We start from the raw sequence: 56485 nt of genomic DNA, 5'->3' as shown, positions 1-56485 counted from the left end.
GCCACCGAAGCCTGCCCATGGTAGAGCGCCTGGGCCGCGACCTCGCCGGCATGATTGACGCGCATCAGGCCGGCGGCGTGTGCGCGGTCCAGGTCCGTCAGCTGCGTTGGCTGGGCGGCGGTGGGTGAGGGGCGCTGCGATGGTGGCGCGGAATCCAGCGCAACCTCCAGCCCGCGCTGTGCGGCAGCCAGCCATCGATCGGTGATCGTCATTCTTCGGGCGGTCATAGGTATTATTTAAGCATGAACTTGACTCCAGATCGGCTTGAGCAAGCCCTGTCGCAGGGGCTGGCTCCGATGTATGTCATCGCGGGCGAAGAGCCGCTGCTGGTCACTGAATCGGCCGATGCGGTGCGCGCGGCTGCCAAGGCGCAGGGCTATACCGATCGGCGCGTGCTGCATGCCGAAGGCGGCTTCGACTGGTCGGAGCTGCGTGCGGCCGGGCGGGCGATGTCACTGTTCGCGGAAAAGACGCTGATCGAACTGCACTTACCGACCGGGTCGCCGGGGCGCGATGGCGGCGCGGCGATCAAGGATGCCGCGCAGGCGCTGCCACCGGACACGTTGATTCTGATCATCTGCGCGGAGCTGGACAGTCGCAGCCGCAACAGCGCCTGGTTCAAGGCGGTCGACAAGGTCGGCGTGACGGTTTTCGGCTGGACGCCCAAGGGTCGCGACCTGCATCGCTGGCTCGGTGCGCGGCTTCGCCAGGAAGGCATCGAGGCGGAGCCGGATGCCGTCGCATTGCTGGCCGAGCGCGTCGAAGGCAACTTGCTGGCCGGCGCCCAGGACATCGCCAAGCTGGCGTTGCTGCACCCGGGGCGGCGCATTGATGTCGAGCTAATGGCCGACGCCGTGGCCGACCATGCGCGTTTTGCCGTATTCGATCTGATCGACAAGGCCCTGGCCGGCCCGCCGGAAGCGGCGCTGCGCACGCTGGATCGGCTGCGCGAAGAAGGGCTGGAGCCATTTCCGATCGTCGCGATTCTGGCGGCCGAATTGCGCAAGCTGGCGCGGGTGGTCAATGCCCATGATGCCGAAGCGGTCTGCGCGCAAATCGGCGTGTTCCGGCGGCGGATTCCGCTGATGGTGCAGGCCGCGCGACGGCATTCCCCGGCTTCCGTGCGCTGGATGCTGTCGCTGGCGGGCCGCGCCGATCGCGGCGCCAAGGGCGTCGATAAACATGATCCCTGGGGCGACTTGCTAACATTGGTCTGGGTACTGGCCGCCGGCCGCGACGCCCGCGGCTGGATGGCCGCTGCGGCGGCCAGGCTGGAACCCCTGAATGCATGAGCGCCATGACGTGCAGGACGCCATGGCCGGACCGAACCCGAGCGAACAATGACGGCAACCATTAGCGACACGCAGACCCAGGACATCGCCGCCTACATGCGCGGTGTGGGCGAGCGTGCGCGTGCGGCAGCGCGCAAGGTCGCGGTGGCCGAGCCCGGTGCGAAGAATGCCGCCTTGCTCGAACTGGCCGAACGCCTGCTGGATGGCCGTGCACGCATCAAGTCGGCGAATGCCGAGGACATGACCGCAGGGCGCGAGGCCGGTCTGGACGCCGCGCTGCTGGACCGGCTGGAACTGACCGACGCACGCATCGAGGCCATGGCCGATGGCGTGCGCCAGATCGCCGGCCTGTCCGATCCCATCGGTGCCATCACCGACCTCAAGGCCCGTCCCTCGGGCATTCAGGTCGGCAAGATGCGCGTACCGCTGGGCGTGATCGGCATCATCTACGAATCCCGCCCCAATGTGACGGCGGATGCTGCCGCGCTTTGTCTCAAGTCCGGCAATGCGGTGATCCTGCGTGGCGGCTCCGAAGCCATTCATTCCAACCGCGCCATCGCCACGGTGATCGCCGAAGCGCTGGAAGCGGCAGGCCTGCCCAGCGATGCGGTTCAGGTTGTGCAGACCACCGACCGTGCGGCGGTACGCGAGCTGCTGACCATGCCGGCCTATGTGGACGTGATCGTGCCCCGTGGTGGCAAGGGCCTGGTCGCCTTTGTTGCCGAACATGCGCGGGTGCCGGTGATCAAGCATCTGGATGGCATCTGTCATGTGTACATCGACGACGCGGCCGATGCGGCCAAGGCGGTGGCTATCGCTGTCAACGCCAAGACACAGCGGCTGGGCACCTGCAACACCATGGAGACCTTGCTGATCGCCGAGTCTCGCGCGGCCGAATTGCTGCCGCCGCTGGTGGCAGCCTACCGCGATGCCGGCATTGAGCTGCGTGGCTGCGAGCAGACGCAGGCACTCGTGCAGGACATGTTGCCGGCGACCGACGACGACTGGGCAACCGAATATCTCGACGCGATCCTGTCGATTCGTGTGGTCGCAGATGTGGACGCGGCGATGGATCACATCGCCCGGTACAGCTCCGGTCACACCGAAAGCATCATCACCGAGAACCTGACCACGGCGCGGCGTTTCCTGCGCGAGGTGGATTCGAGTTCGGTCATGGTCAACGCCTCGACCCGCTTCGCCGATGGTTTCGAGTACGGGTTGGGCGCCGAGATCGGCATCTCCACCGACAAGATCCATGCGCGCGGCCCGGTCGGGTTGGAGGGGCTGACGTCCGAAAAATATGTGGTCTACGGCGATGGTCATTGCCGGCACTGATCTCGGCATGCTGACCCTGGGGCCTGCACACTGAGCGCCCCGATCGGCATGCTGGGTGGAACCTTCGATCCGGTTCACCTGGGACATTTGCGAATTTGTGTGGAATTGCGCGAACGGCTGGGTCTGGACCATGTCCGCCTGGTGCCGAATCGTGTGCCTCCGCATCGCGATGCGCCGCGCGCGAGCAATGCGGTGCGTGCGCAGTGGATCGCCGACGCGATCGCTGACGAACCCGGTCTGGTCCTCGACAGTATCGAACTGGACCGCGACGGCCCGTCATACACGGCCGATACGTTGGCGGTGCTGCGGGAACGGTTTCCTGACAGCCCGCTGGTCTGCATTCTCGGCCAGGACGCCTTTGACGGCCTGGTGACCTGGTTTCGCTGGGAGGATATCGGCGAGCTGGCGCATGTCGTTGTCGTGCCTCGGCCCGGCACCCCGTCGTCCCCGGTGGAATCATTGCCGGGATTGATGCGCACCGACCGCATCGAAGATTTGCAGCAATCGCTGCATGGTCGTCTGCTGGCTGCGAATGTGACGCCGCTGGCGGTGTCCTCCACCCAAGTTCGCCGCCTGCTGGTGCAGGGGCGCAGTGTTCGCTATCTCGTGCCTGACGCCGTCTGGCACGCTCTGGCCCAAACCTCGGAGCAGTCTCCGCCCGTCTATGACGCTTGATGAACTGACCAATCTGGCTACTGAAGCCATCGACGATCTCAAGGGGCGCGACATGCGTCAGCTTGAGGTGGCCGATCTTACCTCCGTGACCGACCGCATGGTTCTGGTCACCGGCACATCGAACCGGCACGTCAAGTCCATCGCCAACGCGGTGATCATGGCAGCCAAGCATGCGGGCCGAATGCCCTTGGGTATTGAAGGGATGGACCAGGCCGAATGGGTGCTGGTCGATCTGGGTGATGTCGTCGTCCACGTGATGACGGCGCAAAGCCGTGCGTTCTACCAGCTGGAAAAGCTCTGGAGCGCTCCGCCCGATGCGTCGTCGGCGTCGTCGGGCGAGGACGCCTCCGCCGCGCCCTGATCGCGGCCGGCGCCTGGCTACTGGATGCGCATCCGCCTGATCGCTGTGGGCAAGCGAATGCCCAAGTGGGTGAACGCGGGCTACGAGGAATTCGCCAAGCGCATGCCGCGTGAATGCCGGCTGGAGTTGCTGGAGATCAACCCCGGTGACCGCAGTGGCGGCGATGTCGAGCGGGCCCGGCTGGCCGAGGCCGAACGCATTCTCGCCAAGCTGTCTGAGCGTGATCAAGTCATCGCGCTGGACGAACTCGGGCGGCAGGCGACCAGCCAGGGCTGGGCCGAATCCTTCGAGAGCTGGTTGCACAGCGGGCGGGATGTGGCCTTCATCATCGGCGGCCCGGACGGCCTGGACCCTCGCGTGCTATCGCGCGCCGATGCCACCTGGGCACTGGGCGCAATGACGTTGCCGCATGCTCTGGTCCGGGTGGTGCTCGCCGAACAGATTTATCGTGCCTGGACGATTGTCAGTGGCCATCCGTATCACCGCTAGCCCGTCAGGCTTGGGCCCGCTGCGTCCAGCCGTCGCGTCATGAACTGGCTGTGCGGGTCGGCAACGTAGTCGGCAAACGGGCCGCAAGCTACAAAACCATGCCGGGCATAAAGCCTGCGAGCCGGCGCGTAGGCCGGCGCTGACCCGGTCTCCAGACTGAGCCGGGAAAACGCCAGCACCTCGGCCTGGCCGAGCAGATGCCGCATCATCGCGTCGCCCACCCCACGCCTGAGCCAGTCGCTGGCGGTGCGCATCGACTTGATCTCCGCATGCGCGGTGTTCAGCGTCTTGAGCGCGCACATGCCAACCAGCGTTGCGTCATCGGCCCACAGGCTCCAGAACCAGGTGCCGGGGGCCGACAGGCCACTGGTATCCAGAGCATGCACGCTCTCTGGTGGTGACAGGCTAGCCGCGGATTGCAGGTGCTCGCGGAGCAGCGCCTGCACCCGCGGGTCATCCAGGCGGCCGGGGTGGAACTGTAGCTCGGGCACGGCAGCGGCCATGGCGGATCAGGTCGGGTTGTTGCTGGGTGGCAGCGGTGTCGCAGCTTCGATGGGCAGTTCGATGTCGCCGCTAATGCTCATCGTCCCCGGCACATTGATCACCCGCGGATACTGGATATCGGCCGACGAAAAGATCGGCCCCACCCGATCGCCGGGCAGCAGGCGGATCGAGATGCCACTGAGTCGGCCGCGCTCGCACAGCAGCTCGGCATCCGGTGAACAGCCGTAGAAATAGGGCGTGGTGCCGCTGTCATGCGTGTTGACCACGCCAGCGGTGTCGGCCCATGGAAAGGTCGTTGTATTGCGAATCGCGGTGATCTGGTCGTGGAGGGTGACCACTTCGCCGTCGCGCTCCACGCCCATGCCGATAAAGATGATCGGATCGATCACCAGTGAATCGAGCTGCAAGCGCGCGGTCGGTATGCCGGCCATGACACGTGCTTCGCCCTCCGGCACCGTGTAGACCGGCACGAATACTTCGGCGTTTGCGTCGGCCGCGCCGCCCAGAAGCAGGTTCACCGTGCCCAGGTCGCAGCGTGCCGACTCGCCGCCATCACATTGATAGGCGGCCGGACGGCCCGATGGCGAGGTCGCGCCAATTCGGATGTCGTCCATGCTCGGCAGGCTCACGCCTTCCTTGAGGTAGCGGAAGGAGGCTGCATTCTCGCTCGCCGGGTGGAAACGCGGGTCGGTGAGGGTGTCGGCCGAATCGGTGTTCGGCTGGGTCAGACACACGGCCGGAATGTGGTCGGCTGCGCCCGTGTCGCCACGCAGTTTGTCCTCGAACCAGGCAAACATCAGTTCGGCGACCGCCAGACGCTCCTGGCCGATGTCGCCATCGCCGTCGGCGTCCACGGGGAGATCGCAATGCACGATTTCGTCGATGTCCATGGCCGTGCGCTGACCGGTATAGGGCGGCTGCTGCGTGACGGTGAGCGGATGCCCGCCCGACACCAGCAGGAACCGGACATCGCGGCCGCTGCGGGCGAAGCAGCTCGCATCGTCATAGGCTTCATTGAAGTCGAACAGGGTGTCACGCACGCCCTGGATGTGGAATACATCGGCCGTGGTGGGCACGCCCGTGGTCTCGTCGCAGTAGTCCGAGACCCCGTTGCGGCCCAGCGTGTTCTGCAGGTCGGCACTGGCGCGGTTGAGCACCATGGCCTCGACAAAGGCCTGATTGATCAGCGGGGGCGTGGGCTGACCATTGGTCAGCGTGCCCCCCTCGACCGCGAAGCTGAACAGCAATGTGATCCAGTAGCCCTTGGGTACATCGTTGGCATGCAGGGAATAGCGTAAATCGTTCCAGGTGCCTTCAGGGATCAGTGCGTCGAAACGTTCCAGGGGCGCGCGTCCGCTGGTTTCCAGCGTATCGGAGGCCGAGGCGGTGTACTGCCAGCCGCCGCCGTAGCTATAGCCCAGCATGCCGACGGCTGGGTCGGCCGTGTCGTCGCCGGCCGTCGGAGCCAACCGACCATGCCCGTCGCTCATCAGCAGTGACGGACGGTTGTCTGCCACCGGGGCGCTGCTGAGGTGTTCGGGATTCGTTTCGTCGAACACGAACTGGTAAACCGAATCACCGGCGCCAGCCGTCGACTCCCCGCGCAGATGCTTGATGGCCCAGTCCAGTAATTCGTTGTGATCCAGGCCTTCGAGTTCGCGTGTCATCAGCCCGATTTGCCCGCCAGACTGGCCGAAGCCGCGCTGCGAGAACGAGATGACGAAATACCCGCTGTTCCAGGCGGCGAGCGCGGCCTGGTTGTCGACGAAATGAGCGGGCTCGACCGAAAAATCCGGATTCTTCGCGCCGCCGAAGCCATGGCTGTGGATGACCAGCGGCGCGTATCCCAACTCGCCAGCCTCTGCGTCGAACTGACCGCACTCGACCGCCGTAGCCGCGCCGGGGCAGGCGATGCTGCCCAGCGTCTCTGGGTGGGGGACATACACCGTCATGTCGATGCGCGTGCCGTCATGCAGGGTTTCGAAGAACGCGTCGAAGCAATAGCCAAGCCCCGCGGCGAGGCGGGCGTCGCGGTCGTTGCAGGCGACGTCCACCGGCGGTGGCTGCACCGCCTGCACCACGATCTCGGCCGTCGCCGAGGCGGTCATACCGCGGGCATCTCCTGCGCTGTACTCGAACCGGTCGGCGCCTGTGTAATCGGCGGGAGGTGTGTAGGCGAGGCTGTCGTCGGCGCGCAGGGTCAGCGTGCCGCCGGCCTCGGTGGTGTCGGGCGCCGCGGCGAGAGTCAAGGCATCGCCGCTGTCATTTGCCAGCACGTCCAAGCGGTTGTCAGCGGAGTTCTGGATCACCGTGAACAGGTCGTCGACGGTGCGCGGCCCGGTGGAGGCCGCGTCGACGGGTTTGGACTGCCCGCAGCCGACGAGCAGGATGCCTGCTGCCAGCGCGCCCAGTGTCGCGCGGATCAAATCGCCGAGTGGATGTTGCATTGAATCTCTCCCCAGTGGCGCTTGTTGTTGTGGTGGCCAGCGCCGTCATGTTGTTCGTGGCCGTTGAGTCTCAGTATGACGCAGGCCGGCGTTTTGCCGATGCCGTGCGATAATTTGGACATGAATCAATCATCCTCCGACGGGAGCGCTCGGGGTCGCGCCGAATTTCATCTGGCATCCGCCTCCCCAAGGCGGCGTGAGCTTCTGACCCAGGCCGGCTACCGCTTTGATGTGCGTGCCTCGAATATTGACGAGACCGCCGACATGGCCGAGCCGGACGTGCTGGTTGTCGCCCTGGCCGAACGCAAGGCCGCGGCGGTAGCCTGCGTGGTCGAGGGGCCGGTGCTGGCGGCCGACACGCTGGTCGAGATTGACGGCACGCTACTCGGAAAACCCACTGATGAATCGGATGCCCAGTCGATGTTGCAACGGCTGTCTGGGCGATCACATCGCGTATTGACCGGCGTAGCGCTGGTCACGACAGAGGGCGTACGCAGCCTGCTGACGAGCACGACGGTGGAGATGGATGTCTGGACCGATCAGGACATCGCGGCCTATTGGCGTTCGGGCGAACCGCAGGGCAAAGCCGGCGCCTACGCCATCCAGGGGATCGCCGGTGCCTGGGTCCAGTCCATACAGGGTAGCTACACCGGTGTGGTGGGGCTGCCCATGGCGCAGACTCGTCATTTGCTGGCGGAGGCCGGAATCACGGCGGTGCGTGCATGAGCACGGAAATTCTGGTCAATGTGACCACGCAGGAAACCCGTGTCGCGCTCGTTGAGAGCGGCCTGGTGCAGGAGGTCTTCGTCCAGCGCGAGTCGCGGTACAGCGTGGTCGGCAACCTTTACAAGGGGACCGTGTGTCGGGTCTTGCCGGGCATGCAGGCGGCGTTTGTCGATGTAGGCCTGGAGCGCACGGCGTTTCTGCACGCGCACGACATCCTGCCCACCGGCGATGTGCCTATCGGCGAAGAGCCGGCCATTCAGGAGCTTGTTCACGAGGGCCAGGAAGTGCTGGTGCAGGTGGTCAAGGACCCGCTGGGCACCAAAGGCGCCCGCCTGACCACGCAGCTGAGTATTCCGTCCCGCTATCTGGTGTTGCTGCCGTATTCCCGACATGTCGGAATTTCCGCTCGTATCGAGGACGATGCCGAGCGCACGCGGTTGAAGCAGACGCTGGAGTCGGTGATTGCGGTCGAAGGCGCGACCACCGGGTTCATCGTCCGCACGGCAGGCGAGGGTGCCAGTGAGGAAGCGCTGCGCGCGGACGTGCAGTTCTTGATGAAGCTCTGGGATTCCATCCGCCGCAGCGCCAAGGACGCTCCGAAGGCCTCGATGGTCTACGGCGACCTGCCCATGGTGATGCGCATTCTTCGTGATCTGATGGGCACGGACGTCGACCGTGTCCGGATCGACTCGGCGGAGAGCTACGAGCGGGTCGTGCGTTTTGCGCGGCGATTCATACCCGAGGCATCCGACCGCATCGAACTCTATGACGGAGAAGGCCCGATCTTCGATCTGTACAGCGTGGAGGATGAGATCAACCGCGCGCTGGACCGGAAGGTGATGCTCAAGTCCGGCGGCTATCTGATCATTGACCAGACCGAGGCGATGACCACGGTGGACGTCAACACCGGTTCCTTCGTCGGGCACCGGAATCTCGAAGAAACGATTTTCAAGACCAACCTCGAAGCCGCGCAGTCCCTGGCCCGGCAGCTACGCCTGCGCAATCTGGGCGGCATCATCATCGTCGACTTTATCGACATGCAGGATGACGAGCATCGCAAGCAGGTGCTACGCGTGCTCGAGCGCTCCATGGCGCGTGATCCGGCGCGCAACGCGATCTCTGGGGTGTCGCCGCTGGGTCTGGTGGAGATGACCCGAAAACGCACGCGCGAATCACTGGAACATATCTTGTGTGATGTGTGTCCGACCTGTGGTGGGCGCGGTTCGGTGAAGACCGTGGAAACGGTCTGTCACGAAATCTTCCGCGAGATCATGCGCAGCGCCCGTCAGTTCGAGGCCAAGGAAATGCTGGTGATGGCGTCATCCGACGTGATCAGCCGACTGCTCGAAGATCAGTCCACCGCGCTGGCCGAACTGGAAGATGCCGTGAACCTGCCTGTGCGCTTGCAGGCGGAAGCGGTTTATACCCAGGAACAGTTTGACGTGGTGCTTGTGTAAGGACATGCGAGCAGCGCATACGCGCGCTTGGCCGCGAGATACGACGGAGCACGACCTGAATGCAGCGTAGCCGACGCCGGCTTTGGACCTGGACCGTGACCGCGGTCGCCAGCAGCCTTGTGCTTGCTGCATTGGTCGTGGGCGTGTTCAGGCTCGCCGTGCTCGCTGCACCGAGCTACAAGCAGAACATCGAGGACTGGGTCGCAGCGGTGATGAACCGCCCGGTGGATATTGGCGACATGGATCTCACCTGGCGCGGCCTGCGTCCGACGCTTCAGTTCTTCGACGTGGCCTTGCAGGGCGTCAGTCCAGTCACACCGGCACTGGAAGTGGCCGAGCTGGAGCTCGGATTTTCACTGCGGGACCTGGTGCAGGGTCGCATCATGCCCGTCGCCATTAATGTCGTGGGCGCCGTTGTCGAAGTCGTGCGCGACGCGGACGGCGCCGTGCGTGTGCGCGGCATCAGTGTTGGGCAGGGCGGCGAATCAGTGGCTGTCAGTCAACAGTTGGCCGGTCTGGGCCATGTTCAGATGTCGGACGCCAGCCTGCTCTGGCATGACCAGCATCGCGACCGTCCGCCCATGTGGTTCCGTCAGGTCGATCTGGATATAGACCGCATCGGCACAGACTTGGACATCGAGCTATCCGGCGTTTCGCAGCTGGGTGGCGGTCGGTTGAAGGCGTCCATGCGCTTGTCGCAAACGGCGGACGGCAAGCTGCTGGGCGTAGGCGGTCGGGCGCGGATCGATGGGCTGGAGCCGGGGCGCTGGATGGATGCCTGGCTGCCGCTGCCCTTGGGTCTGACCGGCGACACCCTGGAGCTGGAATCGCAATTCTCATGGACCTCGCAGGGCGAAGCCACGCTGGATGGCCGGGTTCGCAGCGGCCGATTGCGCCAGCTTGATGGGCCGGGCGCCCTGGATGGCGTGGAGGCGGATTTCGCCGCGACGCTGGACGGCAAACAGCAGCGAGTCGTCGTGCGGGATCTGGGTGTTCGCAACAGCGATGGATCCGACTGGGCGGCAGACCGCGTGGTGCTCGAGCAGCGGGCCTCTGAATCGCGGCGCTGGCTGGCGGTGCAAGCCTCGCGTGTGCAGTTGCGAAGCCTGTTGCCCTGGTTGTCCGGTGTCGATGCGTCGGGCGCGCTACCGCGCGTCACCGGCGAGGTCGAGGATTTACTGTCCGAAATCGAATGGACGGCGGATCAGCCCGATACGCCACCGGCCGTTTCGCTGACGGCCAGGCTTCACCGCGTTGGCTTGCTCGCACAGGATCAGCAACCGGCAGTCAGCGGCTTGTCCGGGGTGTTGAGCCTGACTCAGGACGGCGGCACCTTGGAGCTGGACAGCGACAATGTCGCGATCGAGTTGCCGGCAACGCTGGAACAGCCGGTCCAGCTTGATCAGCTCACGTCGTCGGTACACTGGCGCCGAGAAGGATCAGCCTGGCGCATTCGTTTGACCGATCTGGCCGCGGCCGGACACGCGGCGCGGGCGAACGGCTCGGTCGAAGTGGTTCTCGGCGAGCAGGCGCCGCAGCTGGATGTGGAGCTGGCGCTGGCCAGCGAAGATGCCACCGCGCTCAAGCCCCTGGTGCCGAGGCAATGGCACCCGAATCTGCGGGCCTGGCTGGACCAGGCCGTGGTCGATGGGCGTGTTGGCAGCGGGCGTCTGCGCATCGCCGGGGCGGTGGATCAGTTTCCATTCCGCAACGGCGATGGCAGCTTTCGGCTGGAGCTGAATATTAATCCGGGCACGCTCAGTATCGGTAAAGGCTGGCCGACCATCGACGACGCCGTCGCCCAACTGATCATCGACGGCGAGTCGCTTAGCGTGGAGGCCGTCTCCGGTCGCATGCTCGGGGTGGCGCTGACGCCGGCGACGGTGATCATTGAGGATTTCCGCGAGCCGGTGCTGGATGTCGATGGCGGGGCGAATGGCTCCGTGGATCGCATGCTCTCGTTCCTGTCGGCCTCGCCGCTGTCGTCGCGGGTGGGGTATCTGGACAAGCTGCTCGATCCCCGCGGTTTTGGTCATCTCGATTTGTCGCTGGACATTCCGCTCAAGAACATCAACGCGACCCGGTTCGCCGGCACGGTCACCCTGACGGGCATCGAACTGCAGTCGCAGCAGATGCCGGAGCCGTTCCGCGATGTGCAGGGTTCGATTAGCTTCAGTAATGACGGGCTTGGATCGACCGGTCTCAAGGGCGTATTCCGTGAGGCGCCCGTACGTGTGACGCTGTCGACGGAGCGGCTTGATGTTCGACAGGTGACGCGGCTGGCGCTGGAATCGCCGGTGCGCTTCGACACCGATAACGATCCCTGGGCGAGGATGCTGCCCGATGCCATGCGGGCGCGGCTTGATGGTCACGCGACCCTGTCCGCTGAACTGGCGCTGGATCGGCAGATGCCGCGATCGCTGATCGTTCGGTCGGATCTGGTCAATGTCGTCTCGACGCTGCCCGCGCCGCTGAACAAAGAGGACGCCTCGGCTGCGCTACCGCTGCGCGTCGAGTTTCCCATCCACAACGAGTGGCCGCGGCTGACCCGTGTCGAGGTCGGTGATCGGATGGTGGCCGATGTGCGTAGCGAACAGGACAATCTGTTCGCTGCCGCCGGGCTTGGGTTTGGCGGCGGTGGACGGCCCGGTGTGCCGGACGCCGGCGTGGTGGTCACCGGAACCGCCCCGGTGGTCGACGTGCTGGACTGGTCGACATGGTTGGGTGAGCTAGCCACTCAGGGTGGGGGCGGAGAGTCGTCGTCCGTTCGTATCGATCTGACGGCCGGACGTTTGAGCGCCGGCCCGTTGCGTCTGGGTCAGCAATCGATTCGCGGGCAGTTCGGCCCGCAAGGCGGTGACTTCAAACTCGTGGGGGCGGCCGAAGGCCAGCTGGCGTTTGACGGCGCAGGCCGTGGTCGCTGGTATGCACGCCTGGACCACCTCTACACCGAGCGGTTGGCAAAGATGCAGGCTACTGCGACCGATCGGGAGCCCATGCAGCTGCCGCAGAGCTGGCCAGAAATCGACATTGAGATCGCCCATTTGCAGGTGGCCGATCTCAATGCCGGGCGTTTGGTCATGAAGGCCGTACCCAGGCCGTCGGGCATCTCGCTGGATACGCTGCGCTTGCAGGGCGGCGAGGTGGATCTGGAACTGGGTGGCTACGCAGCGCGGCCCGATGATGTGACGCGTGCCGGGCTGACAGGCGTGCTCGAGACCGCGCGCATCGACAAGGTGATGTTCGCAGCCGGATTCGTGCCAAACGTTCGGGCGGAGTCGGCGCGGATCGCGCTGAACATCGGTTGGCCGGATTCGCCGGAAGGCCTGCATCTGGAAACCGCCACAGGAGCGCTGGATATCAGCTTCAGGGATGGCGCGCTGGCTGCCGTTGATCCAGGGGCCGGACGGGTGCTGGGCCTGTTCTCGTTCTATGCATTGCCCAGGCGCCTACTCCTCGATTTCCGTGACATGACCGAAACCGGGCTGACCTTCGATGGCATTGATGGCCATTTCCGGGTGAGCGGCGGCCAGGCGCAAACCGAAGACTTCACGGTATCGGCACCCTCGCTGAGCATTGATGTCGAAGGCGCGGTCGGTTTGAGTGATCGCAGCTATGATCAGGTCATTACCGTCTCTCCCGATGTGTCGTCTGGCGTGACGCTGGCCGGTGCCTTGTTCGGCGGGCCGGCGATGGGGGCGATTCTGATGATCGCCCAGGAATTGCTTGATCGGCCGCTCAATCAGGCGACTCAATTGTCTTACCACCTGGGCGGCACCTGGGATGATCCGGTGATTACCCGCCGAGGTGTAGAACCCACACCGGCCCCTGCTGCTGACAAAGGACCTCGATCGTGATGCGTGTTGCTGCCATTCAGATGAATTCCGGGCCGGATGTTGTTGCCAACCTGCAGCGGGTCCGTGAACTGACCACGCAGGCCGCGGACGCCGGCGCACGCTTGGTCGTGTTGCCGGAGAACGTTGCGCTAATGCCGAGCTCACAGGCCAGCCGCGTCCAGGCGGCCGAAGCCGAGGGTAGCGGCCCGATTCAGCAGACGCTTGCGGACATCGCTCGCAATGCGGGTGTCTGGCTGGTCGGCGGCACGATTCCGCTTCGGGTGAACGGTGACCCGAACCGGGTTGCACCGGCCTTGCTGGTGTTTGATCCGGCTGGCCAGGTGATCGCACGCTACGACAAGATTCATCTGTTCGATGTCGAGGTGCCCGGTGAGTCGAAGCGGCAGTACCGCGAATCCGACGATTTCGTCGCGGGCGGCCCGGTTCGCTGCGTGCAGGTGGACGATGTCTGCGTGGGTCTGTCCATTTGTTACGATCTTCGCTTTCCGGAGCTCTACCGTCAGTTGGTTGAGCAGGGTGCCCAGCTGCTGGTTGCGCCGTCGGCCTTCACCGCCCAAACCGGTCGCGCCCATTGGGATTTGTTGCTTCGGGCGAGGGCGGTCGAGAACCTGGCCTTCGTGATCGGCGCCAACCAAACCGGCGTGCATCCGCGGGGGCATCAGACCTGGGGGCATTCCAAGATCATCGACCCCTGGGGGCGAACCCTGGCTGCTGCCGAGACCATGCCGGGCTTCGTGCTAGCTGATCTGGACCTGGAACAGCAGCGCCAGACCCGAACGCGATTCCCGGTGCTGAGCCACCGGCGGCTTATCCACAACGAGAACCCATGAGCGATTCCCTGATTCAACAGGCGAGCAGCGCCCTTCTGGACCCCACCGGGCTGCGAGAACACGATCTGGATTCCCTGCTGGGCGCGATGATGCGACCCGGCGTGGACTATGCCGATCTCTACTTTCAGCGTTGCCGTTCCGAATCCTGGATGATCGAGGACGGAATCGTACGCAGCGGCAGCTTCGATCTGGAGCAGGGCATGGGGGCGCGGGCACTGTCCGGTGAGAAAACCGGCTTCGCCTATTCGGATGAACTCCATCTTCCAGCTCTGGAAGCCGCGTCGTCGGCGGCCGGCGCCATCGCGCGATCCGGTGGCGTCATGACCGCGCAGCGTGCCGATCAACCGCCGGTGCCGGCGCGGTATCGTCAGATCGATCCGCTCACTTCGCTGCCCACGGCCGACAAGCTCGACATGCTCGAACGCGCCGACAAGGCGGCCCGCGCCGCCGACACGCGCGTGACCCAGGTTATCGCCAACGTGGTCGGCGTGTACGAGGAGATACTGGTCGCGGCGTCTGATGGCACGCTGGCGGCGGACATCCGCCCCCTAGTCCGATTCAGCGTGCAGGTCACGGTCGAGCAGGATGGGCGCCGCGAGCGCGCACACGCCGGAGGCGGCGGGCGGTTTGGCTACGACACCCTTGTCGCCGGCGAGCGGGTGGAAGCACTTGCACGCGAAGCGGTCCGCATCGCGCTGGTCAAGCTGGAGGCCCAGGCCGCGCCCGCTGGCGCGATGCCGGTGGTACTGGGGCCTGGCTGGCCCGGCGTGCTATTGCACGAGGCCGTGGGTCATGGCCTCGAAGGCGACTTCAATCGCAAGGGCAGCTCGACCTACAGCGGCCGGGTTGGCGAACAGGTCGCGTCCAAGGGCGTGACCGTGGTCGACGACGGCACCATGGCCGATCGCCGCGGCTCGCTCAGCATTGATGATGAAGGCACGCCGTCCGGCCGCAATGTACTGATCGATGATGGGGTGCTGCGTGGCTACATGCAGGACAAGCAGAATGCCCGGCTGATGAACGTTGCACCCACCGGCAACGGCCGGCGTGAGAGCTACGCCCATCTGCCGATGCCGCGGATGACCAACACCTTCATGCTGGCCGGTCACGCCGATCCGGAGGAGATCATCGCGTCGGTCGATCGCGGCATCTATGCAGTGAATTTCGACGGCGGTCAGGTCGACATCACGTCCGGCAATTTCACCTTCACCACCTCCGAGGCCTACCTGATCGAGAAGGGCAAGGTGACGACGCCGATCAAGGGCGCCACGCTGATCGGCAATGGCCCGGACACGCTGACGCGGCTGTCCATGATCGGCAATGATCTGGCGCTGGACGGCGGCATCGGCGTTTGTGGAAAAGACGGCCAGTCGCTGCCGGTGGGTGTCGGCCAGCCCACCATCAAGGTTGACGAGCTCACCGTTGGCGGCACGCAGGCGGCCTAGCCACAAGCCGGCTCGCCTCCATCAGGTCCGCATCATCGGAGGCGACTGGCGACGGCGGCAGATTCCGGTGCCCGATGGCCAGGGCTTGCGCCCGACCGGCGATCGCATTCGCGAAACCCTGTTAAACTGGCTGGCGCCTCGGCTGCCGGGTGCCCGCTGTCTGGACCTTTACGCCGGCACCGGCGTTCTGGGACTGGAGGCCCTGTCACGCGGCGCAGCCCATTGCCGGTTCGTGGAATCCGATCCGGCAGTTGCCGAAGCGTTGCGAACGCAACTGGGCAGGCTGGACGCCACCGATCGTGCCGACATCATCACCGGCCTCGCACCGCAGGTGCTCACACGCTGCGGCGGTGATTACGACATCGTCTTTCTCGACCCCCCCTTCGGCTCAAGCCTGTTGCAACCGTCGCTTGCAGCGATTGCGCCACGGCTGCGGCCTGGTCATCGCGTGTATACAGAGTGCGGCAAAACGGATGTTGCGGATTTCCCTGCCGGCTGGGTGGTCCTCAAGGACGGGTTGGCGGGACAGGTTCGTTATCATCTGCTCGAATACCAGCCAACTACCGACAGTTCCAAGGAGACGCCATGACAGGCGACAGCGTGATCGCGGCGTATAGCGGGACCTTCGATCCGATGACCTATGGTCACACCGACATCATCCATCGGGCGGCCGCCATGTTCCCGAAGGTGATTGTCGCCGTCGGCGAGAATCTTCCCAAGGGGCCGGTGTTCTCGCTGGACCAGCGAGTGGATCTGGCCCGCGCGGCGCTGGACGATCTGCCCAATGTGGATGTGGTGCCGTTCACCGGATTGGTCGTTGATTTCGCGACCGAGTTTGGAGTCACCGTGCTGGTACGTGGCGTGCGCAGCGTGTCGGATTTCGACTACGAAAAGCAGATGGCGGTCATGAACCGTTATCTCTCCGAATCGGTGGACACGGTGATGTTGGCGCCCTCGAAGGAATTCGCCCACCTGTCGTCGAGCCTGGTGCGCGAGTTGGCCCGGCTGGGCGGGAAAGTCGACGGTGTCGTGCCCGAGCCCATCGCCGCCGCATTGAAGGCGCACTACGGTCGTAGCTGATGGTTACCGCGCCGGTCGGACGTCTGTTATGGGTTGGCCTGATCTGGCTGGCCGGTACTCTTTGCTGGGCGGCGGACAAGCCGCCGGGCTTCGCGTTGTCGAGCGCACACCCTGATGCAACCGCCGCCGGCGTGGAAATTCTCGAAGCGGGCGGAAACGCCTTCGATGCGGCGATTGCGGTCTCCGCCGCATTGGCCGTGGTCGAGCCTACTGGCTCTGGCATGGGTGGAGGCGGCTTCTGGCTACTGCACGTGGCCGAGACCGGCCGGCAGGTCATGGTCGACGGCCGCGAAGAGGCGCCATCGGCGGCGACCGCGACCCTGTTCCAGAACGATGCCGGTGATGTGGTGCCTTCCTTGTCCCGCGACGGCCCGCTGGCTGCGGCCATTCCCGGACAGCCCGCCGCGCTGGTCCATCTGGCCAAGGAGTATGGGCGCCTGCCGCTGGCACAAACCCTGGCGCCAGCGATACGACTGGCCCGCGAAGGTTTTGCCGTCGACGGTCCCCTGTTAGCGCGGCTGGCGTACCGATTTCAGGCGCTGTCGCGGTCCCCGGCTGCCGCTCGCGTGTTCCTGCCGGGCGGCGGGCTCCCAGAGCCGGGCAGCCTGATCCGGCAGCCCGACCTCGCCAATATGCTCGAGATGTTGGCAGAGGACGGGGTCGATGGCTTCTACAGTGGCGAGATGGCCAAGCGGCTGGTGCGCGGTGTGCGTGACGCCGGCGGCATCTGGCAGCTGGAGGATCTGGCGAACTACCGCATCAAGGAACGCGCGCCGGTAACATTCGATGTGGACGGCGTACGAGTCGTCAGCGCCTCACCGCCCTCGTCCGGCGGCGTGGTGCTCAAGCAGGTGATGCAGGTGTTGTCGCTGACCCATGCGCTGGAGCAACCTGCGGTGGACCGCAAGCACTTGGTCATCGAGGCGCTGCGAACCGCGTATCGCGACCGCGCGGCCTGGCTTGGTGATCCCGACCATGTGGAGATGCCGATCGATCGCTTGACCAGCGAAGCGTACGCGCGCGAGATCGCCGAGGCGATCGATCTCGAACGGGCGCGCAAAAGCGCGGACCTGATCCCGCCGCAGACGCTGATTGAAGAAGGCGAGCACACGACTCATTTCTCGATCATCGATGCCGACGGCAATCGTGTGGCGGCGACACTGACCATCAACCTGTCCTTCGGGTCGGCGTTCATGGTGCCGGGCACCGGTATCCTGCTGAACGACGAGATGGACGATTTTTCGGCCAAGCCGGGGGTTCCGAATGCCTTCGGCCTGATTGGCACGTCGGCCAACGCCGTGGGGCCGGGCCGGCGACCGCTGTCGTCGATGAGCCCCAGCTTCGTGGAAACACCTGACCGCGTGGCCATTCTCGGCACGCCGGGCGGCAGCCGCATCATCACCATGGTGCTGCTGGGCATACTGGAGACGCTGGATGGTTCGGACGCCACCACCATCGTCTCGCGGCCCCGGTATCACCATCAATACCTGCCCGATGCCGTTTATTTCGAGCCGGGTGCGCTCAGCGAAGCCGAAATGGCCACCCTGCGCGGCCGCGGATTCACGCTCAAGAGCGCCGGGCGCGAGTACGGCAACTTTCACGCGGTGGTCTGGAACCGGTCGGCCAACACGCTGGATGCAGCCGCCGACCCCCGCGGGATCGGCGAGGCTGCCGTGCGTTCGAGCTCAGCTGAAAAAGTACTTGGTGCTGCGGCGGACTAAGGCCTGATAACCGGTCGGCGCAACGCGTGCCATCCAGTCGATGGCATGGGCGTCCGGCCCGATAAGCACCCGCCGAGCGTTGCGTTTCACAGCTTTGAGAATCGTGGCCGCGGCCTTGTCTGGGGTCGTGATGAACATCTTCTCGAAACGCGCCTTGCCGGTGTCCTCGTCCATGCCGGTCAGTTCTTGCATGCCGGTGAAGCGGGCGGATTTCGCGATGTTGGTCTTGATGCCGCCGGGGTGCACGCTCGTCGCGGAGACCGGGGCGCCCTCGAGTTCCAGTTCCTGGCGCAGGGCTTCGGTCCAGCCGCGCACCGCGAACTTGGTGGCGTTGTAGGCGCCCTGCGATGGCACGCCGATCAACCCGAACACGCTGGAAATGTTGATTACGTGTCCGCTCCCGGAGGCGCGCAAATGCGGCAAAAAGGCCTTGGTGCCGTGGATCACGCCCCACAGATTGATGTTGATAATCCATTCGAGATCCGCGTAGTCGGCGGATTCGACCGTCGACCCCAACGCCACGCCGGCGTTGTTGAAGATCAGATTGACCCCGCCGAGTTCGTCGGCCGTGGCATCGGCCCAGGCATGTACCGCGCCACGATTCGCGACATCGACGTGGGTTGTCGTCACGCGGCAGCTTGGGGCGCGATCGCGGATATCCGCTGCCGTCGCCGCCAAACCGGCTTCGTTGACATCGGACAAGGCCAGGTGACAGCCGTCGGCTGCCAGTCGCTTGGCCAGTGCCGCGCCGATGCCTGAACCCGCGCCGGTGATCGCCGCAGTTTTATTCATGAAGCTCTTCATCCCTGAATTTATCTCCCTGGTCGATTGGTCTTCGTGGCGGAGTATGGTGGACTTGGCCGATAGCGCCATTGACCCCGGCGCCGCGACCACTCTGCGATGCGGCGGGACGTTATAAGATGCAGGGCTCCATCGCCGACGGCCGACAATAACAAGGACACGTTTGCATGCTCGAAGCAGCCTGGGCGGATTTTCAAGCCAATCTCTGGCTGTATCTGTCGATGCCCATCACCAGCGGTCTCGTGGGGTACGTGACCAATGTGCTGGCGATCAAGATGATGTTTTTTCCCAAGGAGTTCGTCGGCAAGCCACCGCTGCTGGGTTGGCAGGGGGTGGTGCCGCGCAAGGCGGAAAAAATGGCCGGTATCGCCTGCGATACGCTGGTACCGAATCTGGTGTCCGAGCGCGAGGTGTTCGAGCGGCTGGATCCGGATCGGGTCGCCGAAGAACTCGAAGGGCCGGTGCTGGAGCTGGTCGATCAGTTGATCGACGAGATCATGACCGAGTTCGAACCGACGATCTGGGAAACCGTCCCGTTACGCATTCGCGACATGATGATCCGCCGGGCGCAGCAGGGCTCTCCCGAGGTTGTGGCCGAGATCATGGATCAGATCAAGGACAGCATCGATCAGGTATTTGATCTCAAGCGCATGGTCACGAACACGCTGACGGCCGACAAATCGCTGATCAACCGTGTGTTTCTAGAGACCGGGCGGCAAGAGTTCGTATTCATCGGCCGGTCCGGCTTTTACTTCGGCTGTGTATTCGGACTTTGCCAAATGATTGGCTGGACGTTTTACAAGGGCGACTTTCAGCTCCCGCTGTTCGGTTTGCTGGTCGGCTATCTGACCAACTACATCGCGCTGCGGATGATCTTCCGCCCGCAAATGCCTCACAAGGTCGGTCCATTCACCATCCAGGGCCTGTTTCACAAGCGTCAGAAGGAAGTCGCCCACGACTACGCTCGCTTGATCGCCGACGAGATCGTCACTCCGCGCAAGATCCTCGAAGCCGTGCTCACCGGTGTGCATTCCGGTCGGGTGTTCTCGCTTATCGCCCGCAACGTGCAGCGTGCCATCGACGAGCAAGCCGGATTCGCTCGCCCGTTTGTGGCGCTCGCAGTCGGCTCGCGCAAGTACATCCAGATGAAGCAAACCGCAGTGGAACGGCTGGTCAAGCGCCTGCCGGAAACACTGCATGTCGTGGACGACTACGCCAAGGACGCGATGGATATCGCCACCGTGCTGTCCTCGCGTCTGGAACGCCTGTCCCCGCCGAAGTTCGAGCAGATGTTGCGTCCCGCGTTCCAGGAAGACGAGTGGATGCTGATCGCAGTCGGCGCGGCCCTTGGGCTTTGCGTCGGTATCGGCCAGCTCATCGTGTTCAAAGCGATTGCGGTGACGCCGGTGATGAGCAGCGCAGCGGGGATACTCGGCTAGGACTGCGGTCAGAGCCTGATGGCCGAGCTTTCGTTCAATTCGGCGACATAGCGTCGAAAATCATCCAAATGCACGGTGCCGATCGTGTAGACAATTTGCCAGTTCAGCTTGTCGTACTCATGGACGGCGATATTGCGGAACCCGGTCGCTGCACGCATTGAGGAGGCCGTGGCGTCGCTGATCCAGCCTTGCTCGGACAAAATGCGGAATCCATCCGCCATGTCACTGGGCGCACGGAGGCCGTGATCGGCGATGACATAAGTGGCGATGTCCACCGCCTGCTGGACGGCGCGTTCCAGATTAATGACGACAATGTCTTGCAGATCGACATCGTTCGCCAACGCGTCGGCAGAAGCGGGAATTTTCGTCCGGACTCGCTCCAGACTCCGCATCAGCGACCGAATCTTGTTTCTTACGACGTCTTCAACCATCTCTGAATAACCATTCGGTCTGCTTTGCGGAGTACGGAAACGAAATCTTCCTGGTCATAGACCATGCGACGAAGGCGCTCGGCATAAGCCACAGGGTCGGCGCAATACACGAGTCGGCCTCGCGTCAGTGCCTCGCTGGCGACGGGGCCATGCTGGACAGCGAGGTCAATGACGTCCACCGGGCGGCCGAACTGTATGGCCAGATCGCGAACCAGTGCCATCGTCTGGTTCGCCGACAGAGGGTTGTCGGGAATGACCGCGATGTCCAGGTCGCTCTGCATGTTGGCTCGACCTGTCGCGAAGGAACCGAACAGCAGTGCAGCCAGCACATGCTGGCGGGCCGCGAAAAAAGAGGACAGGTCATTGACGCTCAATGAAGAGTTCATTGAGCCAGCTTAGTCGCAACGTTCAATTTGAGCACCTGATGGATGTCACAGCCGGATTACGTGAACCCGTGGGAACGCGGCGGCAGTGAATCAATCACTGTGTCCCTAACGCTGGCAGTCCGGACACCAGAAGGTGGCTCGTTGCCCGATCACCATTCGGCGGATTGCTACGCCGCAATTCGGGCAGGGGTGACCTTCGCGCTGGTACACCGATACCGAAAGCTGGAAGTAGCCAGGCAGTCCGTCGGCGCCGCTGAAGTCGCGTAGCGTGGTGCCGCCTTGGCGGATGGCCTCATCCAGCACCTCGATCACCGCCGCGTGCAGCAACTGGAGCCGGCGCGCGCTGATCCGGCCGGCCGGGCGGTTGGGGTGGATGCCGGACTGGAACAGCGCCTCATTCGCGTAGATGTTGCCGACGCCGACGACTACCCGCTGATCCATCAGCACCGATTTGATCGATGCGCTGCGATGGTGGCATGCACGGATGAGCTGTTCCGCTGACCAGTCCTGCGGTGTCGGTTCCGGCCCGAGCGCATGGAGCAGCTTGTGCTGATCCACCGGTTTGCTGGCCCATAGCGCCATGCCGAAGCGGCGGGGGTCGGTCAGCCGCAGCACCGTCCCGTCGTCGAGCCCGAGGTCCAGGTGCGCATGCTTGCCGGGCGCCGGCATCGCCTCCGGCATCAGGACATGCAGCCGTCCGGACATGCCCAGGTGAATCAGCAGGGCGCCGGTCGGCAGCTCGAAGATCAGATACTTCGCGCGGCGGCGCAGGCCGACAATGGGCTGGTCCTGCAAACGTATCTCGAGATCTTCCGGCACGCCAAAGCGCAGGCGGCGGTCGCGGACCAGGGTGTGGACGATCGTCCGCCCCTGAACGTGCGGCTCCACGCCCCGGCGTATGGTTTCGACCTCAGGTAATTCGGGCATCGGCGTTGTCCTGACAGGCACAAAAAAGCCCGCGGGCCGCGGGCTTTCTCGTCAGGAAGTCCATCAGGCAGAGCAGCTCTACTTGATCTTGGCTTCCTTGAACATCACGTGCTTGCGGACCACGGGATCAAATTTCTTGATCTCCATCTTGCCGGGGGTGTTCCGCTTGTTCTTCATCGTGGTGTAGAAGAACCCGGTGTCGGCTGTCGACACCAGCTTGATCTTGTCGCGTACGCCTTTCTTAGCCATCAGACCTTCTCCCCGCGCTTGCGGATGTCAGCGAGGACGGAATCGATGCCGTCCTTGTCGATGATGCGCATCCCTTTGGTGGAGACACGCAGCTTCACGAAACGATTCTCGGTTTCCACCCAGAAACGATGATCCTGCAGGTTGGGCAGAAAACGGCGCTTCGTGCGATTGTTCGCGTGCGACACGTTGAAACCGGCCATCGGACGCTTGCCGGTGACTTGACACACTCTGGACATGATTGCTTCCTCGGGGACGGGCCAAACACAACGTGGCCCCGCTAGCGAAAGGCCGCGGATTCTAACGGTCTGTGGGGCATCCGACAAGCCCCGTGAAGGCGAACGGAGACGCGACGCCAACGATGCTGTGCCGAAGCTGTAAATTCCTTACCCGGCGGTTGCAAGCGGTTGGGACAGAATCCACAAGCCGGAGGCCGTCAGGCCGATCATCAACACCAGCATGGGTAGCTGGCTGATCGCCGCTTCGCGCCGGGTTCCGAACAGGCGAAGCGCGACGCAGTGTGCCAGATAAACGCTGATGATGTGACCCAGGACGATCAATCCGACCTGCACGTGCCACACCGTACCCGCATCCGGAATGATCGTGCGCTGCATCCAGTCGGCCGTGCCGAACAGATTCCAGCCGAAACCGAACGGGTCGGAGACCAGCTGGATGATCTTGACGCCCTGGGTTTGGAGCAAGGTGTAGTAGTGGGTGAAGTGATAGGCCAGCGCAATCGGCAGCAGCGTCGGCGCGAATGCCAGCGCAAGGCGGCGAAACGCGATCTGCGCCCGAACAACCCGGCCGCTTAGCCAGACAAAGGCGGCGTAGACCGCCAGGTAGATCCATGGGGACGCGAGCAGCCAGGCCGAGTTCCACCAGCGATCGATTTGTCGCATAGCCGGAAACGCGGCCAGCGGATTGTCCCCAATCCAGTGCTTAAGCCCGGCGTTGTAGAGATCCGCCCATAACACCCGCCGCCAGGCCAGCGTGTCGCTTAGCCCGTCGAATGCCGTGGACGACAGCATGAGCAGGATGAAGACCAGGGCGGAGAGGCTCTCCGCCGGTCGGTCGGCGGTAGCTGCGAATGGCCAGCGCAGTTCCAGCCTTTGCCCATTCCGCCGATCTGTCCACTGGAGCGGCGACATGCGGGCGATCTGGCGAAAGAACACCGCGAAGACATCGGCGTACCGAAACCAGGCCCGGCTGCCGAACAGCCAGGCACCGATCAGGGTGATGCCGGTGTAGACCAGCAGGCAGGCGGCGAGACCGCGCGGCGTGTGCTGACCGAACAACTCGAGCCAGATGAACGCGAGATACTGGACCACGGCTGGCCAGTACCCCAGCCACACTGGATACCGCAGAGCAGGCCCTGCGGCCGGTCGGCGTCGCAGGCGGCTTGTGACCGCGGCTCCGAGATCTGCGAGGCCACGCCAGGGGTTGGCGACGCGGTACAGGTCCCCGGTCATGGCGGTGACGTAGGTCAGCCCCAGGACGAACACGATCCAGAATGCCGTGAGGTTGAAGTTGCCGTAGGGGCTGTCCACTCCCCAGAGTCCGGTCGCGATGCAAAGCGCCAGCGGAATCGCCGCCAGCGTTTGCAACGCGCGCGACCATACGCGGCCATGCCGCCACCTGCCTGCCCTGAGGCGGGTCAAATCCACGGCAGCGCTCGCGCTTGCGGCCGGCGAGCGTGTGACGACGTAGGCGACGACCACAAACGACGCCAGCAGGGCGCCGGTGGCGCCCCAGGCATACATCCAGAACGGTACGGGCAGGTTGTACACCCGTCCGAAGGAATGTCCGAAAACGGCTGGCGACGCGCAGGCGATGGCCGCGGCGACCAACGTCCGCAGGCCGCTGTTTCCAGGCGCGCGCACAGGTATCACGGGGACGGCGGGTACACCTCGATCACGCCCAGGGCACCGTGGGCATGCTGCCCCGTGCCGTGCAGTTCATGTTCGAAGCGTCCGCTGTGTGCGGCCACGAATGTCACCTCGGCCGGCGTCTGCTCCGTTAGCTGTGCATGCAGATCGTAGCCGTGCAGGTGCCATTCTCCGGCGCCGTCCGAGACGATCGTCAGCCGCAGCCTGGTGCCTTGCTCCACCCGGATGATCGCCGGTCCGTCGCTGAGGTGGCCCTGCGCCAGGACTAGTCGAACGGGTTGCGCTTCGGGGGTTGGCGCAGGTTGCGCTGTCGAAGAGCCTGCTTCATCGGTGGCGGCGGTGGGTGTTTCAACTGTCACGGCCGGCGACGGTGGCGTGGGTTTGAACAGGAAAAACAAGCCGATGAGCAGCGCTGCTGTCAGCGCGGCAAAGAGTATCAACGATCGGTTCACGGAGCTCCTCGGTGGTGGCGGGACGTCTGCCGCGTCTTGGCCGGAAGGACTTGGGTCATAACTACGATAGGCCATCCGCTTCTTCCCGCGGTAATCTGTTCCCTAATAACGACAGAACAAATCCGGATTGACCGGGTGGGGTGCGAGGAGATCATGGTGCGACATACTTTTGGCGCGGCGGGCGTATTGGCCCTGTTGCTAATCGCGGGATGTGGTGGAAATCAGAATCTTGGAGGCACGCCGGACGGTGATCAGCCTTCGGTGGCTGTCTGTGCTGATGGCCTGGACAACGACGCCGATGGGTTGATCGACCTGAACGATCCTGGCTGCGACTCTGCCGACGATACCAGCGAAGAGAACCTCGCCAGCGCGGGGAGCAAAACACGCTACGCCATGGCCGGCCAGTGCTGGGCGCTACGGTCCGTCGCGAACGATCAGTACGTGGTGCGCGATGGTGCGGCGTACCGGACCGATGCAGCGGATGTGACGGGCGCCGAGCCGTTCTTCTTCAAGGCCACAGCCCTGGGCAAATACGCGTTGTACGACAGCCAGCGACAGTTGCTGAGCGTGGACTCGCCGCCCGCGCTGACCCAGGTCGGCAGCGCCGATGCCACCGACGAATCCGAGTGGACGGTGCTGGGCCTCGGCGACGCTACCGACTACCCGCCGACTCCCGTGTATCACACGGAGCCCTCTCCCGAGACCGTCGCGGCCTATCGGAATTTCGTCGACCCGAACGGCCTCTACGCGGCATTCACGTTGGATTCGTTGACCACGGACACGCGCCTGGCTGTCGACGACAGCGGGGCGCTGGTGACCGTGGCGGCAGCCGACGGGGACAGTCAGAGCTTTGCCATCGAACCGGCATCCGGCTGCGCGGCTTATCCTGAGGCGTCCAGCAATTTCTCGGGTACGCCGTTCTCCGGAACGCAGGCTGATGGCACCGTGCTTGGCCACGCCGATGTCCATGTGCATATCAGCGCATCGGAGTTTCTGGGCGGCGCCGAATGGGGGCGCCCCTACCACAAGTTCGGCGTGGAGCATGCGCTAGGGAACTGTTCCGCAAGCCACGGACCGACGGGGCAGCTGGATCTCGTTGGCGGCCTATTCACGAACGATGTCGATGGCCATGCCACCGACGGCTACCCGACATTCACCGACTGGCCTGCCCGCGGCATGCTCACGCACGAAGCGATTTACTGGAAGTGGCTGGAACGCTCCTGGGCGGCGGGTCTGCGGTTAGCGGTTAATGATCTCGTCGACAACGAAACGCTTTGCGAGCTGCAACGCAACGCGGCCGGCAATCCGACCGAAGACTGCAATTCCATGAACAATGCCGGGCGCCAGGCCGGCACCATGTACGGCATGCAGGACTACATCGATGCCCAGTACGGCGGCCGCGGCAAAGGGTTTTTCCAGATCGTGCACGACCCTGCCGAGGCCCGAACAGTGATCGAGGACGGCAAGATGGCCGTGGTGCTGGGCATCGAGATTTCCAATCTCTTCGACTGCAAGCTCACCTATCAACCGGCCCGTACCCAAACGCCGGCGCAAGAGGACGGTTCCGGCGGCATCGAGAACAGCTACGGCTGCACCGTCGAAGAGGGTCAGCCCAACTCCATCCTCACGCAGATGCAGCGCGTGCACGATTGGGGCGTGCGGCAGATCATCTCCATCCACGAGTTCGACAATGCCTTCGGCGGCAACGGGATTTTTGATGGCCTGGTATTAAACCTGGGCAACCGCGAGAATTCCGGAGGCATCCCGTCCGGCGACGTCGCCGAGATCACCGGCCTGCTGAGCGGTAATCTGGACCCGGCGCAGGTCACCGAGCTGGCCGAGAACCTCCAGACCACGGAAACACCCACGGGCGAATTCTGGACCACCTACGACTGCCCGATTGAAGGCGAAACGCAGGACTTCACCGGCTATCTGTGGGGTAGTTCTGGTGGCAGTAGCCAGAGCTTCCTGTCCCAGCCCTTGTGTGTGCCGACAGGCCAGGGTGGGCGCTCCGGCGGCACAACGCCGTGCTACCCGGCCGATCTGCGTCAGTGCAACGCACGCTGGATGACACCCGCCGGCCTGTACACCTACGGCAAGATGATGGAACTCGGATTCATCTTCGATTTCGATCACATGGAAATGGGCATGAAGACCCAGGCCCTGGAACTGGCCGAAGCCCAGAACCCTGTCTACCCGCTGGTGTCCACGCATGGCACCTTTGGTGGCACAACCATCGACCAGGCGGCCCGCGTGCTGCGTGGTGGCGGGTTCCTCTATCCCAGCAATGGCTCCAGCCGCGGGTTCCGCGACGACCTGGACGAGACCTTCGGCATCTACCAGATGGCCGTATCGGACATGCCCGCCGAGCAGCGCCCGCTGTTCGGGTTCGGCTACGGCACCGACACCAACGGCTTGTCCTCGCAGACCGGCCCGCGCGGCGATTTCGAGGCCGAGGACGCCGTCGTCTACCCCTACACCCTGTTCGCCGGTGATGTGTTCGACGCGCTGCCGGCCTTTGCCAATGTCGAGCCGGTCCAGTTCCATCAGCCCAGCTCGACCGATGCCGACGGCGTGATCCAGCGCACCTGGCATCAGGACATCGACGGCAATGCCCACCACGGCATGCTCAGCGGTTTTGTCGAGGAGCTTCGGCTGGAAGGCACTGCCGACCAGATCGGCCACCTCTACAACTCGGCCGAGGTGTTCCTCCAAACCTGGGAACGCACCGAAGCCTCGCGTGCCGGCATCGCTGCCAACGGCCTGCAGGTGCCGGACGGTGTGCTGCGACCGGCGCCGCCAGAAGGGGCGATAGCGCCGTAGCGTCCGCCCCTACATTTGCCGGAAGACGCCGAGGAAACCTCGGCTAACCGGCAATGTTTCGCGTCGTCCGCGCAGGTGTAGCGTGCCTGTCTCGTTGTCGTGCCGCTGCAAGTGGCTGGCCGCATTGAGGTCGACGATCACGGAGCGGTGAATCTGTACGAACTGTTCCGCCTCAAGCTGGTTCAGTAACTGGCGCAGCGGCAGGCGGACCAGCGATTCCAGAGGCCTGCCGGATTCATCGCGCCAGGCCACGCGTGTGTACTTGCTGTCCGACTGGAAATAATCGACATCGTCCACCGGGATCAGCTGGGTGGTCTGTCCGGTCTGGGCTCGGATCCAGCGCAACGAATCCTGCGGCTGTACGCGCTCCAGCTTGCTCAACAAAGTCTGCAAGACTGCGTCGATCGAGGGCACGGGCCGCGCTTCGGCTAGCCGTTGCTGCAATCTTGAGACGCAATCGGCCAGTCGCTCGGACTCGACCGGCTTGACCAGATAATCGAGCACGCCCTCGGCAAATGCCTGAACGGCGTATTCATCGTAGGCGGTCACGAAGACGATGTGCGCGCGGTGTCCGACCTGCTGAGCCACCTCGATACCGTTTGCGCCCGGCATACTGATATCGAGGAAGCAGATATCCGGCTGCGCCGACTCGAATGTCTCGATGGCCTCGCGCCCGTTACGGGCCTCGGCCACGACTTGTAGTTGCGGCCAGACATTCCCGAGTTGTCTGATCAGACGTTGCCGGAGCAGCGGCTCATCCTCTGCAACCAAGGCTGTCGGCGCCGCGGTGCTCATATCGCAGCCACCTGGGCGGGAAACTCTAGTTCGACCTCGACTCCACGCGGCTCGCATTCCTGGATGCGCAACCGAACGGTATCGTCGAACGCCAAGCGTAGCCGCGAGCGAAGTGATTTCAGCCCCGTTCCCAAACCCGGCGTAGCCGATGCCAGACCCAAACCGGTATCGCGAACGACAATGCGACAGCGATGCTCTCGCAGCCGCACGGTGACAAAAATGTGTCCACCCTGTTCGCTGGGATCAATTCCATGGCGGATCGCGTTTTCGATGAGTGTGAGTACGGTGGTTGGCGGGCACGCCAAGGGTTTGGTCGCCTCATCCATATCGAGCGTAAATGCCAGTCGGTCGGACATCCGCATTTGCATCACCTCGAGATAGGACCGAACCAGTTCCAATTCCTGCTCTAGCGTGGTCGATGTTTGCTCCAGGCGAGGCACGGCAGCGCGCAAGTAGGCGATTAGGCTGCGCAGGACATCGCGAGCTTTGGGGGATTCGTCTTCCACCAGGCTTTGCACGTTGGCCAGGGTGTTGAACAGAAAATGCGGCGATACCTGCCCCTGCATCAGCCGCAGCTGGGCATCCAAGGCCTGACGCTCCAGTTCGCTGCGTTCCAGCTCAAAGCGCAATGCCTGTTCCTGCACGATGCTCTCCCGCTGGCGGACCAGCGCGCCGAGGGCGCCCCACGGTGCGAGGAGCAAACCAAAGACGCTGAGCATAAAAAACCCCGACAGCCGTCGCTCCTCGGTCCAGAATGCGGGGGCCGAGTCCGGTGTGGAGGCGACATAAATCACAAATACCGTGATTGGCATGGCCAGCGCGACACTGATGACCTGCAAGACCCAGCGTGCTAGCCAGCGCGGCAACCGACGTGGCCAGCGTTCCAGCAAGCCGAAGATGACCATGCCCACGAGTCCCATCGACCAGGTGCGATAAAGCGCTGCTGGCAACCCGGAGTCCCAACTCAAACCGATCGGCAGAGCTGGCAACGTGGCGAGAATGAGGACGAAGCGCAGCCTGCGCCAGTGAACGATCTGCGTCCAGCTCGCATCAGTGGTCACGGCATTGCTTGTACCCATGGCGCGAGCATAGAACAGCGCTCGGCAGAATTCCGGTGCCGGTCAGAACCGTGGCAGCCACAACATCATCGACGCGGTGGTGATGCCTGCGGCCGTCAATAGCGTTGCGGCGACCAGCACCACCGAGGTCGGTTGCCACAGACGGGATGCCGGCGAGGCCTGGGCGCGAAAATAGAGTTCCAGCACCGCGAGCGGGACCAGGAACTGGGCGAAGGTCAGAATGCTCAGCGTTGGCCCGGTGAACGTTTCGGGGTCGAATCCCACGGGCGCCTGGTGAATTGCCAGCCAAAGCGTGAGCGCCAGGCGGAAGAACCACACCCCGCTGACCGCAATGAACAACCGCAACGCCCAGCGCCTGTGGAAGGCAGTCTGTCGCCGTCTTGCCGCGCGCCAGGCCATGGTGGCAAAGACCAGAATCAGCAACCCGTTGAAGCTGGTCCCGAGCTTTTGGGGCACATCGCCCGGAGTACCGCCACCGACCCAGATCAGATAGAGCCCGCTTAAACTGAGTACCGATGCCGTGGCCAGATATCCTCGGCCAATCCAGCGGTGCAGTCCTGCGTAGGAGCGCCGCAGCGACGGCAACAGCTGCAGTGCGCCGCCTATCACGATGACCATCACCAGAAACAGATGCGACGCGAGCACCGCATTGAGCATGGGCTCGCCGGGCACATAGCCTTGCTGCAGCGTCTTGTTCCAGCGCTCGGGCTGGCCTTGCAGCGCTGCCCCACCATAGAACCATGCCACATACCCCGCCATCAGCAACTGACCAGCAATCGCGACCGCAAGCCAAGCCTGCCCGGCGCGGTAGAGCAATGCAGCGCCTGTGTTTCGTGACGGCGCCAGGTGCAACGGAGCAGTGACGTTCGCGGGATGGGCAGCAACATTGGAGCTCGGCATGGCACGGATGACTGGTGCGGGCATGACCGCATGGTTCGCCGGGCGAGTACGGTTCGCCACCTTGATGCGACGAGCCACGGTTTTGGCGGGCCGAGCGACGGCTATCGTGGTCGAACGGCAACGCCGGCGATGGATTTAGAGCCAGCCCCGCTCGGCAAAGCTCACCGGCTCGCCCTGGCCGATGACCACGTGATCCAGCACGCGGATATCGACCAGGGCCAACGCATCGCGCAATCGGTTGGTGAGGTGCCGGTCTGCCTGGCTGGGTTCGGCGATGCCGGACGGATGGTTGTGCGCAAGAATGACGGCGGCCGCGTTGTGCTGCAGGGCGGTTTTCACGACTTCGCGCGGGTACACGCTGGCACCGTCGATGGTGCCGCGGAACAGCTCCTCGAAGGTGATGACCCGGTGCCGGGTGTCCAGAAACAGGGCGCAGAACACCTCATGCGGGCGGTCAGCCAGTTGAGCCTGCAGATACGCGAACGCGCTGCGGGCGTCGGTAATGCCCGCCTGATCCTTTAGCTCCGAGGCCAGATGCCGACGGGCCATTTCGAGCACGGCCTGAAGCTGGACAAATTTGGCATCGCCCAGCCCGCGTCCGTGGCAGAACCGTGACCGGTCGGCGTTGAGCAACGGCCGCAATCCGCCGAAGTCACTCAGCAGTTGTCGGGCGAGATCAACGGCCGACTGACCCGTGACCCCCGTGCGCAGGAAGATCGCCAGCAGCTCGGCATCCGACAAGGCGGCGGCGCCGCGGTCCAGCAGTTTTTCACGCGGGCGCTCGGCGGCCGGCCAGTCGCGAATCGACATCAGTCATTCCCGTCCCCAGATGGTTTCTCTAGTTCCGAGATCGGTGCTGATATCAGGACAGGGCCGCGTTGTCCTCGGTGAGCACGCGATTGCGGCCCGCCTGTTTGGCGGCATACATGGCCTGGTCGGCCGCGTTAAACCGAGATTCGCCGACTGCCTCGGCCCACTGCTGGCGCGCGGCACAGCCGAACGATGCCGTCACCGAATGACGCTCGCCGTCGACAACACAGTAGGCGGATTGAGCCATGATCTGGCGCAGGCGTTCGGCAGCGGTTTCGGCGGCTTGCAGCGTCGAACCCGGCATCAGCAATGCGAATTCCTCACCGCCGATGCGGGCGACAATTTCGTCGCCGCGGGCCGCGTCCGCAACGGCGTGACCGACATGGCGCAGGACCTCGTCGCCAGCGGCATGCCCGAAACTGTCGTTGATTCGCTTGAAGTGATCCAGGTCGAAGATCACCAGCGCGACGGGTTGTTCATGACGCCGCATGGCGCTGACCACATTGCCCAGTGCAATGTGGAAGAACTCCGCGTTGTACAAGCCGGTGAGCCCGTCATGCAATCCGCGGTCGCGCTCGGCCTGCTCGTGACCGCCCATGATCCAGCCGAAACCGGCGAACACGGACATGGTCCCGAACAGCATGTAAGCGAACAGACCCGGTGTGGCGCGGATCGCGGTTTCCGGGGGCTGACCGTCCAGTGCCAGAATCAACAGCCAGCCCAGCGGAGCGCCAATGGCGAGCAGCCCGCCCTGCAAGGCCCGCGTGATCGAGAGATGCCGGTTTAGCCACCACTTCATGCGTTCGTAGTGCAAGGCGGATCCTTGTGGTCATGGTGTCGTGCACGCCACGGTGTCGATCAAGACGGCACGGTGGCGATGCGGGGCAATCGACGTGTTCGAAGTCTCGGTCAAAGATAAGGCGAGAACAGCCAGCAGGCCGCATCGCGCACGCGCCGCAGCGGGCCGCGTGCGTCCAGCCGTTCGGCAGTCCATCGCTCGCCGCCATCCATCGCGCCGTCAATGATCGCATGCAGGCGTTCGGCGAACCGGGTGTCGTAGACCTCCACGCCGAGCTCGAAATTCAAGCGCAGGCTGCGAGGGTCGAGGTTGGCCGAGCCGATCATGGCGTAGTGCTCATCGATCACGAACAGCTTGGAGTGGCAGAACGGCGGTGCCTGACGCCACACATTGATGCCACGGTCCAGCAGCCGATGCAGCATGTGCTGCGCGGCGTAATGCACGGCGCGCACGTTGTTGTGATCGGGCAGGATGATGTCGACCTGCACGCCGCGTAACGCGGCGCCGAGCAGGGCAGCCTCCAGTTCGGGCGGGGGGAGGAAGTACGGCGTCATGATCCGCACGCGTTCCCGCGCCGAGACGATCGCCGCCTGCAGGACCAGCCGCAGATGATCCAGATCCTCGTTCGGTCCATCGGTGATGACCCGACAGACCGAGGCCCCGGCGGCGGGTTGATCGTCGGCCCACAACGGGGAGCTCCAGACCTCCCGTGTGGCCAGATACCAGTCCGCAGCAAACGCGGTGGCGAGCTGGTTGAGTACCGGCCCGGCGATTTCAAAATGCGTATCTGCGGCCGTCGTGCGCCGGTTCTCGGTGACCATGTGGCGGCTGCCGATGTTCATGCCGCCGGTGAACCCGATGCATCCGTCCACCAGCAACAGCTTTCGATGGTTGCGCAGGTTGATATGCAATGCGGGGGGCAGAACCCGCGGCGGGTGAAAGCGCGCGCAGCGGATGCCGCGACGCCGGAGCAGTCGCACGGCGCGGGGCAGCGAGTACAGCTCGCCGATGCCGTCGACCAGTACGCGAATGTCCACGCCTCGCGCCTTGGCGCGCTCCAGCGCCTGGATGACGTCCCGGCCCACCTTGTTCGTCTCGAAAATGTAGGTGGCTAGCGCCACCGACTCGGTGGCCGCGTCGATTGCGGCCAGCATCGCTGGAAAAGCCTCTTCGCCATTGCGGAGCGGCCGGACCCGGTTGCCGCCCAGCAGAGGGCTTTGGGTCACGGTGTCGCCGGTATGGATTAGCGATAAATGGGCAGATAGCTGCGCCCGGAGCTCAGGGTTTTCGCGTACGTCCGCCTGGGCGTGCGGCGACAGTTCGTCCGGCAGCGCGGTGGCGATTTGCCGGGCGCGGCTCTTGACGCGGTTGATTCCGAACAACAGATACAGCACCGGACCGGCAACCGGAAACAGCAGCGTCACGGCAATCCAGCCCCAGGCGGCGCGCGGGTCTGGCAGGTGCAGCAATGCGTGAATGCCTGCCGAAACGGCGATCAATACGGTGCCGCCTAGCGCCAGGGCCTGCCACGGGATCTCCAGCAATCCATCGCCTCCGGGTATCGTCGACCCGCCGAGGCTACTGTTCGGCGCCGTCCGTGTCGAAATCAAACAGCGTGTGCGGCTCCTCGTCGAGAATCGCCACCGCGTCGGCCAGCAGGCCCAGACCGTTTTCGGCGTTGGTCAGCACCACCAGCGCGCGGCGGCGCACAGGGTCCAGCAGGGCGAGGTGGACAAATCGGGGATCGGCGCCCCAGTGAAAGGCGGTCAGGCCCGTGTCTGCGCGGCGCTCCAGCCCCCAGCCCAGCCCCCAGTAAAGGCCTTGCTGCCGCGCGACGGTGGTCTGCACACCCAGCAGCGTTGCCAGCGTGGCAGCCTCGCGCTCCGGGCTTAGCAACCACTGCAGGAATTTCGCGTAGTCCCTAGCGGACGTCACCAGGTTGCCCGCCGCGTCAAAGCGCGAGTCAGACATGCCTGCGGCGGCGAACAGCTGCTCGGCCGCAAGCTGGGGTAGCGGCATGTTCTGCCCGGCTTCGAGGGTTCGGACGAGCAGATCGTAGCCGGCGCCGGACGGCTGCCAGGCGCCCGGTGCGGCGTCGTATGACGGTGTTGGGGCGGTGGATCCCGCAGCAAGGCCGGCCGTATGCGACAGGAGTTGCCGGGGCGTGAGGCGAGCCACTGGACCCCAGTCGGGGGCCTGCGGGGCGACATCGGTCAACGGGCTGTGGAGCGACCAGGAAGACTGCCGCGCCAGGGCCAGTGTGAGCGCCGCGATCACCGGCTCCCGCAGGCCGGCGGCCGAAAACAGGCTGTCTGCGCTAATCGCCACACCGGCGGTGGAGGTGCCAAACCCTTCGGCCCACTGCAGGCGGCCATCGCCGACAAAACCAATCGCCGCACCGGAGACGCCGTGCGTGCGCAGCAGCTCCGGCATGGCATCACGCAGCCGGTCCAGCCGCGACTCGTCCCAGGCGACGGCGCGCAGTTCCAGCTCGGAGTTCATCGCCGGTTCGCCGGGGTCGACTTGCGTTTGCGCGCAGCCTGCCAGCAGGCACGCAGCCAGCAGCGCGATCAGTCGATGAGGTGTCCTCATAGTGCGGCAAGTGACGACGAGGCGAAATGGGGGCATGGCAGGCACGCGGATGCAGAATCCGGCGGCTAGTGTATCGACAACCCGGCCGCCTGCATCGCCACGCTGGCGGCCACGCACCACAGCACGACCCACAACGGCGATCGGCCCAGCAACCCGAAGCCGATGAGGGCGATGGCGAGGTCCGCGCCGCCAGTCACGGCCGATGTGAAGATCGGATCGTAAAGCGCTGCGCCAAGCAGGCCGACGACGGCGGCATTGACCCCGGCAATGGCGCGTGTGGTGGCAGCGTGACGCGAGATCGCGTCCCAGGCCGGCAGCACGGCTGACACCAGCAGAAAGCCGGGCAGAAACATGAAGACCAGCGCGACCAGCGCGCAGAGCACCGCGGCATGTCCGGTGGGTATTTCCGCCCCGAGATAGGCCGAGAACGCGAACATCGGCCCCGGAATCGCCTGCGCGGCGCCGTAACCCGCGAGGAATTGTTCCTGGTTCACCCAGCCGGGCCCGACGACGGCTTCTTCCAGCAGGGGCAGCACCACGTGACCGCCGCCAAAGACCAATGCGCCGGCGCGGTAGAAGGCTTCGGCGACGGCTGCGAGTGTGGGGGTGGCCCCGGCGATCAGCGGAAGGCCGACCAATAGCAGCAGGAATGTGGCAAGTAAGCCGGCACCCAGCCGAATGCCGTAACCGGTCGGGAAGGGCTCACCGGGGCTGGGCTGCAAGTTACGGCAGGCCAGCCAGCCGGCAACGCCACCGCCGACCACCACGAGCAGCTGCACCCAGGCAGCGCCCAGGCTGAGCACGACGGCGGCCGCGATCACGGCGATGGCTTGGCGGCGGCGGTCCGGGCATAGCTTCTTCGACATGCCCAGCACAGCGCTGGCCACCACCGCCAGCGCAACCAGCTTCAAGCCATGGATCACCGCCATTCCGACGGGCCCTTGCAAGGCCGGAGCGATGGCTGCGAACAGCACCAGGAGAATGGCCGATGGCAGGGTGAATGCGACAAACGCGGCGAGCGCACCGCGCCAACCACCCCGCAGCAGGCCCAACGTAAAGCCGAGCTGGCTGCTGGCCGGGCCAGGCAGAAACTGGCAGATCGCCAGTAACTGGGAAAACTGGCTCTCGGTGACCCAGCCGCGCCGTTGGACCAACTCCGCGCGGAAATAGCCGAGGTGGGCGATCGGACCGCCGAACGAGGTCAACCCAAGCTTGAGGAAGGCAAGAAACACCTCCCGCGCGGAGCCATGCGAGCGCGGCGACTCGGTGTTGGTGTCGTCGATCATGGGGCTTTTCGTCGGTGGGGACCGGTTGGCGTGCACGGGGTCACGGGGCACAGCGCTGCTTCGAGGATCGCACGGTCACTTGACGGTTTGGCGACGCCGCTCAGTCATCCGCGATCAGCCGTTTGCCCAGACTCACCGCTGCATCCACCTGGTAGCCGAGGCGCTGATAAAAGGCGAGGGCGGCCGGATTCTCTGCACGGACTTGCAGGTTGAGCTTGGGGCAGCCCAGGTCAACCAGCCGTTGTTCGACCGCCCGCATCATCTGCCGTCCATAGCCCTGCCCCCGACATGCCGGCGCGACGGCCAGATAGTTCACCCAGCCACGGTGGCCGTCGTAGCCAGCCATGGCGCTGGCCACCAGCACGCCGCCGGATTCGCCGACCAGAAACAGTTCGGCTTGCGTGGTCAGCTTGCGCTGGATGTCGCGGCGGGGGTCGTTCCAGGGGCGAGTGAGTTCGCAGTTGGTCCACAGCGCGACCACGGCGTCTTCATCGGGCGGTGCAAAGGCACGAATGCTCAGGGCAGGCATGGTGGCGCTGCAGCGGCTGGCTGCTATTGGTCGTTCGTGGTGGCCTGCTCGCCGCGCAGGCTGGCGGCGACGCTGAGCAAGGCGTCCGGGTCCATCCGCACCTTGTAGTCGGCATTCGAGTAGCGATAGCGGATCACGCCGCCGGTATCCACCAGAAGCACGGTCGGGACTGGCAACAAGTGGTGGTCATGACCCGAGGCGGCCTCCAGGTCGATACCGTAGCCCTTGTACTGCTCGATGGTGGCGTCGTCCACACGAAACGCGATGCCCAATGCCCGGATCAACCGTGCGGCCGCATCCGACAGCAAACGATAGTCGACCGGCGTCTTGTTCAGGCCCTCCCGCAGCGATTCCGGGCGATCGGGGCTGACCGCCACCAGGCGGTAGCCCAACGCGGCCAGGTCATCCTGAATCAGTCGCAACTCGGCCAGTTGCCGGTTGCAATAGGGACACCAGCCGCCACGGAAAAACACCATCACGGTGGGCATGCCGGCCAGCGCTTCGCGCGCACCGATGGACGCGCCTTCAATGGTTTGTACCTGAACATCGGGCAGGGGCGTGCCCACGGCAATGGGGTCGATGTCCTCGGCGCGGTCGGGTGTGGCCAGCAACGCGAAAGGCCAGCAAAGCAGAAGGGCTAGAACGCGGGCGCGCATGGCGGATCTCCAGAAAATGAGTACGGGGCAAGGTCATGGACCGGGCCGGTGCCACGACTGTCACAGTCGGTCGGTCTGAGGCATGCAGTACGAAGCATGTTATCGCTCGGTAGCGGCGAGCGGGGCGCGCGCCTGCCTTCGCGGGCCATGCGACCGGAAAACTGGTTCTGGCCTCGCGCTACAATTCGCCCGACCATACTTTTCCGGAGCGGCAATGTCCGCACAACCCAATGTTCTGCTGGGCGTTTGTGGTGGTATCGCAGCGTACAAGACAGCCGAGCTGACGCGCCGGCTGATCAAGCAGGGCGCCAACGTGCAGGTCGTGATGACGGCCAACGCCGAGCGTTTCATCACGCCCCTGACCTTGCAGGCCTTGTCCGGCAATGCCGTGCGAACCAGCCTCTGGGACCACGCGGCCGAGCTGGGCATGGGGCACATCGAACTGGCGCGCTGGGCGGATCTGGTCGTGATCGCGCCGGCCAGTGCCGATTGCCTCGCCCGTCTGGCGACAGGGCAATGCAATGATCTGCTGACCACGTTGTGCCTGGCGACCACCGCTCCGATTCTCGTCGCGCCGGCGATGAACACGGTGATGTGGGAGCACCCGGCGACGCGGGCCAACATGCAGACACTCGACGAGCGCGGTGTCAGCGTTGTGGGGCCGGGCGTCGGTGAACTGGCCGAGCGCGAATCCGGTCCGGGACGCATGAGCGAGCCGTCAGAGATTGTCGAGGCGATCAACGCCTGCGTTGGCGTTGCGGCCGCCGATGGGCCGATGCGCCATCGCGGCGTGCTGATCACGGCCGGACCAACCCGGGAGCCGCTGGACCCCGTTCGATTTCTGACCAATCGCTCATCTGGCAAGATGGGTTTCGCCGTCGCCGCGACCTGCGCCGCATTGGGCGCCGAGGTCACGCTGGTCGCGGGCCCGGTCAGTCTGCCCACTCCTCGCGGCGTCACCCGGATTGATGTCGAGACGGCCCAGCAAATGCATGAAGCCGTGCTGGATCAGCTGCCCGAGGCCGAGGTATTCATCGCCACAGCGGCCGTGGCCGACTACCGCACCGCCGAAGTCGCCGATGCCAAGATCAAGAAGTCGGCCGAGCGTCAACAACTCGAACTCGTGCGGAACACCGATATCCTCGCCGACGTGGCGCAGCGCTATCCGGAAGTCTTCACCGTCGGTTTCGCCGCCGAGACCGACGACCTGGAGGGCTACGCCCGTGGCAAGCTCGAAGCCAAGCGACTGGACATGATCGCCGCCAACTGGGTCGGCAACGGCCGCGGTTTCGATACCGATGACAATGCGCTTTGGGTCGCCTGGAACGATGGCGAACAGGCGCTGGGCCCGGCGCCGAAGACCGTCCTGGCCCGCGCGTTGGTGGAGCTGATCGCCAACCGGCTCGACACCAAGTTTCCATCCGCCGCCAAGCCCGAAAAGCCCTAACCGCCAGCCCGAGCCTTTCGCATGACCACAATTGACTACCGCATTCTCGATGCCCGTATCGGCTCCGAGTTCCCGTTGCCCGACTACGCCACCGGTGGCTCTGCCGGCATGGATTTGCGCGCCTGTGTGGACGCGCCGCTCACCATCGAGCCGGGGCAGGCTGAACTGATCCCAACCGGGCTGTCGATCTACATCGCCGACCCCAGCTTGGCGGCGATGATTCTGCCGCGCTCGGGTCTGGGCCATAAGCATGGTCTGGTGCTGGGCAACCTCGTGGGTCTGATTGATTCCGATTACCAGGGGCCGCTGATGGTCTCGTGCTGGAATCGGGGACAGCAGGCTTACACCATCGAACCCGGGGAGCGCATCGCGCAGCTGGTCATTGTGCCGGTGGTGCAGGCGAGCTTCCGGGCCGTGGAATCCTTCGAGGCAACCGACCGCGGCGAGGGCGGCTTCGGCTCGTCCGGGCGCAGCTGATGGAATCGCTGACCGAAACCGCGGCGATGGAAGTCGCACGTGTACTGACGACCGCGCTGCCGTACATCCAGCGCTTTGCGGGCAAGACTGTGGTGATCAAGTACGGCGGCAATGCGATGGTGGACGAGGCGCTCAAGCGCGGATTCGCGCGCGATGTGACGCTGATGAAGGCGGTGGGCCTGAACCCCGTTGTCGTCCATGGCGGCGGGCCGCAAATCGGCAGCCTGCTGGAACGGCTGGGCAAGCAAACCGAATTCATCGACGGCATGCGCGTCACCGATGGCGAAACCATGGATGTCGTCCAGATGGTGCTCGGCGGTCTGGTCAACAAGGACATCGTCAACCTGATCAACCAGGCCGGCGGCCGGGCGATTGGCCTGTCGGGCAAGGACGGGCAGCTTATTCGCGCCCGGCGTATCAAAGCCGACGACGGACGCACCGACCTGGGCCAGGTGGGCGAGGTGTCCAGCATCGATCCCGCCGTTGTCGAACTGCTCGAATCCGGCAACTTCATCCCGGTGATCGCACCGTTGGGCGTGGCCCCGAACGGCGAATCATTGAACATCAATGCCGATCTGGTCGCCGGCAAGCTGGCGACGGTGCTCAAGGCGGAGAAGCTGATCCTGCTGACCAACACGCGCGGCATTCTCGATGCCGATCAGAAAACACTGACGGGTCTGTCGCCCGCACGGGTGGGCGAACTGATCGCCGATGGCACGATCTCCGGCGGCATGCTGCCCAAGGTGCGTTGCGCGCTGGATGCTGTGGCCAGTGGGGTGGACGCGGCGCATATCATCGATGGTCGTGTCGAGCATGCGGTGATGCTGGAATTGCTGACCGACGAGGGCGTCGGCACCCTGATTCGCTCCCGCTAATGCCGACGATCTGGGTCGATGCCGACGCCTGCCCGGTTGTCGTCAAGGACATCCTGTTTCGAGCCTCGCGGCGCACCGGCGTTCCGGTCCGGCTGGTTGCCAACCATTTCATGAACGTGCCGAACATCCCGAGCGTGCGGCTGGTGCAGGTCTCGTCCGGATTCGATGTTGCCGACAACCTCATCGCGCAGCAGGCCCAGCCGGGTGATCTGGTGATCACCAGCGACATCCCGCTGGCGGCCGAGGTGGTCGACAAAGGCGTCAAGGCCATCAGCCCGCGCGGGGAGCATCATGCGCCGGACACCATCCGCCAGCGGCTGAATATGCGCGACTTTCTGGAGACCATGCGATCCAGCGGCGTCGAAGTCGGCGGCGGTCCACCCAAGCTGAATCAGGCCGATCGCCAAGCCTTCGCCCGCCACCTGGATCAGTTTCTGGCCGGGCTGGATCGCATCTAGTCGAACTCACCCTGTAGCAGCTCGTTCGCGCTGCCCTTGGGGTCGGAAATCCGCCCCGTTTCGGTGGCAGCCATCACCCGCCGCATGACCTCGGTTGGGATCGCATCGGGATGCGCTTCCAGCACCAGCGCGGCCACGCCGGCGACATGCGGCGCGGCCATCGATGTTCCGCTGATGGTTTGTGTGGCCGCGATGCCGGTGTGCCAGGCGCTGGTGATGTTGTGGCCCGGTGCGAACAGGTCTACACAGTCGCCCCAGTTGGAGAAGTCCGCGCGGCGGTCTGTCTTGTCGCTGGCGCCGACGGTCAGGGCGTCACCGACACGGGCGGGTGAGGTCTGGCAGGCGTCGGCATTCTCATTGCCCGCGGCAAGCACCATCGTAATGCCGAGTGCGGATGCCTCTTCGACCGCTTCGTCCAGTGCCTGGCTGGCTCCGCCACCCAGGCTCAGATTGGCGACGGCGGGCCGGATGTGCTGCTCGCTAACCCAATCGACACCCTTGATTACGCCGGATGTCGAGCCGCTGCCGTTGCAGTCCAACACCCGAATCGGGTGCAGCGTCACGGCCTTGGCAACCCCGTAGGTCGCCCCACCCACCGTGCCGGCGACATGGGTACCGTGGCCGTTGCAGTCTTCGGTGCTGGGGTCGTCAGAGCCCTTGTTGCCGCCGCCAAAAAGTCCGCCAAGAGCCCCTGACAGCTCGTTGATCAGCGGCAGCCCGCCGCCGGATTCGCCGCCGTTGGCGATGACCGAAAAACCAGCGCCCATGCGCCCATCGAACTCACGGTGCGTGGACAAAATGCCGGTGTCGATGATGTACGCATGGACGGTCGCTCCGGTTTGCTCGTATGCGTAGTCCCCGTCCAGCGGCAACGTAGCCTGATCGATGCGGTCCAGCCCCCAGGTGGCGCCGGATTGCGTGGCGAACGGCTTGACGAAGCCATCTTGCTCAACAAATCGGACCAACCGGTCCGCGGCCAAAGCCCGCGCCTGTGCCTCGGTGAACTGACCCGCGAAGCCGTACAGAACGTTGGAGAACAGCAGGTCCGGTTGTCCACCGTGGCGAGCAGCGAGCTGCTTCACCAAGCTGGTGAGCCGGGTTAGGCCCGACTGGCTCGGCTTGTTCAGGACCACGATGTAGCGGCCGGCGATGGCGTCAGGATGCTGCAAGATGCGCGCGTTCTGCGGCGCAGTCTGGGCCGGCTTGGGCTTGGAGGGCGCCACGGTTTCCTTGACCGAATCCAGTAGCCCGGCCGCTGCGACGCAGGGGGCAATGAACATCGCACAGGCGAATAGTCGGTTTCTCATCGGTGTCTCCGGGTAGGGCGCTGTTCTGCTCGATACGCGTTGTCACGTGCTTAGCGGGAATGGTAGCCCACGCATGTCAACCCAGTGCGACCAGCGGTCGCCGTTCGGCGGGTGAGCGGCAAGGCGGCGTGCATGCGGTGTCATCGGCCTATCACGCAATGCTGCCAGACTCTTGCGCCGAAATTTCAGGCCCATATCGATTCATGAAACGTCGCCAATTCATCCAGGCCGGTTTGGCCGTAGCCGGTTCTTTTTCACTTGGCCGCGATTTCTGGAAGCGCGCCTATGCCGCGCCTGCCGTGCCGGGCGCCAGCCCCTACGGCGAGCTCATCGGCCCGGATGAAAACGGACTATTCCTGCCGCCTGGTTTCACCTCGCGCAAGATTGCCGAGGCCTACTCCCCGGTGAAACTCGCCGACGGCGGGGAATCCAGCTACCTCTGGCATCGCGCATCGGATGGCGGCGCGGTGATTCCGCAGGACGACGGCGGGTGGATTTACGTCAGCAACTCTGAAATTCCCATCATCGCGGACGAGTGCCTGGACGACCCCGGCTCTGAGATGTGCGGTGAGCAGGGCGGCGTCGGCGCCGTTCGTTTCGACGCCGACGGCAATGTGGTTGATGCGTATCCCGTGCTGCAGGGCACGAACAACAATTGCGCCGGCGGGCTGACCCCGTGGGGCACATGGCTATCCTGCGAGGAGAATTTCTTCGGCTTCGTCTACGAATGTGATCCGACCGGGCTGAACCAGCCGATCCGCCTGGCGGCGATGGGGCAGTTCAGCCATGAGGCGGCGGCTGTCGATCCCGTAGGCAAGGCGATTTATCTGACAGAGGATCAGGGCGACGGCGCGTTTTATCGGTTCCGCCCCACAATCTGGCCGGACGATGATCGACCCAATCTGGCATTGGGCGTGCTGGAGGTTGCCGTGGTCGGCGACAACCCGCCGATCCGCGTGCCCTATGGTGAGGCGATTCGTGATGCCTTCGCTCAGGCCGGCGTGGATTTCGATGATTTTGACCCCACCGGCATTCTCGGTGAAGTGACCGAAACTGACCCGGGGCAGGTCGTCTGGCGCCCGATCCTCAATCCACTGGGGCTGCCGATCGAATGCCGGTATCAAGTGCCCACCGCCGCCGTGTTCGATGGCGGTGAGGGTTGCTGGTACGACAGCGGCCTCGTCTATTTCACCTGCAAGGGCTCGAACCGGGTCTGGGCCTACGACACCATCGCCGAGCGCGTGGACATCATCTACGATGCCAACGAAATCGGGGATGACGCACCGTTGCGTGGGGTGGATAACATGGTCGTCCACGCCCAGAGCCACGACCTATTCGTCGCTGAAGATGGCGGCAATATGGAGTTGGTGATCATCACCGATGATCGCAAGGTTGCGCCGTTCATGCGCTACCCGGTACCGCACTCCGAGATCGCCGGCCCCGGATTCGATGCCTCCGGAACCCGGCTCTACTTCGCTAGCCAGGGCAAGCGGCATACGGTGAACGAGGCCACCGGCGAAGAGGTTCGAGGCGAGATTTTCGAGATCACCGGGCCGTTTAGGAACACCGATTTCGTCAACCCTGATCCGGGCACGCCGGATGATCGCAACCCGCCAACGGGAAGCAGCGGCGCACTCGGTGCGGCAACGTTGGGCGCGTTGGGCGCCGCCGCGTTGCTGGCGAAGCTCTGCGATCAATCGGCGGCTGGCGAGGATGGGGACGCCACCGGTGACGATGGAGACGCCCCGCAACCTATGGATGAGTGAACTGGCGTCAGCAACCTGGCCCCATCTCCTTCATCATCGCCTCGAAGCGCTTCGCCATCTCGTCCTCGGCGACGTCTTCCACGTGGGTCGCGATGCTCCACTGGTGGCCGAACGGGTCGATGAGCGCGCCCATTCGGTCGCCCCAGAACTGATCTTCCATCGGCTTGGCTTCGGTGGCACCGGCATTGATCGCCTGTTGGAACAACGCGTCGGCGTCATCGACATAAATCATCAGGCTACCGGTGGTGCCGCCCAGCGTTGAGGGGCTTTTGACATCGAACTCTTCCATCGCGTCGGCGAGCATGACGTGCGAATTACCGATCCTGATCTCCGCATGCATGACCTTGCCGTCCGGTGAGGGTAGGCGGAACAGTTCGGTGGCATCGAAGGCCTTCTCGTAGAAGGCGATGGCGTCGGCTGCGCCGGAAATGAACAGATAAGGCGTGACGCTGTGGTAGCCGTCCGGAATCGGATTCACTGGCATTGCGGTCTCCCGTATCGAAATGGCCCCCGATGGGCCCCCTCGATTGTAGACCGGCATGTGACGGCGCTATGACGCCGCTGACCGGGTGGCGCTAGTTGGTGCTGGTGTTCAGCAGGTCGAAAATGTTCAGCGCCTCCATCACCAACTCGATCGACAGCGCGGCGAGCAGCATGCCCATCACCCGGACCAGAATCGCCGAGCCGTTCTGGCCGATGACCGCGATGATGCGTCCGGCGGCGAGCATGAACAAAAACGTCGCCAACAGCACCAGCAGCATGACACCGGTGGTCGCCAGCTGAACCTGAATCGGGTAGACGTGGTTATCTGTGAGAATGATCACGGCCATGAGCGCGCCGGGGGTGGCGATGGACGGCACCGCCAAAGGGAACACCGCGATATCGTGGCCCGGCTCGCCCTGGGTTGAGCCTTGCGTCAGCGGCGTGCCGAACACCATCTTCAGGCCGAACAGAAACAGGATGATGCCGCCAGCCACCTGCAGGGACACCAGGCGAATGCCCATGGCGGTTAGCAGTACCTGACCGATGATTACCGCACCCACCAGAATGCCGCCAGCGTAAAGCACCGCCTTGAGCGCGGTTCGGCGGCGGGCGGCTTCGGTGAGCCCCCCGGTGATGGAGGCGAAGATGGCAAGCGTGCCAATCGGGTCAATCGTCGCCCACAGAATCAGGGCGTCGCGAATCAGCTTGTCGGTCATCCGTGTCCGGCGTCGGTCGAGGAGCGCGGCGTGACCAGTTGGTCGAGCGGCTCGCGTGAAGAGGCTATTCAGACCTCACGAGCCTGCAAAAATTCCGTTATGACCGTGGGCGTCGAGTCCCTGCCGGGTGGTGCAACGCGCCGCGAATCTCAGAGTTCGACGTGATCCAGCGGATTGTCCCAGTGGGACGGTCGAGCCACGTCGAGATAGACATCGCGCTCCATGTCCACCGCGCCGCTCCAGTCTTCCGGGGGCGCCGCAGGCGTTGCCGCGAGCTCTATCCAGCTATCGAAATCGATCTCGGCCACGGTGCCATCGAAATACTGCACCTCGACAGTCTCGGCGCGAAGATCGATTGCGACAATTTCAAACGGTGAGTTGTTTCCGACCTGGAACCAGTCTCCGACGCTGAGTTCATGTAGCCACATCGCCATCGTTTTCTCCTTGTCGATTCCTGGGTGAATCGACTTCCAACGGGTATAGGCAAGTGACAGTCCTGTGACAAGACATGCTGATTCCCATCCCCTGCAAGTGACTGATTCGCAGTGCAATCATGTCGATGGGCGGGTCAGATTGCCGACCGTCGGGCGGGCGTGGGTTGTGAAGTCGCGGTCAAGGCGTCGGCATTTCGTGGCGTGTGACGACGGATAGCCGTCGTACGGTACGGCTGACGCCAGTCTGAAGGCTGGTGCAGGATAGGGTTCTATCGAAGATTGCACGCGATGGAGGACGGGATGGACAAGCTCGACCGCGTATACATCCTGCACCGGGAGTTATCCTCCCGGCGGCGGCCGGTGACCAAGGCCAGGCTGGCCGAGGCCATGGGCGATTGCTCGGTCCGTACCGTGCATCGCACGGCCAAGTGGATGCAGGATGAACTCCATGCGCCGATCTGCTTTAGTCCCACCGGATACTTTTACGACCAGCACCCCAGCGAGCCCATGTTCGAACTACCGGGGCTTTGGTTCAACGAAGATGAACTCGTCGCCCTCGTAGGCGTGCAAACACTGCTTCAGCGTGCCCAGCCGGGATTACTGGATGAGTACCTGGCGCCGATCGCCAAACGCATTGACCAGTTGCTGAGCCGGCGAGGTATCGGACTGCCGAACTGGGAGCATCGCATACGCATCGTCCAGATGGCCGGCCGGCCTGCCGGAAGCTGTTTTGGTGCGGTTGCGGACGCGTTGGCGCGTCGTCAGCAAATTCTCCTTCGCTACCGCTCGCGCGGCGACGGCGTGGTGTCGACCCGCACCGTGTCCCCCCAGCGCCTGACCCACTATCGCGAAAACTGGTATCTGGATGCCTGGTGCCACACGAAGAACGCCTTACGCACCTTTTCGCTTGACCGGATCGAGACGACGCAAACAACCGACGAACCCTCGTTCGACGTGCCGAAGCAGAGCCTCGACGCCGCACTGACGACCAGCTTCGGCATCTTCGCGGGCGAACCCACCCACGAAGCCAGCCTCCTGTTCACCGCTCGCCGCGCCCAATGGATCGCCGATGAACAATGGCACCCCCAGCAACAGGGCGAGCGACTGGCCGACGGCCGCTACCGGCTGCGGTTTCCCTATCACCACAGCGAAGAACTGGCGTTGGACATCTGCCGCTACGGACCCGATGTACTTGTGGAAGGTCCGGAAAAACTGCGAGAGGCGGTGGCGGAGCGGTTGAAGGCCGCCGCTGCGCTGTATAACGATGGCAACGACCCAGAGCGAACCAAACGTGGACATGCACCAGCAGCGGAATAAGCGATGAAGTTGAACAGCGTCGAGATGGTGCTGACGGCACTGGAACAAGCCGGCGTGCGCTATTTGATCGTCGGTGGCCTCGCCGTCAATGCACATGGCTACGCCCGCTACACCAAGGATATTGACATCGTCATCCAGCTGGATCGGGACAACGTGCTGCATGCGTTTCGGGCGTTGGAGCCGCTCGGATACCGCCCGCTTTTGCCGGTCAAGCCCGCGCAGTTCGCCGATGCCGCGACCAGAGAGCAGTGGGTCCGCGACAAGCACATGCAGGTGTTCCAATTGTGGAGCGACGCTCACCGAGAAACGCCTATCGATGTGTTCGTGACCGAACCCTTCGACTTCGACGCCGAATACGACCGCGCACCCCGCAAGCGATTTGGCGAAACACTGGATATCCCCATAGTCGCCCGCGACACGCTGATCCGCATGAAGCAGAGCGCGGGCCGGGTTCAGGACCTGGCCGACATCGACAACCTGCGCTTGCTGGAGCCAGACGCGTGACTGCGCCCGATGACGACATTGACTGGTCGCTCGCCACCTTCGAAGGCGCTCGGCTCGAGCAGATGCGGCGCTGGGCCGCGCTGCCTTTGGACCGAATCGTTGCCGCGCTGGAGGAGATGGAGCGGCATGCGGCACCTCGAACACCTGCAGCCACCAAGCCCGGAATAGAAAAGTGATAGCCGCAAGCACTGATTGAATTTTCAGTGGACGCGTTTTGACCAGTTAGCGGGGCATGCTGCTGCTGAGCTTTCCTTGGGGGTAGTGATGCTTGGTTCTCAATCGTCGCGCCGACCTAGCGATGTCCGGATTGTGCGGCGCAATCCGTATTCCCTAGGTGAGCTTGGCCGACGCAATTCGGCGACGCGCGGAGATGGGGTATCTGCGAAATGGGGAATGTGGCGGTGATAGGGGGGGGACGTCCGAAATGCGGTGTTTGCGGTATGCCGAAGCACATCGGTTTATGACGGCTATTCCCAAGCCCGATGGGAGGTGCGAGATCTCGTACGCCGCAGGATGATTCTGAGCGTCAGTTGCTCTGTGGATAGCTGATGAACGAATTCACGCCATCGTCTCTCAAGAGCATTCTGCACTCGAAGCGGGCAAACCTTTATTACCTGGAACGGTGCAGGGTGCTGGTCAATGGTGGCCGAGTGGAGTACGTCACCGAGGCGGGGCGTGAATCCCACTATTGGAACATTCCGATCGCGAACACGACGACCGTCCTGCTGGGAACAGGCACGTCGATTACCCAGGCGGCCATGCGGGAATTGGCCAAGGCCGGCGTGCTGGTTGGCTTTTGTGGCGGGGGTGGCACGCCGCTGTTCAGTGCCAACGAGGTGGATGTTGAAGTCGCCTGGCTGTCGCCTCAAAGTGAATACAGGCCCACCGAGTATCTGCAGGCCTGGGTCCGATTCTGGTTTGATGAGCAAGGGAGGCTGGATGCGGCGCGACGCTTTCAGCAGGCGCGCCTGCAGCGAATCGCTGATCATTGGCGACGCAGCAGAGCCCTGACCGATTCCGGTTTCTCGGTGTCACAGGATCAGCTCGACAATCTTCTACGACGCGCAGAGTCCGATGTGTCGTCCGCGCCAGATACGCAGGCGCTGCTGACCGCAGAAGCGCGACTCACTAAGGAGCTGTTCAAGACCGCCGCGCGTGCGTCGGGTTATGGCGCATTCACCCGTGCCAAACGCGGTGGCGGTGTCGACCCGGCCAATCGGTTTCTGGATCACGGCAATTACCTCGCCTATGGGTTGGCCGCAACCGCCACCTGGGTGCTCGGCCTTCCGCATGGCTTGGCGGTGTTGCACGGCAAGACCCGTCGTGGCGGGCTTGTGTTCGACGTTGCAGACCTGATCAAGGATGCGGTCATCCTGCCGCAGGCGTTTGTTTGCGCAGTGCGAGGTGACGAGGAGCAGGCGTTTCGTCAGGCCTGCATCGAAACGCTGACGCAGACCGAGTCGCTAGACTTCATGATCGACACGCTCAAATCTGTCGCGGTGGAAGTGGGCAGCTCGACATGAACGTGCTGCTCGTTTCGCAATGCGACAAACGCGCACTGACGGAAACCCGCCGCATCCTCGATCAGTTCGCCGAACGGCGCGGAGATCGCACCTGGCAAACACCGATTACCCAGGCCGGCCTCGATACGCTGCGACGGTTGCTGCGCAAGACGGCACGCAAGAACACTGCGGTTGCCTGCCACTGGATACGCGGACGAGATCACAGTGAATTGCTCTGGGTCGTCGGCAACGCAGGCCGATTCAACGCGGAAGGAGCGGTTCCGACCAACAGAACACAGCGTGATGTTCTGCGCCGGGCCAGTGAGAACGACTGGCACACGGCGCAGGATATCCGTCTGCTAGCACAACTCGCTGCGCTGCTGCACGACCTGGGCAAAGCCAGCGTCGCGTTTCAGCAGCGGTTACGTGGCGAGTTGCAGGAACGCAACCTCTATCGCCACGAATGGGTTTCACTCCGCCTGTTTCAGGCGTTTGTCGGTGATTGCGACGATGCTTCCTGGTTGCAACGTTTGGCGGACCCGAGCGCTGACGACGAAGCGCTTTGGACTGCACCCAAGCGTTATCAGCGGGATGGGCTGGACGAGGATGTCGCTCGGCCATTTGACCAGCTGCCTCCGCTCGCGGCCGCCGTTGCCTGGCTAGTTGTCACACATCACCGGCTTCCGACCATCCCGCAGGAGCAGCGCGCGGACTTCAATGTGCTTTGGTTGGAGCAGCCACTGTCGCTGGTGGATCACACGTGGAATGAGCGTTATCAGTCCGCCGATCGTAAGCACGTGGAGAGTTACTGGACCATGGCGGATCAACTGCCGGTTGTCCGGCCGAAATGGCGTGCTCAGGCCGCAAGGCTCGCACGACAATTGCTGACGTTGCGGGAGCGTCGATCGGCACCGTGGCTTAAGAACCCCTACGTGATGCATCTCGCCCGCCTCAGCCTGATGCTGGCGGATCACCACTATTCTGCCCATCCTGCAGACGCGTCACAGCGTGTTGAGGGCGACGGCGATTCATCGTTGTTCGCCAATACCGGACCCGAAGGAAATCTCAAGCAGGCGTTGGACGAGCATCTGCTCGGCGTGGCGCGGGACGCCGGCCAGATCGCCTACGCGTTGCCGGGCTTCGAGCGGGACCTACCGCGTCTGGCGCGACACCGCGGCCTGCGCAAGCGCAGTGGTTCGGGCAAGTTCGCCTGGCAGGACAAGGCCACCGATGCTGCAGTCTCGTTGCGGCAAGCCTCAGTGGAACAGGGTGCGTTCATCGTCAACATGGCGTCCACCGGTTGCGGCAAGACCCTCGCCAACCTTCGGATGCTCAACGCGCTGGCCGATCCCCAGCAAGGTTTTCGAGCGACCTATGCGCTGGGGTTGCGCACCCTGACCTTGCAAACTGGGCGCAGCTACCGCGAGGACTTGCGACTTGGCGAGGACGAACTGGCGATTCTGGTCGGTGGTTCGGGGAGCCGTTCGTTGTTCGAGTACTACGAGCAGCGGGCAGAGAGTCACGGCTCCGCATCCGTGCAAGCACTGATCGATGAGGACAGCCACGTCCTGTTCGAAGGCAATACTGCTGATCACCCGTTGCTTTCACGTGCGATGCAGGACGCCAACATCCGCAAGCTGATCTCGGCACCGGTGGTGGTCTGCACCGTGGACCACATTGCGCCCGCCACCGAGTCGCTGCGGGCCGGTCGCCAGATCGCACCGATGCTGCGGCTGATGAGCAGCGACCTGGTGTTGGATGAATTGGATGACTATGATCTCGACGACCTTCCGGCGCTGACGCGGCTGGTGCATTGGGCCGGCCTGTTGGGGACGCGGGTTGTCTTGTCGTCCGCAACACTGCCGCCTGCGCTGGTCGAAGGGATGTTCATGGCCTATCACGCCGGCCGCCTGCACTACGCGCGCAATCGTGGTTTGGGTAGCGAACAGGCGGAACGGGCCGTCCAAGTCCCCTGCCTGTGGGTCGACGAATTCAGCGTGCAGCGGGCGCACTGCCCTGATGCCACGATGTTCATTGAACAGCACACCACGTTTGTCCAGCGGCGGACGAAGGAACTGTCCATCGCCGAGCCTCTGCGGCGTGGAGAACTGCTGCCATTAACTATCGGCATGAAGGTGCCCGATCAACAGCAGTACGCCGAGTTTGCCGAACCGCTTCGCGATGCCTGCGTTCGGCTGCATCAGGATCATGCCGAGGTATGCCCGCACAGCGGAAAGCATGTGAGCTTCGGCATCGTGCGCATGGCCAATATCGAGCCCCTGGTTGGTGTCGCTCGCGCATTGTTCCAGTTGGGTGGGACGGATGACGTCCGTATTCACCTGTGCGTTTACCACGCACGATTTCCTCAGGTGCAACGTTCGGCGATCGAGCATCAACTCGACCAGGCGTTCAATCGGCGCCGGCCGGAAGCCGTCTATGCCGTGCCCGACATTCGTCATGCCATCGACGCGCATCCGGAGCCGCACCACCTGTTCGTCGTACTCGCGTCACCCGTCTGTGAGGTTGGGCGAGATTGGGACGCCGACTGGGCCGTTGCCGAGCCTTCGTCCCTGCGCGCGCTGATTCAGTTGGCGGGTCGTGTTCAACGCCATCGGCGAAAGCTGGGCGACAGACCCAACCTATTGATTCTCGATACGAACTTGCGCCATTTCAAAGGCGAGCGGGGCCCCGACGGCCAGCCGGGGCCGGTCTTTCTCCGGCCCGGTTTCGAGCAGTGGCGCGCACCGGTCGGGCATCCATTTCGTTTGCTGGCGCATCACCTGAGCAAACTGATGGCGCCGGAGGAATACACCACCGTTAGCGCCCTGCCGCGCATGGTTTCCAGACCGCTGGCCGATCTGAAACCCCAGTACCGGCTAGTCGATCTCGAACACGCTCGGATGCAGGATCGCATGCTGCCTGCAGTGGATGAGGTGGGCGGACGAACCTTGCGCCGAGAACCCAACGCCGCGACCGCCTGGCGATATTCGCAGGCCGCATTGACCGGAATGCTTCAACAGCGTCAACCGTTTCGTGACGACTCCCAACCCAGTGTGATGTTGGCGTTTCTGCCAGATGATGAGGAAGAGCGGTTGTTGCTCCACCGGGTGGAAGAAGAACGCGGCCGCCGGGGCCAGACACTGTATGTGGAGGTCGACCAAAGCCTACGGCATGACATGGACGTGCCGCTCGGCGCGTGCATCAGCGCCTGGGGAGAGCATGACCTGCTCGGTCTGCTGATCGAGCAGTCGGACTACCTGAATCTACCGCTGCGACGATGCGCCGAGACGTTGGCGACCATCAGCGCTCCGAAAAGTGACCACGGGTGGGCGTATCACGAAGCACTCGGCTTGATTGCGTTTTAGCGTTGAAATGTACACAGCATGATTTCGACTGAGGCGTTTGTCTTTGGACGCGATGTGCCAATTCACAAACTGATGTCATTCCAGATCGAATTTGGCTGAAGTTAGGAGGCGGGAATGCAAGACCATCCTGATCGAGTACAGGCCTTTACGGATGTCATAGCCCGATTCATTAACGAGCGTCGCGAAGCGAAGCTGAAAGGCGACAACGACGCCGCGAAGGCATCCAGGTACGAGTACGCCACGTGGCTGGCGGATGCTGCCCGCCGCGTTGCTCAGATTCAGGCGGTGACACATGTGCTCAAGGCGACGCACCCGGATGCGCGTGGCAGCAGCCTGCACGCACCACCTCAGTCGTTACCATCACATGCGGAGGTCGGCTCGCACACGCTCGGTGCCGATTTCGCCGAAGACATTGTGGGTAACGCCGCTGCCCTGGACGTATTCAAGTTCTTGAAGGTTGAGGTCGATGGTCGTCGACTGTGGGACTGGATGCTCGATAAGGACGCAGATTTGCAGCGTGCGCTGAGTTCGGATTCCGAGACTGCGGCTGAGTGGATGCGCGCGTTCACCGGATTGGTCAGGCAAGACGTCCAACCGATTTCTCACGTGCTGGCCAAGCAGGTTTACTGGTGTGTCGGAAACGACCCCGCCGACGACGCCCATTACGAGTTATTGCAGCCGTTGTTCTCCAGCAGCCTTGCGCATGCGGTACACGCGAATGTCAGTGATGCGCGCTTTGGAGAGCAGAACAAGGTCGCTCGAAAGGCCCGTCGTGACAGAACGCCCTACGAGGGGCTGTATCGCGAATATCGCGATCTAGTCGCGCGCAAATTGGGGGGAACGAAGCCGCAAAACGTCTCCCAACTCAATAGCGAGCGAGGCGGTGTGAACTACCTGCTGGCGTCCGCTCCGCCACACTGGCAAAAGGAATCAAGCCCGAAGCTCCTGAACACCGATTCTGCATTGGATCGCATTGCTCAACTCGGTAGCGTGCGCCACTTGATTCGGGTTCTCGCAGATTTTCTCCGCTCTGATCCGCCGCGAAACGAAGCCACGCGCGAAAGACGGGAAACCATTGAGCAGGCGTTGGGGCAGGAACTGCCGGTGTTCGCGGCCTCTGTTCGTGCAGGGTTGGAACCTGGTTGGACGCGTGATCCGGCTTGCCGGCTGCCGCGCTGTGAGCAGCTTTGGCTGGATGCGGACAGGGTGGAACTTCCAGTCCGGGAGGACAATGCGGAAGCTGATCAGGCCTTCATTGACGATTACCACCGCGGTGATTGGCGAGACGAGGTGGCCGGTCGTTTCGCCAACTGGATCAATGCGCGTCTGCGCGACGCCGGGTTGCCTGCGGTTGGCGATGCGGAATACCGCCACTGGGCGAAGCAAGCGGTCATCGAGGCGCAGTGGCCGGTGCCCATGCAGGCCAGAGCAGGAGCACCGGCATGAGCACTTGCCCGTCATTTGATTACCTGGTGGTACTCCCGCATCTGCGCGTGCAGAACGCCAACGCCGTGTCCAGCCCGTTGACGCATGGATTTCCGTCCATGACGGCGTTTCTGGGCCTAATGTGGGCACTAGAGCGCCGGTCTCGCGCTGCCGGTTTGGACCTGGGGTTTCGTGCGGTCGGTGTGGTGTGCCACGCACATCAGGAACAGGTGAATGACGACCGGTTCGTCAAATCGTTTCACCTAACGCGCAATCCCGTGGGCAAGGACGGGAAGACCGCCGCAATTGTCGAGGAGGGTCGCGTTCATCTGGAACTGACTCTGATCTTAGCCATCGAGAGCGAACGATGGTTGCGCGACCCAGAGGTACAGCAAGCCGACGTTGCCGCCGTGTCCGAGTGGGTCAGCCAAATGCGTGTGGCCGGTGGAAGCATCTTGCCGGCGGCGAACCCAAACTGGCATCGCTATCGACCCTGTTCCGTCCCAATGCACGGGGACGATGGCTGGGAGTTGTTCCGCAAGCTGCGCATGCGCTGGCTGCCGGGTTTTACGCTGGTGTCGCGAGATGAGTTGATTGACACGCGGTTGGCCGAGTTGCGTACGCACGATGCCGCAGCCACCAGGTTGGACGCATGGCTATCCCTTTGCCGCATCAACTGGCGCTACGAGACACCGGAGAAGGACACCGTCCAGGCGCGCCGTGACGCGTGGAAGCACGACCGCGCAGGCTTGGGCTGGGTCGTTCCGATTCCGGTTGGCTATGGCGCGCTCGGTGACATATATCCACCCGGAGCTGTGGCGAACGCGCGCGATGCAACAACGCCGTTTCGCTTCGTCGAAAGCCTCTTTTCGGTAGGGCAATGGATCAGCCCTCACCGTCTGCATGATCCCCAGCAGATGCTTTGGTATGCCGACAGCCGGCCAGATGACGGCTTGTATCGCTGCCGCAACGATTTCCAGCCTGCGCCTGAATTTGACTTCATCCAGGCACAGTTCGATCAATCACATTGAGTCGAGGAGTACACGATGACAACACAAACATTAAGAACAGCGTCCGTTTTGGCATTTGAACGCAAGCTCGACCCTTCCGACGCATTATTGTTCGCCGGCGACTGGGCGGAACGTAAACAGTCCGACAACTGGCAGCCGATCAAGATTCGCGAAAAGTCTGTACGCGGCACGATTTCCAACCGCCTCAAAACGAAGGACCAGGATCCGGCCAAACTGGACGCTGCAATCGAAAACCCTAACCTGCAGACGGTAGACGTGGCCGCATTGCCGTCGGATTGCGACACAGTGAAAGTGCAGTTCACCTTACGGGTTCTTGCTGGTGCAGGTGAGCCGTCCGCCTGCAATGACGCGGACTATCGCGACAAGCTGATTGCGGCCGTGACGGGATACGTCCAGGAGCATGGATTCGCTGAACTGGCTGGGCGCTACGCGGCCAATCTAGCGAACGGTCGCTTCCTGTGGCGCAACCGCGTCGGTGCCGAGCAGATCGAGGTCCATGTCGCCCATCTCATGAGAGGTTCTGCCAACAAGCAATGGGAGTTCGACGCGTTGGAGCACGAGCTGCGCCAGCTGCGAGCGCCCGAGGCGGAAGCCGCTCAGGTTTCGGAACTGGCGACGCTGATCGAAGCCGGCCTTGCGGGCGAGGCTCATGTGCTCTTGCAAGTCACGGCCTACGTTCGCATGGGTGCCGGCCAGGAAGTGTTTCCATCCCAGGAATTGATTCTTGACCGCGGCCGCGGTGACAAGAGCAAAACGTTATACGCGGTGGGTGACGGAAGCACGGCGATTGCGGCCATCCATTCGCAAAAGATCGGCAATGCGATTCGCACCATTGATACTTGGTATCCGGACGCCGAAAAACTCGGGGCGATCGCGATTGAACCTTACGGGTCCGTCACAACACAGGGCAAAGCCTACCGCCAGCCAAAGCAAAAGCAGGATTTTTACTCTCTGCTTGATCGGTGGCTGCTCAAGGACCAACCGCCGGAGCCGAGCAACCAGCACTTTGTTATCGCCGTTCTCGTTCGGGGCGGCGTGTTCGGTGACGCGGGCTGACCGTGATGGATCACTATGCGGAGTTTCGATTGCTGCCCGATACAGAGTTCTCGGCTAACCACTTAATGAATGCATTGTTCGCCACGTTGCATCGGACGTTGGTTGAATTGGGCAGCACGGATATTGGCGTGAGCTTTCCGGCGTTGGGTGCCCAGCCCACCGGTGTGGGTGAACGCCTACGCCTGCACGGATCCGAGTCTGCGCTGCGGCCCTGCATAGATGCGGGCTGGTTCAAGAGCATTCGGGATCATGCAAGCCGGTCCGAAATCCGGCCTGTCCCGGAGAACGTTCGGCACGTCCAGGTTCGCCGTGTACAGCCTCTAGGAGGGAGTGACCTACGACGCCTACGCCGCAGGCTGATGGCTCGGAGTGGATGCTCGCAGGAACAGGCCGCTCAGCGCATTCCGGCTAGCGCCGCGGAGCGGCTCACGCTTCCGTTTCTTTCACTGAGAAGCGCCAGCACCGGTCAGATGTATCGGCTGTTTATTGAACAGAAGTCAGTCGCGCAGCCCGTTGGCGGCGCGTTCAATAGCTATGGAATCAGCAAAACGGCCACTGTCCCGTATTTCGACTGACCCTTTTCTTTTGCCGCGTACGGTAGCGGTTAAAATCAAATAGTTATGCGCGGCGCTCAGATTTTGGTCTGAGCGCCGCGGTAGGTATTTGTGCCTGTTAATCAATGGGCTACACGATTCCTTGCCTGGTTCACTGCCGCGTAGGCAGCTCAGAAATGTTTCAAGCCTGCTGCACCAACCCGCTCATTGTTCACTGCCGCGTAGGCAGCTCAGAAAGTCATCGACTCGAAGTCCGCCGCACGCTACCAGTTCACTGCCGCGTAGGCAGCTCAGAAAAGATCGCAGCCGCACACCGATACGGCGTCGTAGTTCACTGCCGCGTAGGCAGCTCAGAAAATCGCAAACACGGTCGTAGCCGGTTTAATCACGTTCACTGCCGCGTAGGCAGCTCAGAAATTGATGACCGCCGCGATTGCTGTCGTTGCCGTGTTCACTGCCGCGTAGGCAGCTCAGAAATCATAAGCATTCCAAGCGCCTTGATCGGCTGCGTTCACTGCCGCGTAGGCAGCTCAGAAACGAACCGCGTTCGAAGAGGGGTTACGGAAGCTGTTCACTGCCGCGTAGGCAGCTCAGAAAATCGCGACAGAGGCCGCACCGGACAAACCGGTGTTCACTGCCGCGTAGGCAGCTCAGAAAAACCCGCTCATTGCGGCCGTGCGGCAAGTCGAGTTCACTGCCGCGTAGGCAGCTC

Annotated in this window: 54 protein-coding genes and 1 CRISPR repeat array (1 of these 55 cut by a window edge); of the genes, 29 read left to right on the top strand and 25 right to left on the bottom strand. The window is 63.6% G+C overall.

The window, feature by feature from the left end; translation table 11 throughout:
- A protein-coding gene (gene coq7 / locus ACE1EY_RS13870) for a 2-polyprenyl-3-methyl-6-methoxy-1,4-benzoquinone monooxygenase (RefSeq protein ID WP_291513737.1) crosses the window boundary here: on the bottom strand, positions 1 to 227 show its 5' end (the start). The gene continues 415 nt to the left of window position 1, outside the view; the window shows 227 of its 642 coding nt (coding positions 1-227); the start codon lies at positions 225 to 227; its stop codon lies beyond the left edge, outside the window.
- Between the two features lie 15 nt (positions 228 to 242).
- Between coq7 and holA the strand changes: the two genes are divergently transcribed.
- From holA to rlmH, 5 genes are read left to right on the top strand one after another with little or no spacing between them, the layout of a single operon-like run.
- Complete coding sequence (gene holA, locus ACE1EY_RS13865; protein WP_291513738.1) at positions 243 to 1292, top strand: DNA polymerase III subunit delta; 1050 nt, start codon at positions 243 to 245, stop codon at positions 1290 to 1292.
- A gap of 48 nt (positions 1293 to 1340) precedes the next feature.
- Positions 1341 to 2627: a glutamate-5-semialdehyde dehydrogenase gene (locus tag ACE1EY_RS13860; protein ID WP_291513739.1), complete on the top strand. Its 1287-nt coding sequence runs from the start codon at positions 1341 to 1343 to the stop codon at positions 2625 to 2627.
- Positions 2628 to 2675: 48 nt separating this feature from the next.
- Positions 2676 to 3302 carry a nicotinate-nucleotide adenylyltransferase gene (gene nadD, locus ACE1EY_RS13855; RefSeq protein WP_291513740.1) on the top strand — a complete coding sequence of 209 codons (627 nt, stop codon included), beginning with the start codon at positions 2676 to 2678 and terminating at the stop codon, positions 3300 to 3302.
- The gene (rsfS, locus tag ACE1EY_RS13850; RefSeq protein ID WP_291513741.1) at positions 3292 to 3663 is read left to right on the top strand and encodes a ribosome silencing factor; all 372 of its coding nucleotides are present in this window, start codon (positions 3292 to 3294) and stop codon (positions 3661 to 3663) included. The genes nadD and rsfS overlap by 11 nt, the downstream gene beginning before the upstream one ends.
- 24 nt (positions 3664 to 3687) lie before the next feature.
- Positions 3688 to 4152, top strand: coding sequence for a 23S rRNA (pseudouridine(1915)-N(3))-methyltransferase RlmH (rlmH, locus tag ACE1EY_RS13845; RefSeq protein ID WP_291513742.1), 465 nt, complete (start codon positions 3688 to 3690; stop codon positions 4150 to 4152).
- Here the strand turns inward: rlmH and ACE1EY_RS13840 are convergent.
- Positions 4149 to 4655 (bottom strand): GNAT family N-acetyltransferase, encoded by a 507-nt coding sequence (locus ACE1EY_RS13840; RefSeq protein ID WP_291513743.1) that lies wholly within the window; start codon positions 4653 to 4655, stop codon positions 4149 to 4151. The two genes, rlmH and ACE1EY_RS13840, sit on opposite strands and share 4 nt — an antisense overlap.
- A gap of 6 nt (positions 4656 to 4661) precedes the next feature.
- On the bottom strand, positions 4662 to 7103 hold the full coding sequence (locus ACE1EY_RS13835) for an Ig-like domain-containing protein (RefSeq protein ID WP_370300443.1): 2442 nt from the start codon (positions 7101 to 7103) through the stop codon (positions 4662 to 4664).
- Between the two features lie 120 nt (positions 7104 to 7223).
- Between ACE1EY_RS13835 and ACE1EY_RS13830 the strand changes: the two genes are divergently transcribed.
- From ACE1EY_RS13830 to ggt, 8 genes are read left to right on the top strand one after another with little or no spacing between them, the layout of a single operon-like run.
- Positions 7224 to 7829, top strand: coding sequence for a nucleoside triphosphate pyrophosphatase (locus tag ACE1EY_RS13830; protein WP_370300442.1), 606 nt, complete (start codon positions 7224 to 7226; stop codon positions 7827 to 7829).
- Entirely contained in the window at positions 7826 to 9286 is a 1461-nt protein-coding gene (gene rng, locus ACE1EY_RS13825; RefSeq protein WP_370300441.1) for a ribonuclease G, read from the top strand. The genes ACE1EY_RS13830 and rng overlap by 4 nt, the downstream gene beginning before the upstream one ends.
- A gap of 59 nt (positions 9287 to 9345) precedes the next feature.
- Complete coding sequence (locus ACE1EY_RS13820) at positions 9346 to 13143, top strand: YhdP family protein (RefSeq protein ID WP_291513747.1); 3798 nt, start codon at positions 9346 to 9348, stop codon at positions 13141 to 13143.
- A complete protein-coding gene (locus ACE1EY_RS13815; protein WP_370300440.1) occupies positions 13140 to 13973 on the top strand; it encodes a carbon-nitrogen hydrolase family protein in 834 nt (277 codons plus the stop codon). The genes ACE1EY_RS13820 and ACE1EY_RS13815 overlap by 4 nt, the downstream gene beginning before the upstream one ends.
- Positions 13970 to 15418, top strand: a complete 1449-nt coding sequence (tldD, locus tag ACE1EY_RS13810; RefSeq protein ID WP_370300439.1) for a metalloprotease TldD — start codon at positions 13970 to 13972, stop codon at positions 15416 to 15418. The genes ACE1EY_RS13815 and tldD overlap by 4 nt, the downstream gene beginning before the upstream one ends.
- Positions 15396 to 16007 carry a 16S rRNA (guanine(966)-N(2))-methyltransferase RsmD gene (gene rsmD / locus ACE1EY_RS13805; protein ID WP_370300438.1) on the top strand — a complete coding sequence of 204 codons (612 nt, stop codon included), beginning with the start codon at positions 15396 to 15398 and terminating at the stop codon, positions 16005 to 16007. Before tldD ends, rsmD begins: the two co-directional genes overlap by 23 nt.
- On the top strand, positions 16004 to 16498 hold the full coding sequence (coaD, locus tag ACE1EY_RS13800; protein ID WP_291513750.1) for a pantetheine-phosphate adenylyltransferase: 495 nt from the start codon (positions 16004 to 16006) through the stop codon (positions 16496 to 16498). Before rsmD ends, coaD begins: the two co-directional genes overlap by 4 nt.
- Positions 16498 to 18219 (top strand): gamma-glutamyltransferase, encoded by a 1722-nt coding sequence (gene ggt, locus ACE1EY_RS13795; RefSeq protein ID WP_370300437.1) that lies wholly within the window; start codon positions 16498 to 16500, stop codon positions 18217 to 18219. Before coaD ends, ggt begins: the two co-directional genes overlap by 1 nt.
- On the opposite strand, the gene ACE1EY_RS13790 is transcribed toward ggt, so the two are convergent.
- Positions 18184 to 19011: an SDR family NAD(P)-dependent oxidoreductase gene (locus tag ACE1EY_RS13790; RefSeq protein ID WP_370300436.1), complete on the bottom strand. Its 828-nt coding sequence runs from the start codon at positions 19009 to 19011 to the stop codon at positions 18184 to 18186. The two genes, ggt and ACE1EY_RS13790, sit on opposite strands and share 36 nt — an antisense overlap.
- 176 nt (positions 19012 to 19187) lie before the next feature.
- Here ACE1EY_RS13790 and ACE1EY_RS13785 point away from each other — a divergent pair, with 176 nt between their 5' ends.
- Positions 19188 to 20459 (top strand): DUF445 domain-containing protein, encoded by a 1272-nt coding sequence (locus tag ACE1EY_RS13785; protein ID WP_291513754.1) that lies wholly within the window; start codon positions 19188 to 19190, stop codon positions 20457 to 20459.
- Between the two features lie 8 nt (positions 20460 to 20467).
- Here ACE1EY_RS13785 and ACE1EY_RS13780 read toward each other — a convergent pair whose 3' ends face one another.
- From ACE1EY_RS13780 to ACE1EY_RS13750, 7 genes are all read right to left on the bottom strand, one after another.
- Positions 20468 to 20851, bottom strand: coding sequence for a DUF86 domain-containing protein (locus ACE1EY_RS13780; protein WP_370300451.1), 384 nt, complete (start codon positions 20849 to 20851; stop codon positions 20468 to 20470).
- A gap of 20 nt (positions 20852 to 20871) precedes the next feature.
- Complete coding sequence (locus ACE1EY_RS13775; RefSeq protein WP_370300434.1) at positions 20872 to 21276, bottom strand: nucleotidyltransferase domain-containing protein; 405 nt, start codon at positions 21274 to 21276, stop codon at positions 20872 to 20874.
- 105 nt (positions 21277 to 21381) lie between these two features.
- Positions 21382 to 22203 carry a bifunctional DNA-formamidopyrimidine glycosylase/DNA-(apurinic or apyrimidinic site) lyase gene (gene mutM, locus ACE1EY_RS13770; protein WP_370300433.1) on the bottom strand — a complete coding sequence of 274 codons (822 nt, stop codon included), beginning with the start codon at positions 22201 to 22203 and terminating at the stop codon, positions 21382 to 21384.
- Between the two features lie 78 nt (positions 22204 to 22281).
- Positions 22282 to 22452, bottom strand: a complete 171-nt coding sequence (rpmG, locus tag ACE1EY_RS13765; RefSeq protein ID WP_109719079.1) for a 50S ribosomal protein L33 — start codon at positions 22450 to 22452, stop codon at positions 22282 to 22284.
- On the bottom strand, positions 22452 to 22688 hold the full coding sequence (gene rpmB, locus ACE1EY_RS13760) for a 50S ribosomal protein L28 (protein WP_291513758.1): 237 nt from the start codon (positions 22686 to 22688) through the stop codon (positions 22452 to 22454). Before rpmB ends, rpmG begins: the two co-directional genes overlap by 1 nt.
- Before the next feature lie 147 nt (positions 22689 to 22835).
- Positions 22836 to 24329, bottom strand: coding sequence for a hypothetical protein (locus tag ACE1EY_RS13755; RefSeq protein ID WP_291513759.1), 1494 nt, complete (start codon positions 24327 to 24329; stop codon positions 22836 to 22838).
- Positions 24330 to 24334: 5 nt separating this feature from the next.
- On the bottom strand, positions 24335 to 24787 hold the full coding sequence (locus tag ACE1EY_RS13750) for a hypothetical protein (protein ID WP_291513760.1): 453 nt from the start codon (positions 24785 to 24787) through the stop codon (positions 24335 to 24337).
- Between the two features lie 153 nt (positions 24788 to 24940).
- Here ACE1EY_RS13750 and ACE1EY_RS13745 point away from each other — a divergent pair, with 153 nt between their 5' ends.
- The gene (locus ACE1EY_RS13745; RefSeq protein ID WP_291513761.1) at positions 24941 to 27610 is read left to right on the top strand and encodes a hypothetical protein; all 2670 of its coding nucleotides are present in this window, start codon (positions 24941 to 24943) and stop codon (positions 27608 to 27610) included.
- 9 nt (positions 27611 to 27619) lie between these two features.
- On the opposite strand, the gene ACE1EY_RS13740 is transcribed toward ACE1EY_RS13745, so the two are convergent.
- The 10 genes from ACE1EY_RS13740 to ACE1EY_RS13695 form a co-directional block, all read right to left on the bottom strand.
- Positions 27620 to 28405 carry a LytTR family DNA-binding domain-containing protein gene (locus ACE1EY_RS13740; RefSeq protein ID WP_291513762.1) on the bottom strand — a complete coding sequence of 262 codons (786 nt, stop codon included), beginning with the start codon at positions 28403 to 28405 and terminating at the stop codon, positions 27620 to 27622.
- Positions 28402 to 29484: a histidine kinase gene (locus ACE1EY_RS13735; RefSeq protein ID WP_291513763.1), complete on the bottom strand. Its 1083-nt coding sequence runs from the start codon at positions 29482 to 29484 to the stop codon at positions 28402 to 28404. The genes ACE1EY_RS13740 and ACE1EY_RS13735 overlap by 4 nt, the downstream gene beginning before the upstream one ends.
- Positions 29485 to 29526: 42 nt before the next feature.
- Entirely contained in the window at positions 29527 to 30384 is an 858-nt protein-coding gene (locus ACE1EY_RS13730; RefSeq protein WP_370300432.1) for a DUF2306 domain-containing protein, read from the bottom strand.
- 135 nt (positions 30385 to 30519) lie between these two features.
- Entirely contained in the window at positions 30520 to 31194 is a 675-nt protein-coding gene (gene radC, locus ACE1EY_RS13725) for a DNA repair protein RadC (protein ID WP_370300431.1), read from the bottom strand.
- 52 nt (positions 31195 to 31246) lie between these two features.
- Positions 31247 to 32008 (bottom strand): GGDEF domain-containing protein, encoded by a 762-nt coding sequence (locus ACE1EY_RS13720; protein WP_370300430.1) that lies wholly within the window; start codon positions 32006 to 32008, stop codon positions 31247 to 31249.
- A gap of 95 nt (positions 32009 to 32103) precedes the next feature.
- Complete coding sequence (locus tag ACE1EY_RS13715; protein WP_370300429.1) at positions 32104 to 33537, bottom strand: phospholipase D-like domain-containing protein; 1434 nt, start codon at positions 33535 to 33537, stop codon at positions 32104 to 32106.
- A 34-nt stretch (positions 33538 to 33571) separates the two neighbouring features.
- Positions 33572 to 34585, bottom strand: coding sequence for a serine hydrolase domain-containing protein (locus tag ACE1EY_RS13710; protein WP_370300428.1), 1014 nt, complete (start codon positions 34583 to 34585; stop codon positions 33572 to 33574).
- Between the two features lie 65 nt (positions 34586 to 34650).
- Entirely contained in the window at positions 34651 to 35871 is a 1221-nt protein-coding gene (gene chrA, locus ACE1EY_RS13705; protein WP_370300426.1) for a chromate efflux transporter, read from the bottom strand.
- 100 nt (positions 35872 to 35971) lie between these two features.
- A complete protein-coding gene (locus ACE1EY_RS13700) occupies positions 35972 to 36400 on the bottom strand; it encodes a GNAT family acetyltransferase (protein ID WP_370300425.1) in 429 nt (142 codons plus the stop codon).
- A 23-nt stretch (positions 36401 to 36423) separates the two neighbouring features.
- Positions 36424 to 37056, bottom strand: coding sequence for a peroxiredoxin-like family protein (locus ACE1EY_RS13695; RefSeq protein WP_370300424.1), 633 nt, complete (start codon positions 37054 to 37056; stop codon positions 36424 to 36426).
- A 214-nt stretch (positions 37057 to 37270) separates the two neighbouring features.
- Here ACE1EY_RS13695 and coaBC point away from each other — a divergent pair, with 214 nt between their 5' ends.
- From coaBC to ACE1EY_RS13675, 4 genes are read left to right on the top strand one after another with little or no spacing between them, the layout of a single operon-like run.
- Positions 37271 to 38503 carry a bifunctional phosphopantothenoylcysteine decarboxylase/phosphopantothenate--cysteine ligase CoaBC gene (gene coaBC, locus ACE1EY_RS13690; protein WP_370300422.1) on the top strand — a complete coding sequence of 411 codons (1233 nt, stop codon included), beginning with the start codon at positions 37271 to 37273 and terminating at the stop codon, positions 38501 to 38503.
- 21 nt (positions 38504 to 38524) lie between these two features.
- Positions 38525 to 38980, top strand: coding sequence for a dUTP diphosphatase (gene dut / locus ACE1EY_RS13685; protein ID WP_370300421.1), 456 nt, complete (start codon positions 38525 to 38527; stop codon positions 38978 to 38980).
- Positions 38980 to 39855 carry an acetylglutamate kinase gene (argB, locus tag ACE1EY_RS13680; RefSeq protein WP_370300420.1) on the top strand — a complete coding sequence of 292 codons (876 nt, stop codon included), beginning with the start codon at positions 38980 to 38982 and terminating at the stop codon, positions 39853 to 39855. The genes dut and argB overlap by 1 nt, the downstream gene beginning before the upstream one ends.
- Entirely contained in the window at positions 39855 to 40313 is a 459-nt protein-coding gene (locus tag ACE1EY_RS13675; RefSeq protein ID WP_370300419.1) for a YaiI/YqxD family protein, read from the top strand. Before argB ends, ACE1EY_RS13675 begins: the two co-directional genes overlap by 1 nt.
- Here ACE1EY_RS13675 and ACE1EY_RS13670 read toward each other — a convergent pair.
- Complete coding sequence (locus tag ACE1EY_RS13670) at positions 40310 to 41620, bottom strand: S8 family serine peptidase (protein ID WP_370300418.1); 1311 nt, start codon at positions 41618 to 41620, stop codon at positions 40310 to 40312. The genes ACE1EY_RS13675 and ACE1EY_RS13670 overlap by 4 nt on opposite strands.
- Positions 41621 to 41823: 203 nt before the next feature.
- Here ACE1EY_RS13670 and ACE1EY_RS13665 point away from each other — a divergent pair, with 203 nt between their 5' ends.
- Positions 41824 to 43386, top strand: a complete 1563-nt coding sequence (locus ACE1EY_RS13665) for an alkaline phosphatase PhoX (RefSeq protein WP_370300417.1) — start codon at positions 41824 to 41826, stop codon at positions 43384 to 43386.
- A 7-nt stretch (positions 43387 to 43393) separates the two neighbouring features.
- Here the strand turns inward: ACE1EY_RS13665 and ACE1EY_RS13660 are convergent, their stop codons facing one another.
- The 3 genes from ACE1EY_RS13660 to ACE1EY_RS13650 form a co-directional block, all read right to left on the bottom strand.
- A complete protein-coding gene (locus ACE1EY_RS13660) occupies positions 43394 to 43870 on the bottom strand; it encodes a VOC family protein (RefSeq protein WP_291514362.1) in 477 nt (158 codons plus the stop codon).
- 91 nt (positions 43871 to 43961) lie between these two features.
- Entirely contained in the window at positions 43962 to 44585 is a 624-nt protein-coding gene (locus tag ACE1EY_RS13655) for a MarC family protein (protein WP_291514363.1), read from the bottom strand.
- A 149-nt stretch (positions 44586 to 44734) separates the two neighbouring features.
- Positions 44735 to 45019 carry a DUF6763 family protein gene (locus tag ACE1EY_RS13650; protein ID WP_291514364.1) on the bottom strand — a complete coding sequence of 95 codons (285 nt, stop codon included), beginning with the start codon at positions 45017 to 45019 and terminating at the stop codon, positions 44735 to 44737.
- A 300-nt stretch (positions 45020 to 45319) separates the two neighbouring features.
- Here ACE1EY_RS13650 and ACE1EY_RS13645 point away from each other — a divergent pair, with 300 nt between their 5' ends.
- The 9 genes from ACE1EY_RS13645 to cas6f all read left to right on the top strand — a co-directional run bounded on the left by ACE1EY_RS13645 (position 45320) and on the right by cas6f (position 55794).
- Positions 45320 to 46336: a WYL domain-containing protein gene (locus tag ACE1EY_RS13645; RefSeq protein ID WP_291514365.1), complete on the top strand. Its 1017-nt coding sequence runs from the start codon at positions 45320 to 45322 to the stop codon at positions 46334 to 46336.
- Positions 46337 to 46339: 3 nt separating this feature from the next.
- Positions 46340 to 46840, top strand: a complete 501-nt coding sequence (locus tag ACE1EY_RS13640; protein ID WP_291514366.1) for a nucleotidyltransferase domain-containing protein — start codon at positions 46340 to 46342, stop codon at positions 46838 to 46840.
- Complete coding sequence (locus ACE1EY_RS13635; protein ID WP_291514367.1) at positions 46837 to 47016, top strand: hypothetical protein; 180 nt, start codon at positions 46837 to 46839, stop codon at positions 47014 to 47016. Before ACE1EY_RS13640 ends, ACE1EY_RS13635 begins: the two co-directional genes overlap by 4 nt.
- A 372-nt stretch (positions 47017 to 47388) precedes the next feature.
- Entirely contained in the window at positions 47389 to 48363 is a 975-nt protein-coding gene (gene cas1f, locus ACE1EY_RS13630; RefSeq protein ID WP_291514368.1) for a type I-F CRISPR-associated endonuclease Cas1f, read from the top strand.
- Positions 48360 to 51707 carry a type I-F CRISPR-associated helicase Cas3f gene (gene cas3f, locus ACE1EY_RS13625; RefSeq protein ID WP_370300416.1) on the top strand — a complete coding sequence of 1116 codons (3348 nt, stop codon included), beginning with the start codon at positions 48360 to 48362 and terminating at the stop codon, positions 51705 to 51707. Before cas1f ends, cas3f begins: the two co-directional genes overlap by 4 nt.
- A gap of 114 nt (positions 51708 to 51821) precedes the next feature.
- Entirely contained in the window at positions 51822 to 53153 is a 1332-nt protein-coding gene (csy1, locus tag ACE1EY_RS13620; RefSeq protein ID WP_291514370.1) for a type I-F CRISPR-associated protein Csy1, read from the top strand.
- Entirely contained in the window at positions 53150 to 54163 is a 1014-nt protein-coding gene (gene csy2, locus ACE1EY_RS13615) for a type I-F CRISPR-associated protein Csy2 (RefSeq protein ID WP_291514371.1), read from the top strand. Before csy1 ends, csy2 begins: the two co-directional genes overlap by 4 nt.
- Before the next feature lie 15 nt (positions 54164 to 54178).
- A complete protein-coding gene (csy3, locus tag ACE1EY_RS13610; protein ID WP_291514372.1) occupies positions 54179 to 55219 on the top strand; it encodes a type I-F CRISPR-associated protein Csy3 in 1041 nt (346 codons plus the stop codon).
- A 5-nt stretch (positions 55220 to 55224) separates the two neighbouring features.
- A complete protein-coding gene (gene cas6f / locus ACE1EY_RS13605) occupies positions 55225 to 55794 on the top strand; it encodes a type I-F CRISPR-associated endoribonuclease Cas6/Csy4 (protein WP_291514376.1) in 570 nt (189 codons plus the stop codon).
- Between the two features lie 128 nt (positions 55795 to 55922).
- Positions 55923 to 56485: a CRISPR direct-repeat array (repeat unit 23 nt; unit sequence GTTCACTGCCGCGTAGGCAGCTC).

The organism is Abyssibacter sp. (assembly GCF_964229365.1).
GTDB lineage: Bacteria > Pseudomonadota > Gammaproteobacteria > Nevskiales > OUC007 > Abyssibacter.
This window is presented reverse-complemented; position numbering and strand designations above follow the sequence as displayed.

Bases quoted from the DNA above. Each gene is read 5' to 3' on its own strand.
- holA (WP_291513738.1), top strand. From the start codon at position 243: ATGAACTTGACTCCAGATCGGCTTGAGCAAGCCCTGTCGCAGGGGCTG.
- ACE1EY_RS13860 (WP_291513739.1), top strand. From the start codon at position 1,341: ATGACGGCAACCATTAGCGACACGCAGACCCAGGACATCGCCGCCTAC.
- nadD (WP_291513740.1), top strand. From the start codon at position 2,676: ATGCTGGGTGGAACCTTCGATCCGGTTCACCTGGGACATTTGCGAATT.
- rsfS (WP_291513741.1), top strand. From the start codon at position 3,292: ATGACGCTTGATGAACTGACCAATCTGGCTACTGAAGCCATCGACGAT.
- rlmH (WP_291513742.1), top strand. From the start codon at position 3,688: ATGCGCATCCGCCTGATCGCTGTGGGCAAGCGAATGCCCAAGTGGGTG.
- ACE1EY_RS13840 (WP_291513743.1), bottom strand. From the start codon at position 4,655: ATGGCCGCTGCCGTGCCCGAGCTACAGTTCCACCCCGGCCGCCTGGAT.
- ACE1EY_RS13835 (WP_370300443.1), bottom strand. From the start codon at position 7,103: ATGCAACATCCACTCGGCGATTTGATCCGCGCGACACTGGGCGCGCTG.
- ACE1EY_RS13830 (WP_370300442.1), top strand. From the start codon at position 7,224: ATGAATCAATCATCCTCCGACGGGAGCGCTCGGGGTCGCGCCGAATTT.
- rng (WP_370300441.1), top strand. From the start codon at position 7,826: ATGAGCACGGAAATTCTGGTCAATGTGACCACGCAGGAAACCCGTGTC.
- ACE1EY_RS13820 (WP_291513747.1), top strand. From the start codon at position 9,346: ATGCAGCGTAGCCGACGCCGGCTTTGGACCTGGACCGTGACCGCGGTC.
- tldD (WP_370300439.1), top strand. From the start codon at position 13,970: ATGAGCGATTCCCTGATTCAACAGGCGAGCAGCGCCCTTCTGGACCCC.
- coaD (WP_291513750.1), top strand. From the start codon at position 16,004: ATGACAGGCGACAGCGTGATCGCGGCGTATAGCGGGACCTTCGATCCG.
- ggt (WP_370300437.1), top strand. From the start codon at position 16,498: ATGGTTACCGCGCCGGTCGGACGTCTGTTATGGGTTGGCCTGATCTGG.
- ACE1EY_RS13790 (WP_370300436.1), bottom strand. From the start codon at position 19,011: ATGAATAAAACTGCGGCGATCACCGGCGCGGGTTCAGGCATCGGCGCG.
- ACE1EY_RS13785 (WP_291513754.1), top strand. From the start codon at position 19,188: ATGCTCGAAGCAGCCTGGGCGGATTTTCAAGCCAATCTCTGGCTGTAT.
- ACE1EY_RS13780 (WP_370300451.1), bottom strand. From the start codon at position 20,851: ATGCGGAGTCTGGAGCGAGTCCGGACGAAAATTCCCGCTTCTGCCGAC.
- ACE1EY_RS13775 (WP_370300434.1), bottom strand. From the start codon at position 21,276: ATGAACTCTTCATTGAGCGTCAATGACCTGTCCTCTTTTTTCGCGGCC.
- mutM (WP_370300433.1), bottom strand. From the start codon at position 22,203: ATGCCCGAATTACCTGAGGTCGAAACCATACGCCGGGGCGTGGAGCCG.
- rpmG (WP_109719079.1), bottom strand. From the start codon at position 22,452: ATGGCTAAGAAAGGCGTACGCGACAAGATCAAGCTGGTGTCGACAGCC.
- rpmB (WP_291513758.1), bottom strand. From the start codon at position 22,688: ATGTCCAGAGTGTGTCAAGTCACCGGCAAGCGTCCGATGGCCGGTTTC.
- ACE1EY_RS13745 (WP_291513761.1), top strand. From the start codon at position 24,941: ATGGTGCGACATACTTTTGGCGCGGCGGGCGTATTGGCCCTGTTGCTA.
- ACE1EY_RS13740 (WP_291513762.1), bottom strand. From the start codon at position 28,405: ATGAGCACCGCGGCGCCGACAGCCTTGGTTGCAGAGGATGAGCCGCTG.
- ACE1EY_RS13735 (WP_291513763.1), bottom strand. From the start codon at position 29,484: ATGGGTACAAGCAATGCCGTGACCACTGATGCGAGCTGGACGCAGATC.
- ACE1EY_RS13730 (WP_370300432.1), bottom strand. From the start codon at position 30,384: ATGCCGAGCTCCAATGTTGCTGCCCATCCCGCGAACGTCACTGCTCCG.
- radC (WP_370300431.1), bottom strand. From the start codon at position 31,194: ATGTCGATTCGCGACTGGCCGGCCGCCGAGCGCCCGCGTGAAAAACTG.
- ACE1EY_RS13710 (WP_370300428.1), bottom strand. From the start codon at position 34,585: ATGAGGACACCTCATCGACTGATCGCGCTGCTGGCTGCGTGCCTGCTG.
- chrA (WP_370300426.1), bottom strand. From the start codon at position 35,871: ATGATCGACGACACCAACACCGAGTCGCCGCGCTCGCATGGCTCCGCG.
- ACE1EY_RS13700 (WP_370300425.1), bottom strand. From the start codon at position 36,400: ATGCCTGCCCTGAGCATTCGTGCCTTTGCACCGCCCGATGAAGACGCC.
- ACE1EY_RS13695 (WP_370300424.1), bottom strand. From the start codon at position 37,056: ATGCGCGCCCGCGTTCTAGCCCTTCTGCTTTGCTGGCCTTTCGCGTTG.
- coaBC (WP_370300422.1), top strand. From the start codon at position 37,271: ATGTCCGCACAACCCAATGTTCTGCTGGGCGTTTGTGGTGGTATCGCA.
- dut (WP_370300421.1), top strand. From the start codon at position 38,525: ATGACCACAATTGACTACCGCATTCTCGATGCCCGTATCGGCTCCGAG.
- argB (WP_370300420.1), top strand. From the start codon at position 38,980: ATGGAATCGCTGACCGAAACCGCGGCGATGGAAGTCGCACGTGTACTG.
- ACE1EY_RS13675 (WP_370300419.1), top strand. From the start codon at position 39,855: ATGCCGACGATCTGGGTCGATGCCGACGCCTGCCCGGTTGTCGTCAAG.
- ACE1EY_RS13670 (WP_370300418.1), bottom strand. From the start codon at position 41,620: ATGAGAAACCGACTATTCGCCTGTGCGATGTTCATTGCCCCCTGCGTC.
- ACE1EY_RS13665 (WP_370300417.1), top strand. From the start codon at position 41,824: ATGAAACGTCGCCAATTCATCCAGGCCGGTTTGGCCGTAGCCGGTTCT.
- ACE1EY_RS13660 (WP_291514362.1), bottom strand. From the start codon at position 43,870: ATGCCAGTGAATCCGATTCCGGACGGCTACCACAGCGTCACGCCTTAT.
- ACE1EY_RS13655 (WP_291514363.1), bottom strand. From the start codon at position 44,585: ATGACCGACAAGCTGATTCGCGACGCCCTGATTCTGTGGGCGACGATT.
- ACE1EY_RS13650 (WP_291514364.1), bottom strand. From the start codon at position 45,019: ATGGCGATGTGGCTACATGAACTCAGCGTCGGAGACTGGTTCCAGGTC.
- ACE1EY_RS13645 (WP_291514365.1), top strand. From the start codon at position 45,320: ATGGACAAGCTCGACCGCGTATACATCCTGCACCGGGAGTTATCCTCC.
- ACE1EY_RS13640 (WP_291514366.1), top strand. From the start codon at position 46,340: ATGAAGTTGAACAGCGTCGAGATGGTGCTGACGGCACTGGAACAAGCC.
- cas1f (WP_291514368.1), top strand. From the start codon at position 47,389: ATGAACGAATTCACGCCATCGTCTCTCAAGAGCATTCTGCACTCGAAG.
- cas3f (WP_370300416.1), top strand. From the start codon at position 48,360: ATGAACGTGCTGCTCGTTTCGCAATGCGACAAACGCGCACTGACGGAA.
- csy1 (WP_291514370.1), top strand. From the start codon at position 51,822: ATGCAAGACCATCCTGATCGAGTACAGGCCTTTACGGATGTCATAGCC.
- csy2 (WP_291514371.1), top strand. From the start codon at position 53,150: ATGAGCACTTGCCCGTCATTTGATTACCTGGTGGTACTCCCGCATCTG.
- csy3 (WP_291514372.1), top strand. From the start codon at position 54,179: ATGACAACACAAACATTAAGAACAGCGTCCGTTTTGGCATTTGAACGC.
- cas6f (WP_291514376.1), top strand. From the start codon at position 55,225: ATGGATCACTATGCGGAGTTTCGATTGCTGCCCGATACAGAGTTCTCG.